This window comes from Guptibacillus hwajinpoensis (genome assembly GCF_001039475.1).
Taxonomy (GTDB): Bacteria; Bacillota; Bacilli; order Bacillales; family Guptibacillaceae; genus Guptibacillus; species Guptibacillus hwajinpoensis.
In genome coordinates this window covers 749,104-806,774 of the sequence record NZ_LELK01000001.1, presented here as the reverse complement: position 1 = coordinate 806,774, position 57,671 = coordinate 749,104, and the positions used below count along the sequence as shown (strand labels likewise).

Below are 57,671 nucleotides of genomic sequence, written 5' to 3'. Positions count from 1 at the left end.
GTTATTGTTGTAAGTATTGACCAGAATAGCGAAGAACGAGTAAATGAATATTGCCCTTGGATTAATGGGAAGTACAGCGAGAAAATATTAGGTTATCAATGTAACTTAGGTGGAAAAGGACCAAAATATGTTGATTTCATAATAGACGAATTGAAACCATTTATTGATAACAAGTACCGCACAATAGAAGATCGTACATCAATTGGGGGTATTTCGTTAGGGGGACTCATATCGATATATGCTGCGTGCCGTTATCCTCAAATATTCAAAAAAGTTATAGCCATATCGCCAGCTTTTTGGCGTAATCAAGAAGAAATAGAAGAATTGATTAAGAATTCGGACTTGTCACCAATTGAGAGTGTTTACTTAGATTGGGGCGATAAAGAAGGAAAAGATGAAAGGATTAATCGAGTATTTTCAGATAGCAACAAAGCTGTATTTGAGATCTTGAAAGCGAAAAACACCAACGTAAAAGGTAAAATCATCAATGGTGGTGAACACAGTTACGAGTTTTTTAAAGAAAGAGTTCCTGAAATTTTCACCTTTTTGCAAAACTCTTAATTACTTTTAAAACCACTATTCCATAATCTCGGAACTTTAATGTAAAAAGGAGAATTGATAATTTAAGGCAAAGTATTAGAATTAAGCATGTAGGAAATGAACACACTCTTTAATTTAAAGGACATAAATAGGAGATCTAACTCTTATCATCATTATTGCTCTGGGAAAAGAATCAGCAGCTTGCTGAGGCTTTTCCCTTTTTTGTTGAATCGTAATAATAAAAAGTGAGCTTTTTAGTAAAGTATTTTTTACTAATTGTAATATATTTTTGACAATAATAAAGAAATATATTACAATTAACTAAAGAAAAGAATTGAGGTATTAATATGAAGAAAAAAGGAGTATTACATAACCGTCTTCATGTTTTAAGAGCTGAACACAAACTATCTCAGGGGGACCTGGCAAAAAAAGTGGGGGTGAGTCGCCAAACAATTTCTTCATTGGAATCAAATCGTTACAATCCTTCTTTAATATTAGCTTTTGAGTTAGCTCGTGTGTTGGAGACAAATATAGGAGAAATTTTTACTTATGAACATGAGGGTAGTTAAAAAATTTTTGATTGGAATATTGAACATTTCCTTTATTAGTAAGTTAAATAATTTTCATTGAACTGTTTTGTAGAGTAATTACGAATTTTTTATAAAGCCTACTTCTTATTAGAAATCAGGAGGTTCATTATGTTATCTATTCTGAGTACAATCACACTTATTATGTTAGTGGTCGCAGTTTTTTATTTTTGCAACTTTGTAGCAACCGAAGGAAAAGATGAAAGAGGACAACAAATATTAGGGAAAGCAAGCATTTGGACATATATTCTTGTCACTGTAGGTTTTGTTATGACAGTTGTAATTGAGGCAGTGTTTGCATTTTCAGTCGATGATTTGATTGAGCTTCTAACTATAATGTACGGCTTGTTGGCTACTGTACACTCTTTGTTGATTTTCATTTTAAGAAAAAAATATTAAAACTATGATAAAAAATGGAGCCAATATAGAGCTAGAGAAAGAGACTCTTGATTTTGAGTCTTCAAAATAAAAAAATATTTGATAAAACAATAAACGCATGAGCTCAGAAGGAGTATTATTTTGAGAGAAGATTATATTGAAGTAGATGGTAAATTGCTGTTTGTGAAAGTCAAAGGCAAGGGAGATCCAATCATTTTTATTCATGGAGGTCCAGGCGGTAGTTCTGAATACTTCTTACCTTATATGGAGCCATTAGCAAAATCCTATCAAGTCATATTTTATGATCAAACAGGTTGCGGCAAGTCAGATAGAAATAAAGATAATCATTACTCTATAAAAGATGAAATTAATAATCTTGAGCAAATAAGAATTGCATTAAACCTGGATAAAATAACACTATTTGGTGAGTCGTGGGGAAGTATTCTAGCTTTATCATATGCAGCGAAGTATCCATTCAATATTCATAAACTCATTCTAACTGCTGTTATTGGCTTATCTTCTGTAGACTATCAAGCATATAAAAGGACTCTTCTTCAAAAGTTAGGGCTTGTTGAAAAAATGAAATTAGGCTTTTACTCGCTTCATGGAGCTCTAGGAGGAAATGTATCCGAAAAGATCACCAGTCTTATGGACCCCTATTATGTTTATTCACTGGAATCGTTAACAAAGAAACAAGAAATTAAATATAATTACGCTGCATTAACCAAAATAAGCAAGGATATCGAGGAGAAATACAACCTTCTTCCTTCTATTCATCAACTAGATACATTACATATTTTAATCGCCCAGGGAACATATGATATCTTGTCTCCAGATTTCATAAGTGAAAATATCATAAAACACTTAAATACTGCTAAACTCGTTGAAGTAAAAGAGAGTGGCCATTGGACAATTCTTGAGCAACCTGAACAAATGAGGAAGTTGATCAGAACGTTTTTAGAAGTTCACGAAACAGGCCAATAAATACGTTTATTAAAAATAATTGGAACTTTATTCAACTAATTCGGAGCTTATCTGTAATAAGATAGGCTTTTTTTGGAAAAAGGATGGATTTATTAGCTATTGTAAGATGGTTATTAATTATATATAGAGGGATATAGAGGTGGAATTATATGCCTAAAATTGACAATATGTTAGCAATTCTATGGATGCTTCGTTCAGGTGAAAAAATTACTGCAAAACAAATTTCAGAAAAGTTAGAGATGAATATAAGGACTGTGTATCGTTATATTGATACCATTTCAACAAGTGGCGTACCTATCATTTCAGAACCAGGACATAATGGTGGATACACTTTATTGAACAATTTTATTGAAGCTCCTCTTTTTTTTGATTCTGAGGAGCAAACTTCACTATTTCACGCTGCTGTTTTTGCAGAAGAAGCCGGATATTATGGAGGTAAAGCACTACATAGGGCCATTTCAAAACTAAGTAACTACTCAAATCAAGAGCAGGAAACAAAGATAAATCAACATTTGACTAGTCTTGAAGTAATAAGTCGATTAAGTTTACTCTCTATGGAATCTCTTTTGAAAGAGTTGGAGCAGGCCGTAGCTGACGGGTATTCAGTAAAAATCAGTTACTATAAAAGTGGCGAAACGCAATCAAATGATAGATTGGTCGATCCGTACAGAATTATTTATTGGAATAATAAGTGGTATGTGATTGGATTTTGCCATCTTAGGAATGATATCCGCAGTTTTAGAGTAGATCGAATGGAAAGTCTAATGCTAACCGAAAATAAGTTTAACCGGCCAGAAAATTTTTCAGCACATGACTTTTTTATAAACAGTCTTCTTCCAATTGTAGAAGATAAGGAAGGGGGGATATCTTTCGTTATTAGTGGGGAAAAAAGTGTATTGGATGATATTTGTCAGCATTGGTTTTTAGGACATTATTTACAAGAACGGTCTTCAAATCGAGCTGTTTTTCTTCTAGAAAAAGATGTGATCCATACATATGTACCTTATTTACTTTTACCGTACAATCAATCTATTAAAGTGATTGAGCCAATCAGTCTAAAGAAACGACTTGTTGAAGTTCTGTCGGACTTAATAAAATTTCATGAAGTATAATCACTTCCCTGACGCTAACTGTCAGGGAAGTTTTATTATACTGACTATATCAAATGTGATTGGAGTGTTATTGAATGCAAACAAAAAAAGTTTTTCTATATGTATTTAATACAATGTCGGACTGGGAATATGGATATTTAATTGCTGAACTAAACTCAGGAAGGTATTTCAAAAAAGATTTAGCACCTTTAAAAGTAATGACAGTAGGAGTAAATAAAGAAATGATTACGACGATGGGAGGGCTGAGCCTAAAACCAGATATGTCCCTTGATGAATTTACATTTGAGCGTAAAGATCTTTTAATTTTACCAGGAGGGACTACTTGGAGTGAAGACATTCATCAGCCTATCTTGGAAAAAATCGGCCAGGCTTTAAATCTTGGCACGATTGTTGCTGCAATCTGTGGCGCCATTGAGGCCCTCGCGAATAGGGGATACTTAGATACTAGAATGCACACAAGTAATAACATAGAATATACCAAAATGGTAAGTCCTAACTATAAAGGAGAAAAATTTTATGATTTTGGATCTGCCATATCTGATGAGAATTTAGTTACCGCATCAGGAATAGCTCCGCTGGAATTTGCAATGGAGGTACTGAAAAAAATAGATGTATTTACGCCAGATACATTACATTCGTGGTATAACCTAAATAAAACGCATGAACCTGAATATTTCTTCCAGTTGATGAATTCAATAAATAAATGAAGTAACTGAAATGCTCAATTTCTCTGTTTTGATTTGTAGAGAAGTTAGGCTTTTCAGTTTGGAAGTTCCTTATCGTTGTAAATCTGCATTTTCCTGACGCTCCCCCGGTTATAACCCTTACGCTTTTTAAAGGCATTATAGTTCCGTTATCTCGGAGTGATAGTGGGATAATCAAATCGCTCCTCCTCAATTTCCTGATCTAAGTGATGAAATCTAGTGTGATCACTCTAATTATTAAAAGTTGTTTTAGACTTTTCCTGAAATCGAGTTCAATTCCCTGTTAAGCAATCGGGGGAACGTTTGTTGTTCTAAGAAACGCCTCACTTCATCAATACCAAGGGGCTATATGCCTCATCTATAAAGACACAGTATTCGATTCTGGAATAACTCTAGTATAAATTTTAAACTTCTGGGACATAATAGAATCAAGTTTACTTGATTCATAACCTAGGAGAGTGATATCCATGTTATTATCGACGATATGGGAAAAGTACGAACTTGATAAGAAGATTGAGGGGTATTCCCCTTTGACATTGAAAACGTATTGTTTTCAGTACAATACGCTTTTACGTTACTTTGGTGATGTTGATATGAATGCGATTACCACTGATCAACTGAAAGCTTATCTAGTCGATGTTGGTGAACATTTAAAACCTTCAAGCTTAGGACACCGGGTCCGTTGTATTCGGTCGTTATTTAAATGGACCTATGATGAGGGCCATATTCAAAAGAACCCAGCTGCAAAATTGAAAGAACCAAAACTGGGTAAGAGAATTCCAAAGTTTCTTTCTGAACTAGAACTCGAACACCTTAGAGAAGCATGTGAAAACTCTATGGAAAATGCGATGTTCGAATTTTTTTACTCGACAGGCTGCCGTATTGGCGAGGTTGTTAAGCTAAATCGCGATGATATCAACTTTCATACGAATTCAGTCATTGTCCATGGAAAAGGGGATAAGGAAAGAGAAGTGTATTTCAATACACGATGTTCGTTATGGTTGAAACGATATCTTGATGAACGGGATGACTTGGAACCCTGTTTATTTATAACAGAAAGAAGGCCAAAAAGAAGGATGAGTATATATCTTATAAGATATATCATAAAACGAATCTCCAAACGTTCTGGTCTTCAGAAAGAAATACACCCTCATCAATTAAGGCATAGCTATGCCACGCATATGATTAACAATGGGGCTCCTATTGATGTGATTCAGAGTTTAATGGGGCATGAGAAGACTGAAACAACAAAACTATACGCTCAGCTTAGTGGGAAACTACGACATGATTTCTATATGAAGTATTTTTAAGAAGCGCATTCCAATCGAATGCGCTTTTATTAATTAAAATAATATTGAGTTCTCCATCCCCTTTTGAAATAATTGGTATTGAATTACCGAAATCCCAGAGGGAAATGTAGTAGATAAGAAGTTGCAATACTATGTCTTTGAAGTTAGAAACTGAACGGTTAAATCTGCAGCCATTTAATAAAGAAGATGCAAGCAGAATGAAGGAGCTAGCAAATAACCAAGAACTAGCTACTATTCTTGGTCTTCCTCATCCATACGAATTAGAACATGCCGAAGAGTGGATCGCCATTCAACCAGAACAAATTCAAAAGGGACTTGAATACCCTCTAACCATAGTAACCAAAAAGGAAAATAAAATAATAGGGACGATTACCATAAGGATTGATAAAAATAACAACAAGGGTGAACTTGGTTATTGGATGGGTAGAGAATATTGGGGGAACGGTTTTGCAACAGAAGCTGTTAATAAAATGATTGAATTTGGATTTAATCAACTGAACTTAAACAAAGTTTGGGCTTCAGCTATATCCAGAAACAAAGCTTCAACTATCGTTTTAGAAAAAGCAGACTTACAAAAAGAGGGTACATTAAAGCAAAATAAACTGCTACATGGTGAATATGAAGACGTTGACATATACGGCATTTTAAAAGAAGAATATAACAGATAAGTTTTCAACAATCTCGGAGCAATTCATGAAGATTGGATTGCCTCTTTTCATTTTAATTTTTAGAATTGTGTGATAACATTTTAGCTTACAAGTTCAAGGAGGGTTTCAGATGATAGATTATAATAACCGCCATTTTGTTTCCATAGAGAATACAGAAAGTGGTGAAGTTTCTTCTAAAACATATTTTGACTATTATCAAGAAGGGAATATTCTTTATGCTGATTATTCAGGTGGAGAGATAGTCAAAGGGAAATTAGTAGGTATTGTACATAATGATGACACTTTAGAATTTCGATATAATCATGTGAACACTTCAAATGAAATCAGAGGAGGAAAGTGCAAATCTATCCCTCACATAAACTCTCAAGGGAAAATCGAACTGCATGAAAAGTGGCAATGGCTTGATAAGGATCAAACTGAAGGGAAATCTATCGTTAAAGAAGTATAAAATGGTTCTTACATGAATTAGTGTAATAAAATCATATGAGTTCAATTAAATTACCTCGAAATCAAGTCTTCTACAATATCGGAGCAATTGCTGAATAAAAAGTAAGCGCTCTATCGGTTTTGGGCAAGAGTGTGTACGCTTTTACGTTTAGAGGAGGAAGGAATTGAAATATTTACAAAAGATACTACTAGCAATAATTATATCAGCACCTCTTTCCGTTTTTGTTTTAGTAATTGGAGAATTTACTCTTGACTACGTGCTTGAATTAGAAAGAGAATATACTGATACTTTTGCTACTATAATTTCGTTACCGATTTTTTTTGCAATTGTATATATAGTTTACGGTCTACCAACAACTTTAATTGCAGATGGATTTCTTAGATTAAAACCATTATCTAAATACAGATCCCTCATTGAATTCATAATCTATTCTATAGCTGGTCTAGTGTTGTCTTTACTCTTATCAAGCAATTCATTGAGTAAGGAAATATTGGTTATTGTAATGCTTCCAGTTTATTTGTACTTGTATGTTCTTACGCTAATGAGAAAAAAAGATAGAAAAGAACTGAATATCATAAAGACTTAAGTGAAGTATTTATTCAAGAATCTCGGAGCAATTCAGGAATAAGTATACATTTCAAAGATATAATTCGTTTAACAATTGAATCTGCTCAGAATCAAAGTCAAAAAGTTGTTTTATAGGAGAGTTTTATGGAAGATGTAATGCTTTTACTTAAGTATATTTTATTAGGGTTATTTCAGGGTTTTACCGAGCCAATTCCTATTTCATCAAGTGGTCATCTAGTAATTCTTCAAGAGTTCATTAATATGAAGAACGAAGGATTAGATTTCTTAATTCTTGTAAATTTCGGATCATTAATCGCTGTTTTATTTGTCTATCGAAGCGATATAGTTAGGTTATGTCGAAATGGATTGGGCTATCTTCTAACCAAAGATTCCGAGAGTAAGAGTGATTTTGATTTTATTCTTTATCTTATTATTGGAAGCATACCTGCAGGCGTACTAGGTCTTCTATATGGTGATTATATAGAAATGAAATTAGACAAAGTATGGATCGTTGGTATTACGCTTATCATTACGGGACTAGCTCTCTGGTTAATAAGAAATTTACGTGGGGATAAAAACGAAGGACAACTTTCTTGGAAAGACGCCTTCATTGTAGGGCTCGCGCAAGCCGTAGCATTAATACCTGGGATTAGTCGTTCAGGTGCCACGATTGTAGCAGCTATGTTATTAGGAATGAAGCAACAGACTGCACTACGGTTTTCATTTCTTCTATATGTTCCAGTTAGTTTAGGATCAATGATCCTGTCTATTGATACTCTAATGACAAAAGATCTATCAATAGTCGGTATTCCATATGTATTAGCGTTTCTAGCTTCCGTAATTGCATCCTATGTTGCTTTGAAATGGTTTATGGATATTATGGCTAAAGGGAATCTCAAATACTTTTCGTTTTATTGCTTTATTGTAGGAGGCAGCGTTCTATTTCTTTTATCATAGTTTTTGAGGTTACGTAGAAAATTGATCTTCCAGTATCTCGGAGAAAGAATTGAACATTGAGAGGGTAGCACATAATTCGATTTAAGGAGGACAAATGGTCATTAGATTAATAAGAGTTATAAGTATTTTTTTCGTTCTTTACTTCCTATCAGCTTGGGTTTTACATATTATGGTAGAGTATACTCCTAATGCCTTACCATTATTTTTTGTTGGACTAATAGTTCTTTTAGTTGTAATAGCAGGATATCTAATTAATCATTATAGAAGAAGACAATAATAGGTCCAACTTTATTTGCCGCAGATCTTAAATTGAAATATTTATTTAGATTGCTACATTCTTCAGCAATCTCGGAGCTTATCTGTAATAAGATAGGCTTCTGTTTAATTAAATGGCTATGTTAAAGTTTAATGTGATACTTCACAAAAAATAGGAACTTCCACTTTTATGGAAGTTCCACTGTGGTATATTTTGCTTGTTAACTAAAGCAATAGGTTAATTAAATGGAAGATCATTTCCTATCAATCACTGAAGATATCCTTCAAATCATTTTTTTCTTTTTTTAATCGTTGAAAATGCCTTTCTATTCGTCTTGCTATAAAAGGCAGAAATATAACTATTAACATAAGCCAAAGCATAAAAGTCCACCTTTACTTAAGAATTTCCCATTCAAACTCCCCTAATCCTTCCGTTCGAGGAAAAAAGAAATGTTAGATATTGAACTTACTTAATCTAATTGTATCATAAGTTTTCGTACAAAATTTACCATCTTCCAGAATCTCGAAGCGATAGTTTAAAAGAGTGTTTGCTTTATGCTCCAAAGTTGCTGTTATTTGAACATTAAAGAGAAAGGAATTGATAATGATTCGTTCAATATTTTCTATAGTAAGTTTAGGGTGTATATTTTTATTGACCGCCTGTATAGGGGAGGATTACGATTTCACTCCTCCAACAATGACAGTTTGGTACCATCATCTAAACGATTATGATTCATATGAGCTTAAAGAGGCTTCCTTGAATTGGGAAGGTCCTAATGAGGAATACAAAAAGGCTGTTGTTGATTTTCAATCATTAGGAGTCGAACAGAATCAAATTAAGGTCAATGCTGGTTCAGAGGGAAACCTAGAATTAGAACATTCTGATTTTCAATTAGAAGAGTTTCAAGTATCTCTGTGGAAAAACAATGAAGAGATTGAATTGCCTGTAAATAAATCTAATGGTTTTCAATTTCCAGATTCAAAGGGTAATTATATCTTAGAAGTGAATCTGTCTTCTGATATGGGAGATGTTCAATATGTGGGTAACATCGATCTAAATTAACACTAATTTAGGGTAAATTCTAGAATTTATCCTGATCCCAAGTCTTCTGGTTTATCGGAGCTTTAATAGATCAATACTTACAAAGTCAATAAAGGAGGAATGAAAATGTTTCGAGGCTTTAGGTGTGTGCCATGGTCATGGGTGAACAGATTGTTTATTCATGATTAACGTAAAACTTAATCATTTAAAAAATGATCTGTTTTCTACTCTACTATTGATGTAAACAAAGAATGCAGCAATATAGAATGGAGAGATAACATGATTAAGTTAAGTAAAGTTAATGAAGTTGAATTCGAGGAGTATTTGGATTTCATGATTCCTGACCATGCTAATGAAATTACTAAAAACTTCAATTTAACATTGGAGCAAGCTTTAGAGGAATCAGAAATGATGATCAACGACATGTTTAAGGATGGCTTAGCCACTGAGGGACAATGCCTCTATAATATTATAAAAGCTAACTCAAATGAAAAAGTGGGACTTCTTTGGTACAGCATCATTCCAGAAATTAATTCAGCCTACTTGTATCACATTTTAATTGATGAACATGAAAGAGGAAAAGGATATGGGACTAAGACTATTGAGATGCTACAAGATAATCTTAGAGAACGTGGTGTGAATTCAATTGGGTTAAGTGTGTTTGGGAAGAATGATGGAGCTTATAGGTTGTACAAGAAAATGGGATATTCAAATACGAGAATATCAATGGAGAAAACTCTTTGAAACCTAATTAATTTAGAGTCAGCCATTTGTTATGAAAGCGTTCCTTTGTCAAGAGGAAGATCTTGAATTATTCCGTAAAATCGGAGCAATTGTGCAATATAATAGCAGCGTAAACGTTGAAGAACGATCTTCATTTATCGGGCGTAATTCCCCACTGAGGAATTACGTCTTTTCTTTCAAGAAAAGGGTTGAGTATGTGGATGGGTTTTGAATAATTGGAATTAAACGGCAGGGGAGTTATGATACAATTAGTCCAAATTTACAAAAAAGGGGAAATAGAGTAATGGATGCATTAAGGATAAAAGAACTACACTCAAAGGCTGAAATTATTGAAGCATTTCCAGTAATGAAGCAATTAAGAGCTCACCTAGATGAAGATACATATCTCGACCTGGTATTAGAGGCAAAAGAAATAGATAGGTATAAAATGTTTGCCCTAATCAATGGAGAAGAAATAGTTGCAGTAACTGGATTTAAGCCGATGACCACCCTTTATTACGGTAGGTTTGTATGGGTTTGTGATTTAGTTACAAACGATAATGAGCGTTCAAAGGGATACGGTGAGAAACTACTTACCTATGTTCATAATTGGGCAAAAGAAAATAAATATGAAAGTGTTGCATTATCTTCGGGGTTACAGCGTAAAGATGCACACCGTTTTTATGAAAATAAGATGGATTATGACAAAGTAAGTTATGTATTTAAAGCAACTTTAAAATAACTCCCTTATACTGCAATCTAGAAGCTTATCTGTAATAAGATAAGCTCCTTTTATTCCCAATAAAAGATTGAGTTTTTCATACCGATTTGAAATAATTGGTATTGAAGATTTGGGTAGTGTCCAAGAGTAATCAAGGTTAAATGGGAGTGATATGAATCGAAAGTAACACATTTAATTGGAGGAGTTTTATATTATTCTGTGCGTTGATATTAATCGGATTCGGAGGTTTTTCATACATATTCAGTATTAAATCACCTTGGTTTCAATACCGTCAATTTTATGGACTTATCTGGGTTGTATATAGTCTTTCAATTATAGGATTTATTCCATCCATTAGAAAACATATTATTAAAGATATAAAGCTACCATCTAGGAAAAGTGTCATCTGGGTTTTACCTTCCGTTTTGGCGATCTACTCTGCATATTTAGCAGCTACAAATTGGGAAGTTTTTATTAGCGAAGAACTATTAAGAAGAGAAACTTACGATATTTGGATATCTAATAGGAATGTTTTACGTACTCTTCTATTTTCTTGTTTTATTGTACCGATAGCTGAGGAGATATTGTTCAGGGGAGTATTAATTGGATATGTATCAAAGAAGGTGAATATCTGGATTGCAATTTTATTTCATCTATAATTTTCGGCTTTGTCCACTTTGATAATCCGATTTTTATCTTTATTGCGGGTTTTGTATTTGCGCTACTTTATAAGAAGACTAACTCATTGATTCCTAGCATCTTAGCTCATATGCTTTGGAATATAATTGCGTATTTTGTAATTATGACTTGAGAAGAAAATTTGAAAAAAGACTTTTTCATTCAACGACATTGATTTATGACTCGGTTTTAAGATTATTAGCAAATAGTCGATATGAGATCTTCTGTTAAATCGGAGCGATTGTTTTATAGGTCATCGAAATTAACTTGATCAAGAAGAGGTCCTTTATTGGGGGAGAGAAATTTGAGTAATGGTCAAAAGATAAATGTCGAAGGAACAGAGCTTTACTACGAGTATGTTGCTATGTCTGACTCTAGCCCAACGGTCGTTTTTGAATCAGGTTATGGGTGGGCATTAGACAATTGGCAATCCATTAGAAAAGAAGTATCCACTTTTGCAAACGTGTTTTTTTATGACAGAGAAGGTATAGGGAAAAGTAATAATAGTCATAAACCCAAACATAGTTTACAAATTGTCGAGAATCTTAGAAACCTACTTAAAGCTGCAGATATCAAGCCTCCATACATATTAGTAGGACATTCGTTTGGTGGAGTAAATGTTCGACTTTATGCGAGTAGGTACCCTGAAGAGGTAACAGGACTAATCCTAATAGATTCAGTTCACGAAGATCAAAATAATGAAATGGTACCTCTGTTTACTAAGGAAGTAAAGAATGAATACTTAGGGCAATTCTTAGTAGAATCTTCGTTAAATGAATTTGAAGAAAGTCTAGAACAAGTTCGAGGAAGTAAACTCAAAAACATTCCTCTTATCGTGCTTACAGGAGGAACGCAACCCCATCATACGAGTGAATCCTTTGATGCCTGGATGAGATTTCAAATTGACCTTTCGTATCTAACTAAAACAAGTAAACACATTGTAGTTAAAGAGGCTGGCCACGCCATCCACATCGACAGACCGAAACCTGTCATAAATGCCATTAGAGAAATGGTTGAGATGATTACTTATAAATCATAGTACATCATTATTATTCTTAACCACCTGTTTCAATCACAACAATAAAGGAGAGGATCCTTTGACGCATTTAGAAGAAAGAATGAGAGAGAAAAGGTGGAAGCTACTAAGTAAAGAAATTATTCATGGTGCTCATGCAGGTAGTATATTTAGGGTTGACGTTTTAGATGATAAGAATCAAAGAGGATCCTATATCTATAAGCAATTTTCAGCCGATCGAAATAATGAAATAGATATCTATGAAAAACTTAAAAATCCTATTAAGCAGTTTAGCAAATTAGTACAAGTCTGGAATATTGCTCCCCAGGCCATTTTAATGCATGACCTTGAGTCACCACTAAAAGACACCTATGAAAGTTTATCTTTAACAGATAGGAAGAAGGTAATCAGTGATATTTTGCAGAGGTTATCAGACCTGCATGATACAAGGTCGAACCCTTATACCCCCGAGTTACCTATTCACCAAATAAGCTCTGAATGGCGCAAATGGTGTCTAGAAGAAATGAAAAAGTTGTGTGCTCGCCACCATTGGGCAAAGTCTGAGTGGATCCAAACAATAAATGATACATATGACCAATTATCTTTAAGTAATTTTGAAGCGAGAACTCCTTTAGTCTTAACTCACGGAGATCCTCATTTAGAAAATATATTCCATTATGAAGAGCAGATTTGGTTTGTTGATTGGGAATGGGCAGCAATCGGTTCACCACTGAGAGATATAACGATTCTGTTGCAGGATATTTATGACATAGAGTTAATTCATTTCATAATTAAGGCATATTGGAATCTTTTGAAGGAAAAACAGCTTAATATTGTAGAAGAAGATTATATGAAAGACTTTAACTATCTTTATATTGACCATACAACGATGATGCTAGCATGGGAAATACACAAGTATTTTCAAGGTTTTACAGATGAAAATAACATTCAAAAAGTCACTGAATTTAAAGTAGGGGAAATCAAAAGGATAGCAAACGAAGAGAAAGGCTTATTCCATTAAATCGGAGCGTTTGTTGCATGAAAGTATTTCAAAAAGGGGTCTTTTTATGAACAAGTCTTTTTCAAGAGTGTTGATCAAAGACGAGGAAGGGAATATTTTAGTTGTTCAAGATAGAGAAAACGTATGGAACTTTCCTGGAGGAAAAAAAGAGGTGTATGAAACGATACTTGAGTGTGCTAAACGTGAAGTCAGTGAAGAGATTGGAATAAAAGTAAATGACCTAAATGAAATACATAAAGGGAAATATGTTTTTTCGGGTGTTGAATGGACTGGGCATTTCTTTCTGGCTCATTCGGCGTGTGGAGTTCCAACCTTGAATGAAAGAGATAAAATTAAAGGGCTTCGCTTTATAAAGGAAAATGAACAAGTGGATTTTCCAAAAGAGTTGTTGGAAAGTGTTAAATCCATATTTGACTACCTCCATTACAAATCTGAATCTACATATTGGTATTAAGTGGTCTAAACGTAGGTATCACCATATTGAGTCTTCCAGATATTCGGAGCAATTGTTGAATAGGATTATTTTCCCCACATAAGTTTATTTACGAAAGGGTTTATAACAATGTCTAATCCATATGATTGTATCACTGACTTTATTTTCGTTGAAACTGAAGTATAATGCACATTCAACTTGGTCTTTGCCAGGTGGAGCAGTTGAATTTGGAGAAACCTTAGAACAAGGAGTTATTCGTGAAACAAAAGAGGAGACTGGTTTAGAAATTGAAGCAGGACCGATTCTAGCAGTTAATGAAGCATTTTTCACTAAGCAGCAACATCACGGTTTAATGTTTACATTTCAAGCTACTGTTATTGATGGAGAGGTTCAAATTGAAGATAAAAATGAAATCACTGAGATAGAGTGGGTAGACTTTAATACTGCTAACGAGTTAATGCCCTACCATAAAAATGGAGTAGAGGAATTAATGAAATCTTCTTCAGCTTACACTTTTCAAGGGAATGTTAACTAGCAAACTAGAAAATATATGACTCATACATTATTCGATAATAACGGAGCGTTTATGGATCAAAGAAACAATGTAAAGAGCTTGGAACCATATAAGCCGTAGCAAGCTCTTTTTAGATATAAGAGAGTAACGCATTTAATTTTTACTGCTGTTTGTCTTTTGATTTATAGTCGGTAATTCTGAATAGAAGTTGTTGTGACGAGAAATTTTTTAAGGTCCAAAAAAGAATTCTGGAACCATAGTCCATAAGCTAATTAGGAGCAATACAATAGTTGGTGCAGCCCAATAAACAGTGTCTACACCCTTTCGTTCCATTATGTATATTATCAGGACCAATACAATCATCACTAGTGGTAACAAAGGGTAGGCTCCATTTGCTACGATCTGATAAATCCATATGATAGAAATAAGAATACCTGACAAGATATTAAAAATATGAGATTTTTTCAAGATCTACCTCCTTTTGGATGGAAATTACCATTTCGATTACACAATACAATAGTTATACTTCTTATTCAATATAATCGGAGCAATTGTCCAATAGAGCATTAGCCCTTTATTACATAAACACAGGGAATAGCGTGGCGTTAACTATTTAACTAACGGGGCAGGTTAGATAAATCACAAAAAATAACTTATTTACAAAATAAGTTATTTTTTTGTGGTATTATATTTATTCAAAAACTTATATGGAGGGAAAAGTATGAAAATAACTCAACAATGGAATCAAGAAGACAGTAATTATATTCGTAAAAAGGTAATTGAACACAATCTTTCTAAATTACCAGATGAAGTAAAACACCCAGTCAAAAACATTAGCTTTATTCTTAGAGATGAAGAAGAAAAAATTTTAGGTGGCATTACAGGAACGATTTTTTGGTATAACTTACATATTGATTTCTTATGGGTTGATGAATCTCTTAGAGGTAAAGGCTACGGAAAACAGTTATTAGATAATATAGAGAAAATTGCCAGAGAGAATAGATGCAAACTCATTCAACTAGATACATTTAGCTTTCAAGCCCCAAATTTCTATCAAAAATATGGTTATGAAGTGGTGGGTGTAATAGAAGAACATCCTAATATTAATAATCAACAGTATTATCTTTCGAAGAAACTGGCTTATTGAGATATGTTGTTCAACTAACCGGTGTTAAAGGAAAAGACTCTCTAAGAAATACCTCGAACTCGAGTCTTAAAGAAACTCGGAGCGATAACCTAATAAATCTTATTCGTCACTACCTGTGCTATAGAAATATTGATGGAAAAGGAGGTGTTTTAATTGGAAGTTAAGATAGAGCCATTAAAAGGATTTACTCCTCAAATAGGTCACCTAGTGTCGCAAATGAACTATGCGAGGAAAACAACATTAGAAGCTGTATCAGGACTAACAACCTCTGAATTGGACTTTATACCAAATAAGGAGGGGAATAGTATTGGAGCTCTCTTATTACATATAGCTGCTGTAGAGAAAGGATTTCAGATCGAAATCTTTGATGGCAGAAACCCAAACGAGCAAGAAATGTTGGATTGGGGATCTCCATATAGTCTTGGAGAAAAAGGAAGAAAAAACATCAAAGGGTATCCATTAGAATTTTATATCGCAAAACTTGAAGAAGTTAGAAATAGAACACTTCAGAAATTTTCAATGTTGACTGATGATTGGTTATACGAAAACAGACTATGGGACAATCATCGCTCTAATAACTACTTCATTTGGTTTCACGTATTTGAGGATGAAATCAATCATAGAGGGCAAATAAGAATAATTAGAAACATGTTGTCAAAAGAATAATCATTTATTTTATTGTTCAGCTAATGCGAGTTTAATAAGTAGATTATCTTGAAACTGAGTCTTCATCAAACTCGGAGCGCTTGCTGAATAAAAAGTAAGCGCTGGGAGATTAGGAGGAAATTGGTGGGAATGGATTTCACGTTTTTACTTTGGGAGTGGAAATAAATGACCGAAATATATGTAAATTGGGGAGAAGAAAAAGTAATGTTAAGATGGGATCCGGATTTACGTTTGCCTCCGATAGAGTTGATTACAAGCGTCCACGGACTTTGTTTTAAGGATGATAAACTACTATTAGTAAATTTAAATCATAGAGGCTGGGATTTTCCTGGAGGTCATATTGAAGATGAAGAAACTCCAGCAGAATGTTTAAAGCGTGAAGCTTATGAAGAAGGTTATGTTACGGGAGAAAGCCATTTGTTAGGACGTATAGTAGTTGACCACAGTGAAAATCCAACATGGCATGAAAACAGTCAGTATCCTAAAATCGGATATCAGGTTTTTTATCGAATGGATATCGATAAACTATATGAATTTGAAGCTAAATATGAGTCAGGAGAGAGAATCCTAATCCATCCAAGCGAAGTAATAGATTATTATCATAATTGGAATGAACTGTATCAGGAAATACTTGATATTGCAGTAAAGAATAGTAACTGATTCTCCATAAACTCGAAGCTATTGCTTGATGAAGTGCTCACCTTTAATACATAAGAATGACATTATTTAACGATATGTAAAAAGCATTATTGTGAATAGTGTAAATATAAATAGAAGGGGTGATAAAGTGAACTGGTTGATATGGGTTCCAATAATAATAGGGGTGTTTTTTTACATCGGTCTTTTTAAAGATGATGAAGAAATGAAGAAGTAAAGGGAGTATGAGATTATAAACAGAATGTAGTGAAAGTTAGTAATCTGTTTCTATATCTCAAAATAAGGTCTTCCGCAAACTCGGAGCTTATCTTTAATAAGATAGGCTTCTTTTAGTAGGAAAAAGATGGATTTATTAGCGCTGTTTTGAAATAATTGGATTTAGCAGGTAACTAAGATTTGATGCTTACAAACAATTGTATTTCTTTAGGAGGATTTTGGCTAATGTTGGATAACACAGGAATATCAACTCCAGTTCTCAATCTTTTCGTTTATCTGTTTACAATCTCTAGTTGAAACCCTTGAACGGAGTGCTGAAATGACTAAAGATCAGTTCAAAGAGTTTCAAAATGAAATTTACATTGGAGAAGAGTACAATTTTCATTATGGAAATAATGAATATTGGATTAGCCAAGATGAAGAGAAATTTTACCTAACAAAAGTAAAAGGCTCAGTTACGCAAGAGTTTAGTACAGCGACACAACTGTTCGAAGAGGGGAAAGTTGATGGAAGATTTATCTGTGATATCTATGAAGATATTGAGTGGTGAATTCAACAGAAATAAGTCTTGTCTCATATACAATTATCTCGGAGCGTTGTGTAATAAAAAGTAAGCGCTTTATGTAGCTTTAGGGCAGGATAATTGATTCTGATGTTTATTTGATTCCTTCTTTTTCTCACATCTTATAATAAGGGGGATTTATGAATTCGTTTATAAAAATGTTATTTACTTTTATTGTTGCATTAGTTGTGATAACAGGTTGTTCTAATGAAGAAGATAAGATACCTTCTCAATCGACAATCGAATTCGAAAAAAATGGACAAGGTTTTAAAGTCATTCCATTATATGAAGAATTTCTTGATTATGCTGATGAGGCGACAGAAGATTCTTCGAAGAATAACAAAGGTGAATTTTATAGTAAAGTAACTCAACCATTTCTTAATTCTGCCTCTGAAGAAAATGCAATTCTTAGTGGAGGGTTAGACTATTCTCAATATTTTTATCCCACAGGGAATGCTCAAGCTTTAAAAGAAAATACAAATGAACTTTTAATGCAACAAAATGAGATAAACAACATAATAAAAGAGTCTCTTGTAAAGGCAGCAACTAAACTACCTGGTGGTGAAAAAACAATTTTTGTCAGACCCATTGACCCTCAAGTCTCTATCATTAAACAGATGAATGGCGTGGCTGCAATAACATTGAGCAAAGATGCCATAGTAATAATGCTGGATCCTTCCTTCGAAAAAGAGATGTTAAAATATGTTATTGCACACGAGTACCATCACTCAGTATTTTTTGAGGATAGCGAAAATGATTACTCACTACTAAACGGTATTATTTTCGAGGGGAAAGCAGAGTCTTTTGCCTCACGCTTATACCCAGATGTTAGCGTGCCCTGGTCAGAACCGATGTCTTCAGAAGAAGAAAAGGTGGTTCTAGAAGAAGTTAAAAGTAATGTTGATTCCAGAAGTACTGACATATACAGCCAGTTTCAGAATGGAAACGTTAATAAGGATATTCCTAGGTGGTCCAATTATAAAATTGGATTTAAAATTACTGAAAGCTATATAACTAATCATCCTGAACTATCTATAAGAGACTGGACAGTGAAGAGCGGAGAAGAAATTGTTCATGGGAGTCATTTTAGCGAGATTCTTAGAAATTAGTCCTTAGAATAGGTTACATTTACTCCAACATCTCGGAGCGCTTGCTGAATAAAAGATAAAAACTTTTAGGCAGGTATAGGGCAACATAGCGGTAGGAAACATCTGATTGGAGGAGAAGGATTTGGTGAGGAAGAATTTCTTAATTCTGGTTCTTTCCATAATAATAGCTGTTTGCGGACTCTACGCATATCTAATATTTAACCCCCCTTTAGAAGTCGGCACGCTTGCATCAACTAAGAATGAAAAATCTGTCGTCGTTGGTGTAGGAAATACAGGTTTAACAGGGGTGGAGATAGTAAGTGTGACGGTAAATAACAATGAAGACCCCTTGCAAACAAAAGTACAAGTTAGCAATCCGTTACAGGGTTTTATTATAACCGATGATTATTATAGCGAAGAATCAACAAAATATAGATTTACTGAAATAGAACAAGTAAATATAAAGACAGGAACAGCACCTTTATCCAATTTTCAGAATTTAGATGAAGGTGCTGCTTCTGAAAACGATGAAGCATATGGAATTAGTGTTACTTTTTCAGAACCTATAAATGAAGTTCAGATTACGTACAAATACCTTGGTATATCATTTGAAAAAATAGCGGTATTCCATTAAATCGGAGCGTTTGGTAAATAAAAAGTAAGCGCTCTTCTATGCAGGTTTAGACAGGAGTGTGCATGGGAGAGAGGAGGATTATTATGAGCATGGGTGGGGTGGTATGAGTATCGCGCTAATCTCATTAGTTCCAATCTTTCTATTAGTAGGTGTCATACTTCTGTTAAATACAATAAGGGAAAATATTGATAACTTTTGATGAAGAAATTAAAAGAAAGGGGTCGCATATGAGGCAAATTATTGCGCTTGGTGGTGGAGGATTTTCTATGGAGCCAGAAAATCCCTTATTAGACCGATATATACTTAATCAATCAGAAGAAACAAATCCAAATATCTGTTTCATTCCTACCGCCAGTGGAGATGCAGATAACTACATATCTAGATTCTATCAATTCTTTGAAAAACAAGATTGTTCCCCTTCACATTTATCATTATTTAAGCCACCTACAAGAGACTTAGAAAGTTTTATATTAGATAAAGATATCATTTATGTGGGAGGAGGCAACACAAAAAATTTATTGGCTTTGTGGAGGGAATGGGGACTTGATCGAATCATGAAAAAGGCATACGATCAAGGAATGATATTGGCTGGAATTAGTGCAGGCTCCATTTGTTGGTTTGAAGAAGGAGTTACAGACTCATTTGGAGACGAATATTTGCCATTAAAATGTTTGGGATTTCTGAATGGTAGTAATTGTCCACATTATGATGGAGACAAGGATAAAAGGCTTACCTATCACAAACTTATCTCTTCAAGGAATATACAACCTGGAATTGCAACGGATGATGGTGTTGCAGTTCATTACATAGAGCAAGAAATTAGTAATATCGTCAGTTCAAGACCTAATGCTAAAGCATACAGTGTTACTTTTGATAAGAAGGTTATTGAGAAAGAATTTCCAACAGTATTTTTAGGCTCTAGCTAAACAATACCAGCTAATAGGAGCAAGATGTTTGTTCAAGTATCTCGGAGCAAATCTGGAATAAGAATTGCTCTCTTTCTTTGATTTCTTGAATGAATGAGGGGATTATTTGTAGGTAATCGAAATAATAGTTTAGAAAATGTATACAGTTACTGTTCTTAAGAAAGGAGTGGATTTTATGGATATTAAATGATTTAACCNTGAATTACTGAGTGAGCACATTCAGAGTATGAAACTACATTCTCCACCGGAAAGTAAACATGCTCTTGATCTTGAGGGATTGCGAAAACCTGAAATTACATTCTGGAGTGCTTGGGAAGCAAATGAATTAGTTGGTTGCGTGGCGCTTCAGGAACTTGACAGCCAGCATGGAGAGATTAAGTCAATGAAAACTGCTTCCTCTCATCTAAGAAAGGGTGTAGCAAAACGACTTCTTCAATTCATGATCAAGGAAGCCAGAGAGCGTGGTTACCGACGGTTGAGCTTGGAAACGGGTTCAATGGATGTTTTTAAACCGGCTAGGAGATTATATGCAAGCTTCGGGTTTCAATATTGTAAGCCGTTTTCAGGCTACAGTGAGGACCCGAACAGTGTATTTATGACAAAGGAGTTATAAGTTGTTTTATAAAATTCAATAGAAAAAATTAAGGCAGCAATCATTAATTAGATCTTCTACTATTTACTATGAGAAAAAGTTGTATCCTTCTTTTTCATATCGAGTATTCTAGGGAGCTCTTGCGGAGCAAAATAACATTTATCTCGATTTGAAGTCTTCTGTTTTATCGGAGCGATTATTGAATTATGGGAGGGGAATTAATGGACCTGGAAATACAAGGGGATGTATTTTTTTAAGACCTTGAGGAGATGAAAGAAGTTTATCAATCGGTAGGTTGGATGAAGCATACCAACGATGTGATAAAACAAGTCTTTGATGCAAGTGATATTAAAGTACTAGTAAAAGTTAACAATCGTATAGTTGGACTTGGAAGAGCAATGTCAGATGGAATATTTAATGCTTCAATCTATGATATTGTAGTGCATAAAGATTTTCAAAATAAAGGTATTGCCAAGCAGATAGTAAACCATATATTAGAACAACTTAAGGAAGTTTCTTGTGTTCATATTATATCCACTACAGGTAATGAGGAATTTTATAGGAAACAAGGGTTTAGAAAAGTTAAAACCGGTATGGCCAGGTATTTAAATATTGAACTACATAATGAATATCTTGAATAGGTTTTTAGTAAAACGTTTAATAGGTGCTGCTAGTTTTGGTTCGTATTATAGCTATGAGCTTTTGTTTTCTTAATCGAGAATCTCGGAGTGTTTGTGTATTAAAAAGTAAGCGCCCTTTTAAAAGATAGAATAGAATTGTTATTTCCAGTCAGAATAGTTAAACAACAATTAATTGGGAGTTAAAAAATGAAAAATAAAAATAGAAATAGAAATGGCTTTTTTAAAGATACCCTAATTGAGTTTATATTTGAAGTGATATGGAACATCTTAATGTTTATACCAAGAATGTTAATTCGCTTAATAGGGAACATTTGGTGAAGTTTTTAACTCTCAAATAGCTAATTTTATTGCAGTTAAGCCCCTTGAGTTTAAGTGAATTTATTCACAAATTTATCCTTTTTACACTTCATTTATTACAGGAGGGCTGACTTGTTTTAAAAAAAGGTTTGTTCTTACATTAATAATAAAAAGGTAGATAAGATGAGGATACTTATTTTAGGAGCAACAGGATTTCTAGGGTCAAATGTAATTCGACTAGCTTTAGAAGATGAAAATATAAATATATTTGGTAGTTCGCGTTTTCCAAATCAGTACTCAAACATTCTTCAGGTGGATGTAACAAACCGTGAATCTATTAGAATCGCTATTAAAGAAATTAATCCGGCAGTTGTCATTTGGTCACTTATGAATTTTGAAGAAGAAAGTCATTTAATGAATGTAGGTCTTAAGAACGTACTGTCAGAATTAACAAATGATACAAAGTTTATCTTCCTATCAACTGATGGCGTATTTATTGATGGTAGAGGAAATTATACCGAAAATGATCCCATTGGTACCCTACCTAAAGAAGCTCCTCTTGCTGAATATGTGAATGGTAAATATATTGGAGAAAACTTCATCCGTCAAAGTTATTCCAATCATGTGATCCTTCGAACAGGTCCCTTATATGGGGATAATTCGAATCAAACAATAGAAAAACGCACTTTGAAAATGATTGAGAAAATTAAAGTGAATAAGCCAATCGATGCATGGGAAGACGTATTTAGAACTTTTGTAAATGTAAATGATTTATCAAGCTCCATTCTTGAGTTGTCTAAAATGAAGTTTAATGGAACATTGCACGTTGGACCTAAAAATATAGAGAGCTACTATACGTTTTTTAATAAGCGATTAATGCAACTTGGATGGGATAATAACCTTTTAAGTCCCACTAAGATTTCCAAAGAAGAATTTCCATATTTAGCTATAGATACTTCTTTAGATACCAGTAAGTCTCAACAATGGCTTAGAACTAAGTTTCGTTCAGTTTAAATTGATGGCGTAATCATTTTTCTAGCAAGTGAGTCATTTGGTAACATCAATGATGTAATGCTGGTTGAAGATTTGGAAAAAGAAAGACTCTAGTCGAAGAAGAAACTCTAATTATCTTGAATTCAATTCTTCAGCAATCTCGGAGCGATAGCTGCAATTTAGCTATCACTTTTTGTGCTCACGGAGCAGTTTGAATTAAAACCAATTCTATTTGTTTTTATATTTATCTACAATGCAGTAAGGGTGATTTTATGATTGGTTTATTTTCTATGTATTTTCTTATTTTGTTTTTGATTGCTAGATTGGTTAGTCTGTCTGGAAATATAAGATGGATACCCACAATAAGAACCACAGTCAGGAAGAATGCAAAGGTAGCAGCAATTATATCTTTATGTTTTGTGATTTTTCTTTAGCTAACGGATACGCTAGTTTAATATTTGTTTCAAAATGTCTCGGAATCGAGTCTTCAACATTTTCGGAGCGATTATCCATTAAGAGAATCATCTTCTATGGTGCAGAACGAAAGGGGAATAATGAATGTTTAAATGTAAAATTAACGAAGATACTGAACTTCGTTTACTAGAATTAAGGCACTCCGAAGAATTATTTCAACTCATTGATGCTTCAAGAAATAGTTTGCGTAAATGGTTACCTTGGATTGACAGTACAAAGACAGAAGAGAATTCAAAGGGATTTATTGAGGGAACATTAAAGCAATTCTGTAACAATAATGGGTTCCAGGCGGGGATCTGGTATAAAGGTGAATTAGCAGGGATTGTTGGATTACATACTATTAATTGGTCACACAAATATACTTCCTTAGGTTACTGGCTTGGAGATTCTTTTCAAGGAAAAGGATTAATGACAAAGTCTTGTCAAGAAGTCATAAATTATTGCTTTAATGAACTTAATCTCAAGCGTATAGAAATAAGAGTGGCAACTGGGAATGAAAAAAGTTTAGCCATTCCACACAGATTAGGATTCAAAAAAGAGGGCTGTCTCCAAAAATCTGAATTGCTCTACGACGAATATGTAGACCATTATGTGTTTGGTCTAATTAATGAAACTTAGAATAGGTATATTGATTTCTAGTTTTCAAGAATATCGGAGCGATTCACTTATAACGTAATTGTTCTTTTTTTAACTTCTTACAGGACAAGGAGTTTTCTCGAATGACCTACAATTGGAATGATGCTTCTCCAGTGACTAAAAAATTTGTTTTGGATTTGGTATGTGAGACTAAACAAATCATGTGTGATAATTACATAGGTTTTTACCTTCACGGCTCGCTAGCAATGGGAGGATTCAATCCCCAGAGCAGTGATCTTGATGTTTTGGTAGTCACTCATGAGTCAATAACAATAGAAACAAAGAGGAAACTAGCGAAACTCTATTTTAATTATTCTACTAATCCGTATCCCATTGAAATTAGCTTTTTGACTAAAGGACAATTGGACAACTGGGAACACCCTTCTCCATATGAATTTCATTACAGTGAATTTTGGAGAGACAGGTATGAAGTTGATTTATTGGAAAATAGATTTACATACTTAAACGATGATATTAAAACTGACCCTGATTTAGCTGCACATATAACCATAATGTTTTATCGAGGTATATGTATCGAAGGAAGTTCTATTTTTGAAGTCTTCCCCAGGATCCCTTCATCAGATTATTTATCTTCAATAATAGGAGATTACGAAGAGTGCTTAGCAAATATTGTAGATGATCCAATCTATTGTTCATTAAATATGTTGCGAGTGTTTTGGTATGTGAAAGAGGGGATTATTTCATCAAAACAGGAAGCTGGTAATTGGGGACTAACATCACTTCCAGATGAGATGAAAGGTACTATGTATAAAGTTGTGAACAGTTATCAGAGTGAGAAAAGTTCATATCAATTTGATGAAACTGAACTAATTTTTCTAAGAAACTACATCCATTATAACCTACAAGATTTATTTAGCTTAACCAGCTAATTGAAGTTTGCCGATCTTCCGTTAAATCGGAGCTTTAATTCAAGAAGGCTCCCGACCAATATTTCTCTTATCTGAATAAAAGAATAACCTGATCAGACAGGATGTGTTAGATTGAAGGATGTTATACAAAAGCATTTAAAAGATAAATATGGTGAATTTAATCCCACACGTTTAGTCGGGGGCTATACCAACGATACTTATTTATTAAATGGAACGTGTCCGCGGTTAGTAGCTAAAGTTGGGGCTCTTTCTAATCTAGACCTAAAAAATGAGGTTTATAGTTTAGAAATTTCTAAAGGAACAAGCGTTGTCCCAAAGCTTTATGAACACATAAATGAAGATGGAGTGCAAATTCTTATCATGGAGCATTGTGAGGGGATAAATGGACAATCGATTTTAGATCATAATGATTTAGAGACAACAAAAATATTATATAGGATATTAGGAAAAACCCTTTCAAATTCGGTTCATTCTTTAAAGTTCAAACCAAACTTAAAACCGATAAATCAATGTAAGATCAAGGAAATTAATCTTGATTTAGACTTTGTACCTGAAATTCTTATCCAACGCACCCAAAAAATATTAAATAATGTTGACGATAATGAGAATGATTGGGTTTTAACTCACGGTGATTATGGGATACATAACGTTTTATTTACTAAGGAAAATTCAATTACTATTCTAGACTGGGAATGGGCTGAATGGGCTAACCCACTCATAGATGTGGGCTGGATATGTTGGTTTACTAAACTTCATTATCCACATCACTCTGATATATTAAATTCTATTTTTATTAATGAGTATAAAATTCACTCTTCAGTTGAGTTATCTTCAGATAAATTAAAAGCCTATTGCTTGTATAAAGTATGGAAAGTTTTAAACAAAGTAACTCAAGCACCTGAGGATGTTAGACAGGAGTGGGTTAGACGTTTACGTTGGACTCTAGATACTGATCTAATATAAATTCCTTATTAAGCAATCTCGTATCAAAAGCTGAAGATCGGTACATAGATTTCCGCTCTACAATATATGGAGGAGCTATACAAGAAAATAGAAATACGTTAAAGAGAGGAACATTAATGGAAAAACAAAATCCAATAATTGAAACAAAACGATTAATTTTAAGAGAAGTAACCTTCGAGGATGCTTTGGATATGTACCACTATTTATCCGATGAAGAAGTCGTAAAACATATGGGATTAGCACCGGCCCAAAATGTTGAAGATGTATTGGATGAAATCGAATGGTATCACTCAATAATAACGGAAGGTACAGGTATTAGGTGGGGAATTACTTTAAAAGATTCAGGTAAAGTTATAGGTAGTTGCGGGTATTTAAATATGCAAGGCAAACATTATAGAGCAGAAGTTGGATTTGAATTAAGTAAAAACTATTGGGGAAAAGGAATAGCTTCTGAAGCACTAGGAGCAATTATTAGTTATGGATTTAATCACTATCAGTTAGAACGGATAGAAGGTTTGATAGAGCCTGGTAATATTCAATCACAAAAGTTGGTTAGCAAACTAGGTTTCACAAAAGAAGGCTTACTCAGGCACTATGAATATACTCTTGGTAAATTTGATGATTTATATATGTATTCAATTATTAAAAGTGATCTTATCAAATAATAGAAGTGTAATGGTGTTAAAGAAGAAGATATCTTGATACTGAGTCTTCATTAAACTCGGAGCATATCTTGAATAAGATATGCTTCCTTTATTATGAAATAAAAGATTGAGTTACTCACATCAGTTTGAAATAATCGGTACTGAAGAGTTGGGGCAGGAATATTCAATAAACTATCTAGAAAGGGATTGTTCATCATTGGATTTTCAATAATATTTTTAATGATTTTAGGCATCATTGCAATTTTTACGTTAATCATTACTCCATTTATTGCAGTAAGAAAAAATGAGATAGGAAAACCACCTAGAAAAATCTCTTATTTAATATTAGGGTTGTTGGTTTTGCATTGGTTATTTTTCTTAACTAACGGTTACGCTTTATTACCAACGTATATTGCAGATGCTATATTTATGCCTGTATGGTTAGTGTTATGTGTATCAGGGTTGTTCATAGCTATATTTGAATTTAAAAACAACAAAAGTTTTGCCGTCCCAGTTGCAGGCTTAACAACAATCAGTTTATTATTTAGTATTTTCATTAACGGAATATCGAATATGTAAATATCGCTTTCTATTCTATTAACTCGGAGCGTTTGTTGGATAGTTTAGGGGAACCTCAATGTGAGGTTCCCCTTTTTTGCTCCAATATCAACAGTAAGCTATAACATAGCTTACTCTTTATAAGTACATGTACTCTAAATGTAAATAAATCGAAGATTTTATTTGAAGAATATTATTGATTTATTTGGATTATTTTGAAATAATTGTAATAAATAAATTGTGATTTTAAATTGCTTCGACTTTAAAATCTAAAAGGTACTGATGATGTAAATAGGTTTGGGGAAGAGGATTTCATCCGTTATATCTCCATGGAAGATGATATCGGAGAAAATGAATGTGGAATGGTATTTTTTCCATTCACAACCTACAGGAAGTTCATGGATTGAGCTTCCTGTTTTCTTTGCAAAACAATGGATAGACTGGTGTGTTTTATAAGGTAGCTATTAATAAATTACTAATATATTAATGCTACATCTTCCCTTCTAGAAAAAACAAAGAGGATGACAAAGTATGATTAGAAGATTGCTTTTTAAGCGAATAAAATGGCCTGGATGGGTTGTTCTTATTTTATTGGGAATATTTATTATTATAGGTATAGGTAAGTGGACTGGTGATAGCAGTGAAGAGGATGTCAAACAGAAAGAGGAAAAAGAGGTTTCGAATATAGAGGTTGAGCAAGATACAGAAAACACAGATCGTTATACAATGCTGATTAACACCCCGGTTATTAATAATTCAACCCTTAAAAAATCAATTCACGAGTGGATCGCCAAACAGAAAGAGAGTTTTTTATCTGAAGTCAAATCACAAAAAGATGTTCTTGGAGCAAGTAATAGAGCCCACTTATCAATTCAAGTTAATGTTAAAAAAGGAGCTAAGGATATAACTAGTTTGATTTTTAACTCCTATAGATTAGTGGATTCGATCTATGGTGAAACCCATGTAAAAACATTTAGTATCGACTCAAGTCATAATATTTTACAATTAACTGATGTTTTGACTACTAGCGAGAAAACGTTAGATGAGGTTCGTTCTAATATTAAAGGGCAGTTGGAAAAGGATGATGAGATTAAGAACAATCTAATAGATAAAAAAGTAAATGAAGCATTGAAAGATCCTAATTCATGGAATTGGCTGGTATCCCAAAATGCTCTTACGTTATATTTTGAGAAATCTAGCATTACTGAAGGTGATACTGGAACTCTAGAAGTCGAAGTACCATTTAAAGAAAAAATATCTACTATGAAAGATGAAAAGGACAATGGAGAAAAATACGTTGCCCTCACTTTTGATGATGGTCCCAGTATGCAAGTAACGCCACGTGTGCTAAAGATATTAAAACAACATGATGCGAAAGCAACTTTTTTTATGTTGGGAAGTCAAGTCGAGAAATATCCTTCAATTGCTGAAAGAGTTGCTAATTCAGGTCATGAAATTGGGAACCATACAGAACATCACATGGATCTAACTAAGGTAGGAAAACCCCAAATGGTGCAAGAAATTCAAAGCTCAAATCAAAAAATCCAAGATGCTACGGGTCAATTTCCTACTCTCATTCGACCTCCTTATGGCGCTATTAATTCAAAAGTAGAGGATGTCGCTAGAGATAACGGTTCTTCTCTTATTCTATGGTCAGTCGATTCACTGGATTGGAAAAGCAAAAATGCTGAAGCGATTAACCAGGTGGTTCAAAAAGAAGTCGTATCAGGATCGATTATCCTTTTACACGATGTGCATCCTACCACAGCCAATGCATTACCAAAGCTGTTGACTACTCTTGAAGAGGAAGGCTATCAGTTCTTAACTGTTTCTCAATTGCTTTCTATGCAAGGAAAATATACTTCCGGAACCTATTATGGAACGACTTAAAAGTACGATAATATGAAGATCTAAAGGATAAAAGGAGAAAACGATGAACAATAGATTTACATATAGACGAAGAAAAAAGCGTAAGAAAAAAATTCTCATTGGTACTTTATCACTTTTGTTACTTGTTCTTTGGGGCGGTAGTTATTTAGGATTTCAAGTATATGACACAGCGAAAGAATCTTTTAGTGAACTCAAACGGGATAATGATATGTCGGAATTAAGAAATAAGAAGGTAGATATAGGAAATGAACCTATTTCAATTTTGCTTCTAGGAATTGAAGATTATTCCTCAGATGGAAAAGGCGGAAGAGCTGATACCCAAATTGTTATAACTCTTGATCCTATGTCAAAGAAAGTAACTATGATAAGTATTCCTAGGGATACGAAAGTGCAAGTTCCAGTAGAAAAAGTTGGAAGTGAATACGCTGGAACTCATAAAATAAACGCTGCTTATACATACGGATACCTTACAAACTACGGAGCCAAAAAGTTAGCCGTAGAAACGGTGGAAGATCTTTTGGATATACCGATCGATAAGTATGTTGCTGTTGATTTTGAGGGATTTCATGACATTGTTGATGCTATTGGCGGAGTTGAGGTTGATGTGAAATATCCATTTTGGGAAAAGAATTACTATTCGAATGATCGGATTTATTTTGATGAGGGAATAACCGAAATGAATGGAGAAGAAGCACTCGCATTTGTAAGAATGAGGAAGCGTGATGTGAATACTGTTTACTCAAGAGAGGAACGTCAAAGACAGTTTATTAAATCTACGGTAGATGAAGTCAAGTCAGGCGATACTATATTTGAAATCAACAAGATATCAGAAGTGTTAAAAAATAGCGTTGAGACAAATTTTAAACCTAGTGAAATGTTTGCCCTGCAGCAAGAATTTCCGTCACTAAGTTCAACGGCTATTCAAACAAAGAAAATTGAAGGAACAACACCTAAAGTACCAGGACCTTCATATTTTATCCCAAATCTCAACGAGTTAGAATTTTTGAAGAAAGAGTTAAAAGAGTCACTGAAGTTAACATGATAATAACAATGTAATGGTGTATAGAGTATTTATAAATATTGGATCTAAAGTAATAGACTTTCTAATTATCTTGACTTCAAGTCTTCAATTAGAGCTTTAATTTATACGTTAATTTTCTATCCCATGAGAATCTCTAAGGAGGTTAATTCACAAGGTGAAAATCGTATTTTCTAAACCTGCAATATGGTTTTATAGCTTATTCATTTCAATTGCGGTTGCACTGGTCTTAGAGATTACTGTTATTGGGACAGAAGAGTATGCTCAATTTGACAATAGCACTAAAGCAAAAAATGAAGCAAGGTTATTAAAAAGTATACAAGCTTCTTATTTTCCATCAATAATAGTATTACATCTATTAATTGTTATTCGATTTTTAGTTAAGTATTATAAAAAGATGTTTTAGGACCTTCTGTTCCAAGAATTTAGTTAATGATACAAAGTAATCTTCCATAATCTCGGAGCAATTCTGTAATAAAGGTTAAAAACCTCAGGAGGAGATTGGCTAGTGTTTAAAGCAAAAGTGATATCAATTGCTTCAGTTTCAGGTGGTGGAAAAACTACAGTTACAAACGAATTAATTAAAAGAATAAATTGTTCTGAAGCGTTGTTTTTTGATGAATATGATTTTGAAGGAGCACCAGATGATCTTGTTAAATGGGTCGACGATGGTCCTGATTATAACCAGTGGAACTTAGAACTTCTCAAAGCAGAATTAAAGTCACTTTTAGAAAGAGAAGAGCCTCCTGAGTACATAATACTCGATTACCCATTCGCATATAAGAATGATCAACTGAAGAATTTTATTGATTTATCTATTTATATTGATACGCCACTGGATATAGCTATGGCAAGAAGATTTCTAAGAGATCAACCGAATACCACTTCTTATGAAATCAGTGATCAATTAAATTTTTATTTGAAATTCGGTAGAGAAGCCTATTTGGAGATGGGAAAAACAATAAAACCAAATTCGGACCTTATCGTAGATGGATCATTACCAGTCATTGATATTGTCGATACAATCTTGGAAACGGTTAAAACCTAACTGGGCATCTTCCTCAAGAATATCTCGATTTTCTTCAAGTAAATCGGAGCTTATCTGTAATAAGATAAGCTCCTTTTAATGTTAAAAAAGGATTGAGTTATTTATACTAATTTGAAATAATTGGTATTGAGAACTTGGACAGGGTTGTGGATCAGCTGTTTGATAATATTACCGTTTTGTTATTACACAAAAACTTTTAAGGGAGAATGGTTGTGCAGAGAAAGATTATAGATAAGTTCAGGTATTATTCCTTTGAAATTAATAAAGTAAATGAATGTGAAAAAGTAATAATCATATATCACGGTTGGGGAGGAACAGCTGAGGGGTATAAGGAACTGGCAGAGGAATTATCAAAAGAGGGTTTTAGGATCATAGTTCCTGAGATCATTTTTCACGATACAAGACAGCCACTAGAAAATCACTTTGACCAAAAAGCAATGCGAGATTATTTTTGGGATACCATAATTAAAAGTATTGATGAATTTAATGATTTTATTTCTGCATTAGAAATAAATAAAGAAGACGTATTCCTTATAGGCAGTTCTATGGGCGGATTTATAGCAAATGGAATTTTCGCTCGTGAACCAAAGTTAGGTGGATTAGCGAATATAAATGGATCCGGTTCATTTATATTGTCAGAGCAAATTTTTAGAGATAGAGATAATAGAGAAGACATCTCCGTAGAGCTGAAAAAAACATTAATGGAATACGATCCTAAAGAGAGAGTGAATTGTGGTTCCCCTGTTCTTCTTATTCACGGAGAAAGTGATGAGATTATACCAATAGAAGGACAAAAAGATTATTATCGTTACCTAAAAGAGGTTGAAAAAAGAAGAAATGTGGATTTCAATGTTCATAAATATGTTAATCATCAATTCACCTCGGAAATGATAATCGATTTAATAACTTGGTTAAATAAAATATCAAACTGAGATAGAAAATGCTTTGTTCCACAATCTCGGAGCTTATCTATAATAAGATAGGCTCCTTTTAATGTGAAATAAAAGATTGAGTTGTTCTTAATTATTTGAAATAATTGGTACTAAAGATATGAAAAGGTAAATTGAAGAGTGTTGTGTAACTTGTATTCAATAATTCGGACTTTATTGAGATTATTTTGTTAGCGATGAGAAAGCAGAATGAGTGACGCAAGGAATAAATGTTTGTTTTATACACTTGGCTACGGGGGTACTTATGAAAACTCACTATTATTTAGGTTGGTTTAACAATTTCTTTCCAGAGACTCTGGGCAGGTTGTTACAGGAGGATATAACTGATAGAAAATCGATTGCTATGATAAGCTCGAATCCATCTATTTATGAAGATGATGGTGCTACTGAGCGCTCATGGCTTGACCAGGCTGGCATTATGTTCGATGAATATCATTTAATTAATTATTGCTTACAGAAGGAAGAAGCCCAAACGAAAATTCAAAATGCTTCCGTCATTTTTTTGTTGGGTGGAAATATTCTGGAGCAAAATGGTTTTTTGATGGAATATGAATTATCTAATCCTATAAAAGAAAGCAGTGCCGTTGTGATGGGAGCAAGCGCTGGTGCAATCAACATGTCCGCTAAATGGTTATGCTCGAAATCATTTGGAGATGAAGTTGATAAGAGCTCTGTTTACAACGGAATCGGTCTTGATAATTTCTCCGTCCTATCTCATTTTGATCTTGAAAATAATATTCCACTGGTTCAGAGCGAACTATCTCCCCTATCGGAAGAAATTAATATTTATGCATCGAACAAAGATTGCGCTGTACGTGTAAAAGGAGCCAAAATCGACGTTTTTGGCACTGTTTTTTTAATTTCCCACTCAAAGATTAGGAAATTAGATGAGACGCTCTAATTGTAGTAGATGACTATGGCTAGTATGAGTTAGTTTTGGTAAACGTTTTAGTAGGTTCTTTTTTGATCTTTTTAAATAGTTATTGCGATGTATGCCTTCAAATAAGCACAAATGTTATCTTCCATTATCTCGGAGCTTATCTTTAATAGAGATAGGCTCTTATTTTTATACAGTAAGGGTTTGCGGTAAGTGGCTTTATTTGAAATAATTGGATTAAGAATAGATGCAGAATAAGGAAAAATTCTTGGTTGAAAGAATGAAGGCACTTCTTAGAAAGGTTATATGTTGTATGTTCTATTTATTCAAAAATAGAGACTTTAAATTTTTTGTTACAGCAAGATTAATTCTTGATTTAGGAAAGAAAATCTCTTGGGTAGCCTTGGCGTGGTTTGTTTATGAATTGACGAATTCTGCATCAGCTATCGGATTTGTCATTACTTCTGCTACCATTGCTCCACTTTTATCAAGTATTTTTGTAGGGTCGCTTTTAGATGAATTTAATAGACGTACGATCATGATTGCTGAAAATGTATTGAGAGCAATATTCATTTTATTAATTCCACTATTATATTGGGGAGATGAATTGACCCTTCCTATAATCTTAATAGTTGTTTTTATTAACGGTCTTTTATCAGCTTTTACTGATATCGGAAGTATGACCATATTGCCTGCTTTTGTAGATCAGGAAGATTTGCAAAGCGCCAATGCACTGGTAGCAATGGCTGGTCAATCAGGCTATTTAATCGGTCCCGCAATCGGAGGTTTTTCCGCAGCATACATAGGGGCGTCACTCACATTATTCGTTGCTGTTTTTTTCTTTTTCTTGGCAGCTATTCTCTACTTCTTCATTCCTTATAGTAGTTTCCAACAGGGAGTAGAACCAAGGCGATTGAAGAAAAGAAATTATAGAATCATAAAAGAAATCGTAGACGGGTTTACGTTCTTACGTAATCATAGAGTTCTAATCATCATATCCAGCGTCACATTAGTATTTAACATCACTTATGCTCCCTTAGAACCTGTATTACCTGTTTTTGTGGGGAGTCATTTGGATTCTGGTCCAGATACTCTGGGTATGATTTGGACAGTTTTTGCAGTAGGAGCACTTTTAGGTTCGTTTATTTGGGTGAGGTTAAACATTCCGATTTATTACTCTTATTCACTCGGTATCGTCATTAGTTTATGGGGAGTAGCTCCACTTCTAATCAGTTTTGTTACCAACGAAACTATTGTTTATGTGATTATGTTTTTTGGTGGAATTGTGTATGCACCTTATAACATTGTTGAACCTACTCTAGAGCAAAAACTTATCCCAAATCATCTAAGAGGAAGGGTCATAGGAGTCATGGGATTTATTGCAGGAATTGGCTTTCCTTTTGGTACATTTATCGTTGGTTTATTAGGAGAGTATTTTGGTGCTGCCAATACATTATTTATGTCTGGGTTAGCTACTATCATATTAGGTCTTACCGTTTCGTTCCAAAGATCTCTGCGCTTTAGTAATAAAGATGTTAATTATTAGGTGATATAAGTTACTTTCTAACGTTTTCCGTTGTTCAAGGGGATTTAATATTAAGATTGAGTATGAAACGGGAGCTGAAGGGTGTGATTTCGAAATCACATCAAGTGAATAAACTTTCGAGGAGGTTTAGTAATGTCTTTCGGGAAAAGATTTCTTATTACATGTTTAATCGTAATGGTTGTTATGGGAATTGAATATATAATCTTGCCGGATATTTTAATAATTAAGGCAGTGGCATTAAGTTCGACAACTATGGTCGTTATCTCGATAATTAATAAGAAATACCCCTTGAAGAAGAAAGCAGATTCATAACTTCAGTTAATTTATTTGAGGTACTTCACTTGTAAGCGAGCAAATTCGATTGAGCATTCAAAAAAAACACTCTACACCAGCCAGTTAAGGCGTGGTACACAGTGTTTTGTGGACAAAGATACCGATTACTTGGTGGTTGTGTTTCAATTTAAATCTTACTCCATTATCTCGGAGCGATAATATAGATGAATTTTATCTCATTTTAACTTAATTACAGTGTCACATAGTAAAGGACTTAATATTTTTTTGCGGGGGAAATGCTGGTGAAAATACTTAGAATATTTCTGGCGACTATTGTAGTTTCTCTATCTATTTATGGTTTGATAACTGGAACAACCAGAACTATATTGCCTTATTTAATGCTCTTAATGGGTGGAACGTTTCTTGTTATGGGGGTTTCTGAATTTCAAGAACGAAAACCAGTCGCTTTAACATCATTCCTTGTAGCTGGATTTAGTATTTTCGTTGGGATTTATGCTTTTTAAAGAAATCTAGCGTAAACCTGTGTGAAAATTTCTAGCAAAATCTATATATTTGCTTCGAAATCGAGTCTTCAAGTTAATCGGAGCAAAAGCTGAAGATCGGTACATAGATTTCCGCTCTACAATATATGGAGGAGCTATACAAGAAAATAGAAGTACGTTAAAGAGAGGAACATTAATGGAAAAACAAAATCCAATAATTGAAACAAAACGATTAATTTTAAGAGAAGTAACCTTTGAGGATGCTTTGGATATGTATCACTATTTATCCGATGAAGAAGTCGTAAAACATATGGGATTAGCACCGGCCCAAAATGTTGAAGATGTATTGGATGAAATCGAATGGTATCACTCAATAATAACGGAAGGTACAGGTATTAGGTGGGGAATTACTTTAAAAGATTCAGGTAAAGTTATAGGTAGTTGCGGGTATTTAAATTTGCAAGACAAACATTATAGAGCAGAAGTTGGATTTGAATTAAGTAAAAACTATTGGGGAAAAGGAATAGCTTCTGAAGCACTAGGAGCAATTATTAGGTATGGATTTAATCACTATCAGTTAGAACGGATAGAGGCTTTGATAGAGCCTGGTAATATTCAATCACAAAAGTTGGTTAGCAAACTAGGTTTCACAAAAGAAGGCTTACTCAGGCACTATGAATATACTCTTGGTAAATTTGATGATTTATATATGTATTCAATTATTAAAAGTGATCTTATCAAATAATAGAAGTGTAATGGTGTTAAAGAAGAAGATATCTTGATACTGAGTCTTCATTAAACTCGGAGCTTATCTGTAATTAAGGTAGGCTCCTTTTAATATGAAAAAAAAGATGGAGTTATTCGCAATATTTTGAAATAATTGGCACTGAAGATTTTGGAAATATTGTTGAACATCAGGTTTATGCAGTTTGTTTAGTTTTAAATGGGAGGTGAGCGTATGGATGATGCTGTGTTTTGGGTATCTAGTATAGGTGGCTTGTTAAGTTTAGGAGTGTTCATTTGGTATTACGCCTCATTAGGAAAGAGGATTTCAAAGGAAGAAAAGGAAGCTGGAGAAGATTTAACTTATAAGATAAATCCTTTTACAGGTACTTCAAAAGATACTAAAGGTAAGAAATAACCTTTTGTATGACTATCTCATCTTACAGAAAATCGGAGCGATAGCTGCACTTTGGCTATCGCTTGTTGTGCAGTAAAAATATACAAGAATGTCACAGGGGAGATATTAAATGTTTAAAGGAATATATGAATTTATAAGTGAAGCACAGCTGAAAAAGTATGCAAAACTTGCTGTAGGAGCTGGTGTGAATCTGCAAAAAAATCAATTATTGATTATCCATAGTGATATACAAAATGCTACGTTTGCACGTCTGATCCAAACGATAGCCTACGATGCAGGAGCTTCAAATGTATTTATAGATTGGACAGATGAACAGTCTACCAAAGAATTTTACTTAAATGCAGCAGATAGTGTCATTGATCACTTTCCTGATTGGCAGGCTGCCCGTTTTAAGGAATGGGACGATGCCGGTGCAGCTTACATACATATTATTTCTGAAAACTTAGAGGTCTTTAAGGAGGTTTCTACAGAAAGGATAAATCGTTTTCAAAAAGCCTCTCGCACCAAATTGAGGGATTATTATGCGAAAATTAGATCCCACAAGGTACGCTGGTGTCTTCTAGCTGTCCCGAGCGTTGAATGGGCAACAAAAGTATTCCCTAACCTAAGTATAGAAGAAGCTTTACAATCATTGTGGGAATTAATTTTAAAAGGGTCTCGGGCAGATGGGGAAAACCCTGTAAAAGATTGGGGGATTCACAATAAAGCCTTCGAATCTCGAAAAAAGATCCTAAACGAGAGCCAATTTGAATCTCTGCATTTTACAAATAGATACGGAACTGATTTATCAGTCGGTCTGCCTAAAAATCATCTCTATATCGGTGGGGGAGTCATAGATAAAAACGGAACACCGTTCTTTCCGAACATTCCTACGGAAGAAATATTTACTGCTCCCCATAAACATAAGGTGAATGGCAAATTGGTAGGTACTAAGCCTCTTATCTATGGAGGAAGTGTCATCGATGAATTTTATCTGATTTTTAATAATGGGCGGATTACCGATTATTATGCTGCCAGGGGACAGGAAGTGTTACAAAATCTCATCGAAACAGACGAAGGATCACATTATCTAGGTGAAATTGCCTTGGTCTCTAATAAATCTCCTCTTGCTCAGGCTGATACTCTTTTTTTCAATACTTTATTTGATGAAAATACGTCCTGTCATATTGGAATCGGAAATGCATCTCCCTCCAATGTTCAAAATGGCATTGAACAATCAAAGGAAGAGTTGAAGGTATCAGGTCTAAATACGTCACTTTTGTTAGTCAATGTGACCTTTGGAACCGAAGATATGAAAGTAGTGGGCATTAAAGAAGGTGAAACGGAAGTACTACTACTGAAGGATGGGGATTTTCAATTCTAATACGTCTACAACTTAAAAACATAGAAAACTAATTTCAGGTGGATCATACTTAGTGTAATTTATTAGTGAAAACAAACTGGTGCATTATGTATAGATCTGTTTCAATATCTCGAAATCAAGTTTTCCGTATAATCGGAGCGTTAATCTAAAAAGGATTACGCTCCTTTTTGTTTAAGTTAATAACAGGGCAGTTTAACGGAATAAAAGGTTGTCATATTCAATCCATAAAAGGGCCAGAGATTGATGAAGAAAAACCTGTTCAGTTTATGCTAGAAACTAAATGGAATACTAATCATAAAATACATTAAAAAGTGGGGATATCAATGGTCGCAAAAACTAAAAAGGATTTGGATGGATTGAAAATAATTGGTGAAGTTTGTGGAGCGATTCGTGATGAATTGGTCCTTAGTACGAAACCCGGAATTACCACAAAAGAACTCGATGAAATTGCAAGAGAGATGTTTGAAAAGGCAGAAGCTCAATCTGCGCCAAAAGGAGAATACGATTTTCCTGGGTATACGTGTATTAGTATAAATAATGAAGTGGCGCATGGAGTTCCGAAGAGAAAACGGGTCATCCATGAAGGAGATTTAGTGAATATAGACGTTTCAGGTTCAAAAAACGGATATTACGCAGATACTGGAATTTCATTTGTAGTAGGGAGAGGAGACGCGACATTACAAAAAATATGTGACGTTTCTAAAGAGGCCTTCCATGCTGGACTTAAGCAGGCAAAGCCAGGTTCAAAAAAAAGTGCTCTCGGAAAGGCTGCACACAATGTAGCGAAACGCCATGGCTTAACAGTAATAAAAAATCTTACTGGGCACGGTATTGGACGTTCGCTTCATGAAGAACCTAAACATATTTTTAATTATTTCGCTAGTTGGGATGATGAAATCTTAAAAGATGGTGCGGTAATTGCCTTTGAGCCTATGATCTCTACATTTGAAGAGGAAGTTTTCCAATCTGAAGATGGATGGACCTTCTTAACCAATGAAAGCTTTGTGGCTCAATACGAACATACGGTTATTCTTACAAATGAAGGACCCCTTATTACTACATTATAAAAAGCACAATACGGCAATCGAGCGCAATTCAAGAATATTGATTAAGTCCTTTGTTCCGTTATCTCGGAGCATTTCTAAAACAGGAAATGCTTCCTTTTTTATGAAATAAAGCATTGAGTTGATCAGATTAATCTGAAATAATTTATATTAAGTAAGTGGGCTTAAATAGAATGTAATTAAGGCTTGGTAATCATATGGCAATAGAGTGGATTGAAATTACTAATAAAAACACAAAATACTTTGGGGAAGCAACGTAAATATATGAACAAGCATTTCCAGTAGAAGTTAGGGAGTCACAAGAGACTTTTCTAAGGAGTATACAATATTCAGAAAGTAGTTTTTCTCCTTTGCCACGGGACAATACTTAGCAAATGTGAATGCAGGATTTATTGTATATATCGTTACAAACCCTACTTTAAGAAGTAGAAAGTTATGTTCCAGTACAATTTCTAGACTTGAAGAAATATTAAGTCAGGAATCTAAAAAAGCAGGATACGATTTTCTGGATGCAATCGTCTTAGAAACTGAAACCAAAGAGATGGTACACTCCAACAAAGAAAAAGAGGATTGTATGAAGCGTAATATATTCTTCGAAAGAAAAGGATATTTACATTTCAATACACTTCATTATCAGCAACCACCTTTGAACAGAGTTGAGCCGTCGATTCCTTTTAACTTATTTGTGAAAAATTATAGAGACACTTTAACTACTAAGGAAAGGCTATTTGACATAATACTGGATATCTATCAAGAAAAGTATTTCAATATAAATGGAATCGATAAAGCAACACTAGACCATTGTTTACAAGACAAGGGTATTACTAGGCAAGTCACAAATTGTTGATTGAGTTTATTCCATAATATCGGAGCGTTTGTTAAATAAAAGCTTGGCGCTCTATGCAGGATTAGGACAGGGGTGTGCATGAGTGAGAGGAGGATTAATATGGGAATAGGTGGTATGAGTATAGCGCTAATCTCATTAGTTCCAATCTTTCTAATACTAGGTGTCATACTTCTTTTAAAGAGAAAAAGGTGAAAATATTCTAGTCTGATATCTTTTGATGAAAATATTAAAAGAAAGGTGTGCGATATGAAGCAAATCAAATAATGTTACTTTTGATGAGAAGATTATTGAGAAAGAGTTCCAAACAGTATTTTTAGATACTATGAGCTAATGTTTAGCATGGGAGAGTATTAATTGACGACAGCAAAATAATAAAGTAAATAGGAGAAAATAGTCTGTGATGAAAACATTAATAAATCCATCTACAAAACTAAAATCTTCATTAGATCGAGAAGATTACGAAGAGATACTTACATTAAAAAAATGCTGTCTTGAAATAGAAGATGTATCTCTAAAACTAGAACTTGATTACAAATTGAACAAAGCTCTTAACGAGAGTATTGATAAGGATAAAATCAACGAGTTTATGTTTTATGAAGATGAAAGGCTTATTGGTTACATGGGGATCTGTCAATTCGGGTCCGATACATTAGAAGTAAATGGAATGGTTCATCCAGATTTCAGGAGATTGGGAGTCTTCAAACGTTTATTCTCATTAGTTCGAGATGAATGGAATAAAAGGGAATTGCAACAAATGCTTTTGTTATGTGATTGCAATTCTACTCCTGGAATTAATTTTATTAAGAGTACGGGAGCGCATTATGAAAACTCAGAATATGAGATGTTTTTGGTAGGTGAAGCGAGGAAAGGCGTCACTATTAAAAGCTTAAAACTTAGAAAGGCTCTTAATAAAGATGCAAAGGAAATTGCGCGACAAAATGCTATATACTTCCAAGTGAGTTCTTTGGACGGGAATTCAAGACTCCCTGAGGAAGAATCAAAGCAAGGAATGGATACTTTTCTCGCAGAACTAAACGAATCAGTTATAGGGAAAGTTCATATCGAAGTTCAGAATGGTGTAGGTGGAATCTACGGATTAGGAGTTCTTCCAGACTATCGAGGAAAAGGTTTTGGCAGAGATATACTGATGAAAGCTGTAGAGAAATTAAGAGAACAACAAGTTCAACAAATTATGCTGCAAGTAGCAGTAAAGAATAGGAAAGCTCTAAATCTTTACCAATCTTGCGGTTTCAAAGAGACTTCTACAATGGATTATTTTAAACTATCAAAGATATAGCTTCATCACTAATAATAACAAACTATGTTTAGCGCATATGTAGCAATATAGGGCAATTGCTACCATACTATATTTAAGGTTTAAGAATAGAGGAGTATATAAAAGATTTTTGTCCTTCGAAAATCAATACTTTTGTACTTACTCGCTATCCGTACTTGAAGTTTTTTTCATAGAAAACTAAGAGTTTCGATTCATTGAATAATCTCCTTGTAACCTCTATGTAACTAGAGCCCCTTATCATTGCGAAGCAAACAACTATGGGAAGGGGATGTTTTTTGTTGAGAATTAGAATGGGATGGCTTTTTGGTGTAATGTTTTTATTGGTATGCTCGTCAGTCGTATATCCTTCTTCAACGTCTGCTGCGGGGCAGTTCACTTCAGGAACTTACGGAGGGAAAACTTATAAGGTGTATGTTCCAAATCAATATGATGCAGCTCAATCTTATCCATTGTATGTCATGCTTCACGGTTGTACGCAGGATGCCAATCAGTTTGCAGCAGGAACGCAAATGAATACGCTTGCAAATGAAAAGGGATTTCTTGTTTTGTATCCTGAGCAAAGCTCAAGTGCGAACTCAAACAAATGCTGGAACTGGTTTGAAACTAGTCACCAATCAAGAGGCAGTGGAGAGCCGAGCGTGATCGCTGGGATGGTCCAGAAGATTCAATCGAATTACAGTATTCAACAGGAACAGGTTTATGTGGCTGGGCTCTCAGCTGGTGCAGCGATGAGTGTGATCATGGGGGCTACTTATCCAGATGTTTTCTCGGGAATTGGGGTAGGTGCAGGTTTAGAATATAAAGCTGCGACAAATACTTCTTCTGCTTTTAGTGCTATGTCAGGGGGAGGTCCTGATCCGACGTTACAAGGTCGAGCGGCTTACAATGCCATGGGAAGTCGTGCAGATCTTTTACCTGTCATCGTCTTTCATGGGACGTCTGACTATACGGTCAAACCGATAAATGGCGATCAAGTTATTTCACAATGGGCAGTGACGAATGATTTATCTGCAACGGGCTCTGTAAACGGATGGATCGATGATGTAGCCGATAACACGGAGAGTCTTCAGATTCCTGGTGGCAGAAGTTACACCGTAAGTGATTATAATGGGCAAGATGATAAGGTGTGGATGAAAAAAGTGATCGTCCAAAGTATGGGACATGCTTGGTCTGGGGGAAGTTCGCAGGGAAGTTATACAGACCCCCAAGGACCAAACGCAAGCAGAATGATGTGGGAGTTCTTTAATAGTAGTGACACGACTGATCCGAATGCACCAGTCACCACAGCTACACCTAGTGGAGGAACATATCAGAATTCAGTTACAGTGGAACTTAGCTCTAGCGAAACAGCAACGACGTACTACACGACAGATGGAACAGCACCTACTGAATTATCCCAAGTCTACAGCAGTCCAATTACAATCACAAAAGATACAACACTGAAATACTTTAGTGTAGATTCGAACGGGAATACGGAAACGATGAAAACAGAAAACTATATCATTGAAACTGGTATGCCCAATGAGACAACAACGTTATTATCAATTGGAAATGAGGATGGCTTTGTAGGACAGTATACCGCCGATGGTAAAGGGTCCGGCTCAGTTACGGTTGGCGATAAAGGGATGTATAACAGTGATACGTATCGTGGCATGCTGTCCTTTGATACAAGTGTCATAACAGAATCAATTCAATCAGCAAAAATTCGGTTATACGTTAAGGCGAAACAAGGCTCTGTTTCAAGTCTAGAGCTCGATATCAAAAAAGGAATATTTGGTAGTAGTTCTTCAATTGAACAAGCCGATTACATTAGCGCACCTACTCAATACAACATCACTAGTTTTACTCCCCCTAGTGGAGAGTATGTAGATGTGGAAATACCATCGAGCAGCTTGCCTAATATTAATTTGAGTGGATATACACAGTTCAGGTTAAAAGCTATCACAACAGCAGGCTTCAATCCTAGCGTTATCGAATTTTATGGAGGAGAGAGTGTTGGGGTTGAACCAAAGTTGATTTTAAACGAAAACGAGTAACCCATTCTTTGATGAGTAATAACTAATAGAAGAAAGCCATTTGTTCGTACCCAAAGGTAGACTAATCGTGATAATACGTGCAGTCTACCTTTTTCGTAGTTTTGTCAGTTGATCTAACCATACTAAAAAAAGAGTGCAATACATACGAAATATGAGCTATAATTCAGCTTCTTTTTCATCCACCATCTTTTTATTTGTTTTTTAGATCCTCTAGACCTAGTAAATAAGAATGTCCAAAGCCCCACCCTCATAGACTTAGAGAGGGAAGGGAGGTGGTTTCATGCTTGGATGGAGTGCTACCATTGTAGCCAGCGCGTTTCTTATTCTCGTTATTTATTTAATCTTGACATTACGAAAGGTCATGGCAACACTGGCTGAAACAAAGGAGACGCTGTCTAGTGTTCGGAATTCCGTTGACGGCATTACAGATGAAGCAGAAGAACTGATTCATAAAGCTAATGAAATTTCGGTTGATGTAAAAGGGAAAATGGAAGCTGTTGATCCTTTAATCGAGTCCGCTCATGATGTGGGGGATATGATCCACGATGTAACTAGCTCTATTAAAAGAACGGCTTTGCAAAAGAACTCTAAGAAAACCGTTCATACACAGGAAAGTAAACCAGTGCATATAAAATTGAAGTAAGAGGAAAGAGGCTGAGGAAACCGGTCTCTTTTTGTATTGGTGAGCTACCGTGAAGAATTTCCAAGTTTGTTACATAAGTATGTTTTATTTTAAGGCTCAAAAAAAGGAATTCACTTTAAAATAGGCTCTTTTCTTAAAGATTGTTGCTCCTAAAAGATTTTTGTATAAATACCACACGTAGCAGATTGGAGCAGAAGGATGCTCACCGCCCCGCCCCGCGGAAAGCGAGCATCCTGGAGCGGAAATTAACCACTATTCTAATAGCAACAATGCCTACGTGAGATCATAGAACATGCTAAAATGAAGAAGTAATGAGCAATAAACAATGGTATATCTAGTTTGATAGATACATAGAAAGTGTTATTGTTTACGTAATAAGAGAGATTAAACATGACGCACAAGTTAATAAAAATAGAAGCTATAACAAAATAGGGGGAGTCACGTTGGTAAAGAAACCAAAGGCCATTTTTTTAGATATGGATGGCACGATATTAAATCATTATAACAAGGTAAGTATCTATACGAAGCAAATTATTGATGAGATACGAAATAGAGGGATATACGTTTTTATCGCAACGGGCAGAGCTGTGGATGAAATAAACGAGCTTGTACCTGATGGGTTTCAAGTAGATGGGATTATCTCTTCAAATGGTATGGCTGGGTATGTAGGAGAAAAAGCTATATTTGAACATTCTCTCTCTATTGAATTAGTTGATAAAATCATCAAAAAAGCGAGAGAACATCGAGTCTATTATGAACTTTTTCCATATGGAGCAGATCGGATATCTCTAAAACAAGATCGTCAATATATTGTAGATGAAATTAGAGAACCAAAGCCAGAAAGTGTTGGCCTTAACGAATGGCTTTCACGTCAACAAGCAATCAAGGAAGCAATTGACTGGAAAGATCAAATCGAAGGAAATAAGTTTTCCAAATTCTATTTCTTCGCTAGAACAGAAGAACACATCAATGGATGGAAAAATGAGCTAGAAAAAATAAAGCAAGACATCGATTTTACAACGTCTATATCTTCCAGTCACAATGTCGAAGTCATGGTAGCAAATATGAACAAAGGCACTGGTATTAAGGAAATGTTGCAGTATTTTAATTTGTCTGATGTAGAAACAATGGCGATTGGTGATAGTAATAACGATTTACCGATGTTTCAGTTTGTTGATTATGCTGTAGCAATGAAAAATGCATCGGATGAAATACAAGAAATCGTCGACGAAGTGACCGAATACACGTGTGATGAAGAAGGCGTATATCATTATTTGAAGTCAACAATAGTGCTAGACTCTGAAATAAATGCATGATCTTTCATTAGGCTCTTTTCACAGACATTGTTACTTTTACTGTGTAGCGTTTGATTTCCGCTAGAATCAGCTAAGTGTGGTTTTTTTCAATAATTGTTTCTAAAGCAACAATCTTTTAGAGGAGAGCCTTTCATTAAGGTGGTAGGGGGTAAAGTTCTAATCAAACACCTCTATTTATTTGAATGGACTTTCACGGAGTAAGACATAAATAATATAACCACAAAAAGAAGCTTGGAAAATTCCAAGCTTCTTTTTGTGTGCTTCTACTTAACTGCATCTCGTTCTATTATCTTCTCGGCCACATTCTTACCGCTAATCACAACCATTGGAGAGCCTCCGCCAGGGTGAGTACTTCCGCCTGCGAAAAAGAGATTCGCTATATCTTTTGATTGATTAGAGGGGCGTAGAAAGCTGTTTTTTAGAGAGTTGGATGAGATGCCATATAGTGCTCCTTTGAACGCATGAAAGCGATCTTTAATTTCGTTTGGACCGACTATTTTTTCTTCTACTATATACTCACGAATCGGAAGACCATGTGCTTCTAATTTATCGTAAATGATTGTTTTGTATTCTTCCTCTGAAATGGTGTTGTTTCCAGAGAGTGGTGGTGCATTAACTAGGATGAAGAGGTTGTCTCCGTCTGGAGAGACGGAGGGATCAGTGTAAGACGAATTTGAAATGTAAATCGTCGGATCTAGAGACCACTTCCCATCAAAAAGCGTTTCAAATTCTTCTGTGTAATCTCTAGAAAAATAGACTTGATGATGGCAGAGGTTTTGGAGTCGAGTTGAAAGACCTGCCATAATAACAAAAGCTGAAATGGATGGGGAAGAGCTCTCAATTTTTTTGTTTCGCATAGATGGACGATGCTTTTCGTTTACAAGAGCTGGATATGATTGAAGTAAGTCTCCGTTGATGACAACTTGATCTACAGGAAGAACAAACCCGTCTACTGTTTCAACTTTCGTTGCTTTTTTACCTTCAATATGTACCTGTTTCACTTGCGTATTTAAATGAAAGGTCACGCCCAGTTGCTTAGCAGCACGCTCCAATCCTTCAGCAATCTTGGTGTTACCGCCTTTAACGTAATAAACGCCCTGAACCATTTCTAAATATCCAATCATCGCAAAAGTGGCTGGGGACAAATACGGTGATGATCCGATATAAGTAGAGTAGCGATTAAATGCTTTTAATAGTAGCGGGTGTTTAAAAAAACGTTCGTGAAAGTGATTCATTTTCTCAAGTGGTCTAACTCTTAGTACGGCGTTAAAAAGTCCAGGTGATAAATAATCCCCTGGGGAAGTAAACATTCTCGGAAAGAACGAATTCTTTGATAACAAGTAAAGACGCTCGATTTCTTCTAAATAAGCGTTGTAATGATCTGCAGCATAGGGATCAAGCTTGCTTAGTTCATCCACCATCTCTTCTTGATTTGTGCTCATCATAAATGACTCACCATTATAGTCAACGTTACGCGTGTGCTGATCAATCCGAGTCCAGTCAAAAAAATCACGAGGGTTGAGATTAGCCTCTTCAAATACACGATCGAATACTTCAGGCATCGTCATTGTGTTAGGTCCAAAATCAAAGTGATAAGATCCCATATCAATAGGCATCATTTTTCCGCCGGTATGAGCGTTTTTTTCAAACACGTGTACATTATAGCCGTTGCTAGCAAGTTTAATAGAAGCAGATAGTCCGCCAAGACCTGCACCGATTATAGCAATTGTTTTCATGAGTAGGTCCGTCCTTTCCAAACATAACCTTTACGCTTTAAACCTATCCGCATGGAATGAATCAGAAGAATCATAAAAGCTAGCGCACTTAACGGCATAAAGAAAGATAATGCAGTGCCTTGCTTCGTTCGATAATCAACCCATGCTTTTTGTAGAACAACCAAAAGATAGGGAATGAATAATTCTAGTTGTAGAGATCCATTTACTAGCTCAATTACACCATAAAATAATATAAATAGTGGTGTGACATAAAAGATCCCATAAAAGCAAAAGAGGATCGAGACGAGAAAACGAGATCGTCCGAGTCCAGGAAACAGGTTCTTTGTAAATCCGTTCCACACTTCTTGATTTGAATGATACATATAACATTGTGTGTAGTTTGTTACATTTGCGAGTATCGCACGATAGCCATGCTTTTTAAATGTTCTTGTTAAATCTACGTCATCAAGTAACGTGTTGTAGATCCCTTCGTGTCCACCAATGGTTTGATAGGCTTCATTTCTTACCATCATAAACGCACCATGAGCGGCAGTAAATGAAGGGAGTGTCGTCCAGTTGGCTGGAGCTAATGGTAGGTGGAAATGAACAACAAAGTGTTGTAAAGGGACAAGAAGTTTTTCCAGCCAAAGTTTCACTGGGAAAGATGGGAAGCCCGTTACCATGGCAGCTTTTCGTTTTTTGATTAAAGATAGCGTTGACTGAACAGCACCAGGTGCAAGTCTTAAATCTGCATCTATGAATAAGAGATAAGTCCCTTTTGCTTGTAAACTCAGCTGGTGACACGCATAAACCTTTCCAGTCCAGCCATCCGGTAATTCGTTTCCTTGGATAACCGAAAATCGCTTATCATCATTCGTTAAAGTTTTCAGCATGTCTAAAGTGTTATCTGTAGAATGATCATCTAGCAGTAAGATTTCAAGATCTGAATAAGTTAGCTTTTCTAGGCTTTTAATAAGATCAACCACATTTTTTTCTTCATTACGAAGAGGGATAAGGATGGAAACGAGTCCATCCTTATCCCCTTGTATGTTAGACATTTTAAGGCTAGGCATAAAGAACGAGTTAATGATCGTCCAAATAACAAAACCAGTTAGAATGATTAGGTAAATTGTTAACATCAGCCAAGCACCTCTTCAGTTGAAGCCAATTCTCTCTGTTTCGTGCTAGATCGATAAGCAAGGAGTAATAAATAAGCTGGTATTCCAGTAAGGAAGAAAGCAAGCCAAAGTCCATCTAGAAGAGCAAGAAAGATGAACATTCCCATTACCATTCCGAACAAAGCAGCCATTCGATCTCGCCAGAGTAGAAAGGCATCCTTTCTTTTCACGTTATTAGTCATATAGATTGGATAGAGAAGGGAGTGGAAGAACAGGGATACCCAGAACCAACCTGAGAAGTTCTGTAATGGGACGCTATAATAGAAGCTATCCCCTTCCCATCCCCAATATCCTTTAACAAGATATGCGACCGGATCAATGATCAAATCGATTAATACAGCAATCATTGCACCTAATAGAGAATAGGCTATCCACTTCAGAATAGAAGGCTTTAGCTTACTAACTAGTTCCATGGATAGCACATGAGTAACGGCTATAACCATTACCCATGCAAATCCGATTCCTATAGGAACATCAACTAATTTATAGCCGAAATCACCAGAGTAATCATATTGTCCAAAAATCCATCCATAATGAACGCCCAAACCTTCTGCAACCATACTTAATATGAAGATAAAAGCAGTGATTGCTAATCCTTTACTAAATTCAAAGGTGCGGATGAAATAAAAGCCGCCTAAAATGCCACAAAGAATTAAGAAGAATGCATTGGCCCATTCGAGTATGGGGGGGAGCAGATCAAATCCTACTAGAATTAATCCGCAGCAATACCAAAAAACAAATAATCGATATATTAAATTGTCCCATTTCATCATGCAGTGAAGATCCTTTCTCAGCCAGTTTGTTCGTCTTTCAGTTTCTGATCTTCAGCAATTAAGTCTGCAGTTAATTGTCCGGATAGAGTAACCATTGGAACGCCACCACCAGGGTGAGTCGATCCACCTACAAAATACAGATTATCAACAAGAGAGCTTCTAGAAGGAATCTTAAATCCTCCATTCACTTTACGATCAGTCGCAACGCCGTAAATAGATCCACCGTTTGAACCGTATAAATCACGAATATCATCCGGAATAAATTGATATTCAAATTCAATTGATTCACGAAGACCGGTCATGCCCATTCTTTCGAGTTTATCTAATACAATTTCGCGGTACTTCCCACGATATTCTTCAAAGCTCTCACCAGGTTGAAGTGGTGGAACGTGCGTTAGCACAAATAGATTTTCTTTCCCTTCAGGAGCTTGGGAAGGGTCAGACTTGGAAGAAACACCGATATATACAGTCGGATCATCCGCTGGAATCCCTTCATCGAAAATCTGCTTAAACTCGAGCTCTGGATCTTTCGAGAAGAAGAAGTTGTGATGTTCTAGGTGATCAAACGTTTTGTTAACACCAAGCAGTAAGACCAATCCTGATACAGTTGGCGTATATTTCTTAAGATCATTCTTCACTTTTTCAGCGCCAGGTTCACCTTTTAACAGCGTTTCGTGAGCAGGAATTCCTTCAAGATTACTCACAACTAAATCAGCTTCCATTGTATGTCCACTTGCTAATTTAACGCCAGCTGCTTTTTTATTTACTGTTAGAATTTCAGCAACTTCAGTATTCACTTGAACGTCTACGCCCAGTTCGTCTAAAAGCTTAAGCATGCCTTCAGCGATCTTGTACATCCCGCCTTCTACATAATAAATGCCTAGTCCAAGCTGAACATACACAAGCTGCGAAAGAATTGCAGGAGAGTGATAAGGTGAAGAACCGATATACATAATGAAGAAATTAAATAATTGCTGTAGATGTTTATCATCTAAATACTTCTCAGTAGCTTGGCTCATGGATTTCATAGGGTTCATTGTGAGAAGATCTTTAAATGTATGTAGCTTTTGCAAATCCTGAATACCAGATAAGCTCTTTTTGTAGAAACTCTTTAAACTTAAATCAAACATTGTCTTACAATAGTCTAAATAGGAGAGGAAATTGGAGTAGTCTTTTTCAGAGCGTTTGTGTACTTCAGATAACATAACAGCAATATCACTCGTCACGTCTATCTGTGCACCATCTTCGAAGAACGTTCTCCATTGTGGTTCGATCCGCTTAATTGTCATATAGTCGCTCACATTGCGACCTGCACTATTAAAGAGCTTTTCTAGAACCCAGGGCATTGTTAAGATGGAAGGACCTGTATCGAAATTAAACCCTTGTCCCGATCGCTTGTTCAACTTACCACCAGCACGTTCGTTTTTCTCAAGAATCGTTACATCATGTCCATCCGCAGCAAGGCGAATAGCTGCTGAGAGCCCACCTAATCCGGCCCCAATTACGATTGTTTTTTTGCCCATTTCTTCTCCTCCTTCATCAATTAAAAGTCATTCGTCGACTTTTGATCACTGTCATTGTATAGTGTAGGTATAACTTTTGTAAAGGAATCATAACACCTTGAACGTGCTAGGAGTATGTTCCTAACAGGACTATTACCTTAAATTAGGACATGTAAACCAAACTATGAAATGAGGATTGTCTGTGCAGGTTATCGAATTGTCCATTACCTTACTTATAATCGTAAATATACTTGCGTGGTTAATTATACATGTTGTACTATCTTATATTTGCCTTCGACTGCCAGATTCCTTTTATGAAACAGAAAAATCAAAGACCGATCTAAAAAAATGGGAACACGGTTTGTACAAGACTGTAGGAATTCGCAAGTGGAAAACGATCCTGCCTGATGGTGGAGGCGTTTTTCGAGGCGGGTTTCGAAAAAAAGAGTTAAAGACATTATCAGCTTCTTATATAAGAAAGTTTATACTTGAAACGAGACGAGCAGAGCTAACTCACTGGATTCTAATTCCGCCCGCAATGTTGTTTTTTCTATGGAATCCTCCATTAGTGGGATGGGTCATGGTTGGGTATGCACTGCTCGTTAACATCCCATTTATTATGATTCAACGGTACAATCGATATCGATTTAAGCCGTTATTAAGAAAACAAATGAAAAGAGAGCAGTACAGGGGGACTTACGATGAATCATTTTGAATTTGATCAAACTGAAAAACGCAAAAATGAGCACATTGATATTTGTCTTACAGAAGAAGTAGAAGGGAAAGGATTGTCTACAGGTCTTGAAAGGTATCGGTTTAAACACAATCCTCTACCAGAAATAGATTATAAGGATGTCGATCTTTCAACAACCTTTCTCAATAAGAAAATAGCAACACCTTTTCTCATTAGCTCGATGACAGGTGGAACGAACCGTGCCTGGGAAATTAATCAACGATTGGCTAAAGCAGCTGAACGACATGGATGGGCGCTGGGTGTTGGATCTATGCGTGCGGCTATTCAAGAATCCCGCTCAGTTTATTCATTCGAAGTAAGAAAGCATGCACCTTCTATTCCGATTCTTGCAAACATTGGTGCTGTTCAACTGAATTACGGCTTCACAATTGAAGAATGCAAACGAGCAATTGATCTTATTCAAGCAGATGCCTTGCTTCTGCACCTTAATCCTCTGCAAGAAGTATTTCAGCCTGAAGGAGACACCAATTTCAAGGATCTAGTAGCCAAAATTAAAAAAGTCGCTGAAGAGATACCTGTACCACTTGGTATTAAAGAGGTTGGCATGGGAATTGATTCTGATAGCGCAAAACGCTTGATTGACGCAGGTGCACACTTTATCGATGTAGCAGGAGCTGGCGGAACATCTTGGATACAGGTGGAAAGCTACCGATCACATCAGAAAATGCGAAGACAAGCTGCAGAAGCATTTCAAGGGTGGGGAAACTCAACCGCCGATTGTTTGATTGATGTTCGTAAGCACCATTCAGATGTCCCTATCATAGCAAGTGGAGGACTAAAAAACGGCGTTGATGCAGCCAAAACCATTGCACTTGGTGCAGATGTAGCAGGTTTTGGACGTGCTCTTCTTGAAAATGCTGTAGATGAAAGTGAACAAGCACTATCTGATCAGCTTGAACGTATTGAATTTGAATTAAGAACGGCCATGTTTGGGATTGGCGCATCATCGATTTCAGAGTTGAACTATCATCATGCATTATGTATCACATAGAGGCTGGGACAAAACTAAAATACATGAAGGAAATCGCGAATATTGAATGTTTAGAGTAAGACCTTAGCGTAGCCAACATACGTAGACTCCTGCGGGAACAGCACGAGTCCGAAGACCCCGCACGAATGCGTTTTTTGCTTTCTGAGGAGACTGAGGCCGTGCCCGCGGAAAGCGAAGTATGTTGGCGAAGCGGTTGTTTATCTGTAAATTACGAAAAACCCGATGTGATTCAAATGAATTGTTCGGGTTTTTCTCATAGTTATTTACTTATGTCCCAGCCTCTTTTTGTATAGCTATTTCCTCCTAGCGCAGACTAGTAGCGAAGGGGGGATGAGTCATTGGGTTGGTTGTCAATTTTACCATTCGTTGTTGTGATCATTGTTGCGGTGAAAACAAAGCTTGTGATTCCGGGTCTTACTGCAGGACTTCTTACCGCGTCGTTTATTTATAAAACAGGTCCCCTCATTGGGCTTGAGCAGTTCTATACGTTTATTATGAGCGGGTTGAAGGATGAGAGTAATATTAAGATTATTCTCTTTCTTTATATGTTTACTGGACTTATCGGTATGATGAAGTTTACTGGAGGGATAAAAGGCTTTGTTCACGCTGCTTCAGAGAAGATAAGTACGAAAAAAGGAGCGCTTTTTCTTACATGGATCTCTACTTTAGGTACATTTAGCGCCCCGAGCTTTCGAATCGTCACGGTAGCACCAATTATGAAAGCACTTCTTAACAAAGTGAAAATTACGCCACAAGAATTAGGCTTTGTCATTGAAACAACAGCAACACCTGTTATTGTACTTATGCCAATTGCGACAGCTTTTGTTGGCTATATGTCTTCCGTTGTTCAACTTTCCATCCGAGCAGAGGGGATAGAAGGAGATGGCTATCGTTTATTTCTCCAAAGCATTCCCTATAATTTTTTCTCCATTAGTATTATCATCATAGGTTTTTATCTAAGCTTCTTCCATCATCGCAAAAAACCATCTACGGAAGCGGGTAATGAAGAGAAGGAGATAGATGATCAGTGGGAAGATTGTCATCCCGCTGTTGCAAAGAACCTCCCATCAAAACCGTTGAACTTATTAATCCCGCTAGTCGGTGTTATCGTTCTTACACTCTTACTAACTTATTGGAGTGGATATCAAAAAGGATTTACAACTCCAATCGAGGCGTTTATTGAAGCAAGTGTTCTTGATGCGATGGTTTTTGCACTACTTACAACTGTTCTCTTAACATTTCTTTTCTACTTATTTCAGCGCTTTTCTCTCAAAGAGCTTGTGACCTTCTTCATTGAAGGAGGCAACGAGATGATGCCGGTTATCGTTTTACTAACTGTTGTATGGGGACTAGCTGCATCAACGGAGGCGCTTGGTTTTTCAACTTTCGTAACATCAAATTTGGATTGGATTCCAGCACTTTTTGTACCACCCGTCCTTTTTTTAGTTGGAGCATTTATTTCCTACTTTATCGGTTCATCGTGGGGAACATGGGGCATTCTAATGCCGCTTGGTGTTTCGCTTGGATACTCCACAGGAACTGATTTACCACTAGTTATTGGAGCGGTATTTGCTAGTGGGACATTTGGAGCTTTTTCATCTCCTTTAAGTGACGACACAAACACGGTTGCAAGAATTCTTAAGTTAAATCCAATGACATATGCTAAATTCAAACTGGGACCGGCATTAATAGGCGCTGGAACCGCTGCAGTAGGGTATTTTATTATCTCTTTTGTGATTTAGCATACTAATGTGTGCATACCTATTGACATCAGTTTCCAAAGCATTTATTATTGGGAATAACTTAATAATCCTTTGTTTTAAAGGATCTTCTTATTCAGAGAGGTGGAGGGACTGGCCCTTAGATACCTCGGCAACGGACCAATGAACAGGATGTTCATAAGGAACCGTGCCAATTCCTGCGGCGAAAGTCGGAAAATAAGAAGAGGCTCGGTATATCCAAACCCTCTTCTGTTCGGACAGATGGGGGTTTTTTCGTATGCACCCACTATCTGGCATCAATTTAATGTAGAGGAGTGACTGGCATTGCATACACTAATTAATACTGAAGCAAAACAACAACTTATTAAGACCCTTCTTTCGAAAGGCATTTATAAGAAGGGTGGAAAGCAGCTTTATATGTTACCACTAAACGAATTAGAGAACATATATAGAAATGAGACTGTAGCTAACAATATAGGAAACGGAGTGGGCACGATGAATTACGCAACATTTGCAGCAGGATGTTTTTGGGGAGTAGAAGCACTTTTTCAACAACTAAATGGAGTTATTTCAACTTCCGCAGGTTTTACAGGCGGTGAAACGATTAATCCTTCTTATGAAGATGTTTATACAGAATTAACAGGTCATGCTGAAGCAGTTCGTGTTGAGTTCGATCCATCACTTATCTCTTATGAGGAACTGCTTGAAGTGTTTTTCGATAATCATAATCCAACCTCATTAAACCGACAGGGCGAGGATATTGGTACTCGTTATCGTTCAGCTGTCTTTTTCCATACGGAAGAGCAGGAATCAGCTGCATTGATCGCGAAAGGCAAGCTATCTTCATCAGGTAGGTTTAAGAAGCCAATCGTCACACAAGTTGTTCCGGCGACAACGTTTTATCGTGCGGAAGAGTACCATCAAAGCTATCTTGCTAAACGTGGTCAATCTTCTTGCAAAATTTCTTAATATCAAAAGGCTTTCCTTCACTAGTGAAGGAAAGCCTTTTGTGTTATCTTAGTTGGTTTGATTAACACCTATTTGGTCGATGAAAATCCTCCCTTTCGAAGGCTGATTGAATTGAAACGCAAGCGCATCGATCTTCTTAAGGTCAATCGAAGGGTTGTCCTTCATAAAATATGACATCGGAATGTTAAATGTCTGAAGGACAGGTTCAGTTGGTTCTCCGTATCGATCTTTTTCAAAATAAACGGTTTTTGTATGCCTTACAGGTAAAACGGGATGCAAAGGCATAATGTCACTTAACAAAACAGTAGCCGTTTCACCATTGCTTGATAATGTAACGGAAAAATCAACTGACTCCTGATCTTCAGCTTCAGATAGATTAGCCGCAGTAAATGTTAATTCGCTGTTCTCCTTAAGCGCGTATGGATCTTGAAGTGGTTTCGATAAGTTTAACGTATAGTGGCCGTTTTTTGAGTAGGAAGGATTCCATTTCAAGAAAACCCCATGGTTTGCCCTTTCTTTATCTCTTCTATATTCAAGTTCTCCTTCATACCATTGCAATAAACTTCCAGCGGTTACATTGATAAAGGGAGAAGAGGTAGTCGTCACATCAACGTCTTCTTCATAATCAGCAAATATGCTGTAAGAGGGATCTTCATACTTATTAATATAAGTCGTATCCGGTAGCCATTCGAGAGCATAGCGGTAATCTTCAAACATCGGTTTAAAAGATTCATCCCCATGTAATGTAGCTTCTAAGAAACCAGACACATAGGTTTTAGCAATTTGTCGTTGTTCTTCTCCACTGAGCAATGGTTTTTTATTCAATAGCAACGTAAAAGGGAAGTACGTGTCATTATCACCCCATGTTGTATTAAATTGTCCATGGTTTGCACGGTCGATATAAAGTGCTGCTTTCATGGCCTGATCACCGCCGGTTAACTGTATTCCGTTATATTGACGATCACCTTCAAATTCTGATAGATCACTGTCATATGACCCATGAAGCAACAAGTAATTAATATCATCCATCTCGATTTTTCGATCTGAGAGGGTTTGATAATCCGTTGGCGCTATGGCTACGACCGTTTCAATATCGTAATTAAAATCAAAGCGCATAGTCGCGTTATTTGGATAACGTTCTAGGTTATTAAATTTGGCTGCTAGAATAGCAGCCTGTCCGCCACGAGAATGGCCGATTAGAGCGATTTCATTCATATCAACTTTTTGATAAAAGGGTGTATCTTTCTTTTGGTTAAAAGACTCAATTTGTTTAAGATGTTGTAGAAGAATCCAAGCTCTTCCATTAATATCTCCCGCAACGCCTCCTGACCAAGATGAGTTCAGGAAATTCTCATCAACTGATACAGTGATAAATCCTCTGCTTGCAAGTAATTCACCAAGATAGGCATATCCTTCATCAGAAAAATCCTCCATTTTGTGGTTCCCATGAACAATAAGAACAAGAGGAAATTCTCCTTTCCCTTCTGGCATCCAAACTCGACCGTTAAGAGGCACATTTGTGTCTTTAAATCCCCAGAACCATTCACGTACTTTTGACCATTCACCGATCAGAGCAGAAGCATTAACAGCCTGAGATGTTAAATCCACTTGTTTTCCGAAAGCTATTCTTTGTTTATCCGTTCCACTTCCATATGTAAATGTTTGAACAGAGTAGTTACCACTACCTGCTGGGTTGGAACTAACGGGCGAAAGGGGTTCTACTGCTATTTGAGAGCGGTAGTCTTCAAAGCCCGGTGTGAACAGCCAGTAGAAAAAAGCACCGGATGCAATTATTCCTATAGTAAGTAAAACAAAAGAAACAGGTTTCCTAACACCCTTCGTTAGCGGATAACCAACTAATCCACCTATAACAATGCCAACACCTAGCAATGTGTAGGCGAGAGGGAGGATGTGATCGAGTTCTCGGTACTGATCTAATGTATAAATGATAGCGAATCCTGAAACAAAGATGCTAGCAAGAAACAAAGACGGTAATTTCTTAATATAGCCGGTACTAATTGTTCCAACTTTAACTGCTAACCAGGTTCCAGGAATGGCGATCACTATAAAAATACCGATATCTACTGCTCTTCCTAGCCCAGAATAGAAATCGAATCCCATTGAAATTATGAGAAGCATTGTAATAAAAATAGCTCCATAGGAAGAACCTTTCCAAGTTGCTTTAGAAAAGGACTGAATAGAATAGCGGCATTTTGTAATAATGGTTTTAATCAATCTTCGTTTATGAGCTTTTTTACGTGACCTCTCATACTCATGTTCTTGATCCACACAAATCCTCCATTTCAATGCATGATTGTCTTATTATATCAAAACCACGTTCGATCTTGGGTACGAGAACGGCATTTTAAAAGGCTCTTTTCTTAAGGCTCTTTTCAAAAGATTGTTGCTGTTGATACAAATATTGAAAAAAACCACACTTAGTGATTGGAGCGGAAGGATGCTCGACTCCTGCGGGATGAGCGGGACAGGTGAGACCCCGCAGGAGCGATAGCGACGAGGAGGCTCACCGCCCGCCCCGCGGAAAGCGAGCATCCTGGAGCGGAGATTAGCCCACTCCTATAGCAACAATGTTTACGAAAAGAGCATTTCTTAAAGATTGTTACCTCTAAAAGAATTTTTGTTTAAATACTACACTTAGCAGATTGGAGCGGAAGGTGCTCGACTCCTGCGGGATTAGATGGACAGGTGAGACCCCACTGGAGCGGAAATTAACCACAACTTTTATCTTAACAATCACTACGAAAACAGCCTTTTAAAAATAACAACCTCGAACGTTTTCATAAAAATGAAGGGAATGAATTCTTTATATGGAATTTTATAGGTTGTATAGAAATTATGTTCCATTACATCATTCAAAGGAGGAATTTTATTGTTAAATCAAGTGTGTGTACTAACCATTAAGGTAAAGGAAATGAAAGAATCGCTCTCATTCTATACGGAGGTGTTCGATTTTACAGTATCAAAGAAATATAG

Annotated in this window: 61 protein-coding genes, 1 pseudogene and 1 riboswitch (2 of these 63 only partly in view); of the genes and pseudogenes, 56 read left to right on the top strand and 6 right to left on the bottom strand. The window is 35.6% G+C overall.

Features of this window, described 5'->3' with window-relative positions:
• The 19 genes and pseudogenes from AB986_RS04065 to AB986_RS03965 all read left to right on the top strand — a co-directional run.
• Window positions 1–561, top strand: partial view of an alpha/beta hydrolase gene (locus AB986_RS04065; protein ID WP_048309598.1) — the 3' portion only. Its footprint begins 204 nt before the window's first position; the window shows 561 of its 765 coding nt (coding positions 205–765); the start codon falls outside the window, past its left edge; it ends in the stop codon at window positions 559–561.
• 326 nt (window positions 562–887) lie between these two features.
• Window positions 888–1,109 (top strand): helix-turn-helix transcriptional regulator, encoded by a 222-nt coding sequence (locus tag AB986_RS04060; protein WP_048309597.1) that lies wholly within the window; start codon window positions 888–890, stop codon window positions 1,107–1,109.
• 129 nt (window positions 1,110–1,238) lie between these two features.
• The gene (locus tag AB986_RS04055) at window positions 1,239–1,526 is read left to right on the top strand and encodes a hypothetical protein (protein ID WP_048309596.1); all 288 of its coding nucleotides are present in this window, start codon (window positions 1,239–1,241) and stop codon (window positions 1,524–1,526) included.
• Between the two features lie 120 nt (window positions 1,527–1,646).
• The gene (locus AB986_RS04050) at window positions 1,647–2,489 is read left to right on the top strand and encodes an alpha/beta fold hydrolase (protein WP_053216030.1); all 843 of its coding nucleotides are present in this window, start codon (window positions 1,647–1,649) and stop codon (window positions 2,487–2,489) included.
• A 149-nt stretch (window positions 2,490–2,638) separates the two neighbouring features.
• Entirely contained in the window at window positions 2,639–3,601 is a 963-nt protein-coding gene (locus tag AB986_RS04045) for a helix-turn-helix transcriptional regulator (RefSeq protein WP_048309593.1), read from the top strand.
• Window positions 3,602–3,675: 74 nt separating this feature from the next.
• Window positions 3,676–4,308: a type 1 glutamine amidotransferase family protein gene (locus AB986_RS04040; protein WP_048309592.1), complete on the top strand. Its 633-nt coding sequence runs from the start codon at window positions 3,676–3,678 to the stop codon at window positions 4,306–4,308.
• 464 nt (window positions 4,309–4,772) lie between these two features.
• Entirely contained in the window at window positions 4,773–5,615 is an 843-nt protein-coding gene (locus AB986_RS04035) for a tyrosine-type recombinase/integrase (RefSeq protein WP_048309591.1), read from the top strand.
• 131 nt (window positions 5,616–5,746) lie between these two features.
• On the top strand, window positions 5,747–6,283 hold the full coding sequence (locus tag AB986_RS04030) for a GNAT family N-acetyltransferase (RefSeq protein WP_048309590.1): 537 nt from the start codon (window positions 5,747–5,749) through the stop codon (window positions 6,281–6,283).
• Between the two features lie 109 nt (window positions 6,284–6,392).
• Window positions 6,393–6,731 (top strand): avidin-fold protein, encoded by a 339-nt coding sequence (locus AB986_RS04025; RefSeq protein WP_201779257.1) that lies wholly within the window; start codon window positions 6,393–6,395, stop codon window positions 6,729–6,731.
• A gap of 163 nt (window positions 6,732–6,894) precedes the next feature.
• A complete protein-coding gene (locus AB986_RS04020; protein WP_048309589.1) occupies window positions 6,895–7,317 on the top strand; it encodes a hypothetical protein in 423 nt (140 codons plus the stop codon).
• A gap of 125 nt (window positions 7,318–7,442) precedes the next feature.
• Window positions 7,443–8,255: an undecaprenyl-diphosphate phosphatase gene (locus AB986_RS04015; RefSeq protein WP_048309588.1), complete on the top strand. Its 813-nt coding sequence runs from the start codon at window positions 7,443–7,445 to the stop codon at window positions 8,253–8,255.
• 859 nt (window positions 8,256–9,114) lie between these two features.
• Window positions 9,115–9,573 carry a hypothetical protein gene (locus tag AB986_RS04005; RefSeq protein ID WP_152670919.1) on the top strand — a complete coding sequence of 153 codons (459 nt, stop codon included), beginning with the start codon at window positions 9,115–9,117 and terminating at the stop codon, window positions 9,571–9,573.
• Window positions 9,574–9,831: 258 nt separating this feature from the next.
• Window positions 9,832–10,296 (top strand): GNAT family N-acetyltransferase, encoded by a 465-nt coding sequence (locus tag AB986_RS04000; RefSeq protein ID WP_048309585.1) that lies wholly within the window; start codon window positions 9,832–9,834, stop codon window positions 10,294–10,296.
• 283 nt (window positions 10,297–10,579) lie between these two features.
• Window positions 10,580–11,017, top strand: coding sequence for a GNAT family N-acetyltransferase (locus AB986_RS03990; protein ID WP_048309583.1), 438 nt, complete (start codon window positions 10,580–10,582; stop codon window positions 11,015–11,017).
• A gap of 203 nt (window positions 11,018–11,220) precedes the next feature.
• Window positions 11,221–11,807 (top strand): annotated as a pseudogene (locus tag AB986_RS22970) (CPBP family intramembrane glutamic endopeptidase).
• A 171-nt stretch (window positions 11,808–11,978) separates the two neighbouring features.
• Complete coding sequence (locus AB986_RS03980; RefSeq protein WP_236690306.1) at window positions 11,979–12,713, top strand: alpha/beta fold hydrolase; 735 nt, start codon at window positions 11,979–11,981, stop codon at window positions 12,711–12,713.
• 58 nt (window positions 12,714–12,771) lie between these two features.
• Window positions 12,772–13,710, top strand: a complete 939-nt coding sequence (locus tag AB986_RS03975; protein WP_048309580.1) for a phosphotransferase family protein — start codon at window positions 12,772–12,774, stop codon at window positions 13,708–13,710.
• A 13-nt stretch (window positions 13,711–13,723) separates the two neighbouring features.
• Window positions 13,724–14,164, top strand: coding sequence for an NUDIX hydrolase (locus AB986_RS03970; protein WP_152670918.1), 441 nt, complete (start codon window positions 13,724–13,726; stop codon window positions 14,162–14,164).
• 121 nt (window positions 14,165–14,285) lie between these two features.
• On the top strand, window positions 14,286–14,678 hold the full coding sequence (locus AB986_RS03965; protein ID WP_048309578.1) for an NUDIX hydrolase: 393 nt from the start codon (window positions 14,286–14,288) through the stop codon (window positions 14,676–14,678).
• Between the two features lie 207 nt (window positions 14,679–14,885).
• Here the strand turns inward: AB986_RS03965 and AB986_RS03960 are convergent, their stop codons facing one another.
• A complete protein-coding gene (locus AB986_RS03960) occupies window positions 14,886–15,125 on the bottom strand; it encodes a hypothetical protein (protein ID WP_048309577.1) in 240 nt (79 codons plus the stop codon).
• Between the two features lie 253 nt (window positions 15,126–15,378).
• On the opposite strand from AB986_RS03960, the gene AB986_RS03955 reads away from it, so the two are divergent.
• From AB986_RS03955 to AB986_RS03795, 32 genes are all read left to right on the top strand, one after another.
• Complete coding sequence (locus AB986_RS03955) at window positions 15,379–15,804, top strand: GNAT family N-acetyltransferase (protein ID WP_048309576.1); 426 nt, start codon at window positions 15,379–15,381, stop codon at window positions 15,802–15,804.
• A gap of 153 nt (window positions 15,805–15,957) precedes the next feature.
• Window positions 15,958–16,470, top strand: a complete 513-nt coding sequence (locus AB986_RS03950; protein ID WP_048309575.1) for a DinB family protein — start codon at window positions 15,958–15,960, stop codon at window positions 16,468–16,470.
• A gap of 165 nt (window positions 16,471–16,635) precedes the next feature.
• Complete coding sequence (locus AB986_RS03945) at window positions 16,636–17,130, top strand: NUDIX hydrolase (protein ID WP_048309574.1); 495 nt, start codon at window positions 16,636–16,638, stop codon at window positions 17,128–17,130.
• Between the two features lie 532 nt (window positions 17,131–17,662).
• Window positions 17,663–17,893, top strand: coding sequence for a hypothetical protein (locus tag AB986_RS03940; protein WP_048309573.1), 231 nt, complete (start codon window positions 17,663–17,665; stop codon window positions 17,891–17,893).
• Between the two features lie 152 nt (window positions 17,894–18,045).
• Window positions 18,046–19,014 (top strand): DUF2268 domain-containing putative Zn-dependent protease, encoded by a 969-nt coding sequence (locus tag AB986_RS03935; RefSeq protein WP_048309572.1) that lies wholly within the window; start codon window positions 18,046–18,048, stop codon window positions 19,012–19,014.
• Window positions 19,015–19,138: 124 nt separating this feature from the next.
• On the top strand, window positions 19,139–19,627 hold the full coding sequence (locus AB986_RS03930; RefSeq protein WP_048309571.1) for a hypothetical protein: 489 nt from the start codon (window positions 19,139–19,141) through the stop codon (window positions 19,625–19,627).
• A 227-nt stretch (window positions 19,628–19,854) separates the two neighbouring features.
• Window positions 19,855–20,553: a Type 1 glutamine amidotransferase-like domain-containing protein gene (locus AB986_RS03925; RefSeq protein WP_048309570.1), complete on the top strand. Its 699-nt coding sequence runs from the start codon at window positions 19,855–19,857 to the stop codon at window positions 20,551–20,553.
• 198 nt (window positions 20,554–20,751) lie between these two features.
• A partial coding sequence (locus tag AB986_RS03920) for a GNAT family N-acetyltransferase (RefSeq protein WP_152670967.1) occupies window positions 20,752–21,166 on the top strand: 415 nt, incomplete at its 5' end.
• A 248-nt stretch (window positions 21,167–21,414) separates the two neighbouring features.
• Window positions 21,415–21,786, top strand: coding sequence for a GNAT family N-acetyltransferase (locus tag AB986_RS03915; protein WP_048309568.1), 372 nt, complete (start codon window positions 21,415–21,417; stop codon window positions 21,784–21,786).
• A gap of 480 nt (window positions 21,787–22,266) precedes the next feature.
• Complete coding sequence (locus AB986_RS03910) at window positions 22,267–23,097, top strand: sugar nucleotide-binding protein (RefSeq protein ID WP_048309567.1); 831 nt, start codon at window positions 22,267–22,269, stop codon at window positions 23,095–23,097.
• A gap of 537 nt (window positions 23,098–23,634) precedes the next feature.
• Window positions 23,635–24,168 carry a GNAT family N-acetyltransferase gene (locus AB986_RS03905; protein WP_048309566.1) on the top strand — a complete coding sequence of 178 codons (534 nt, stop codon included), beginning with the start codon at window positions 23,635–23,637 and terminating at the stop codon, window positions 24,166–24,168.
• Between the two features lie 101 nt (window positions 24,169–24,269).
• Window positions 24,270–25,076, top strand: coding sequence for an aminoglycoside adenylyltransferase domain-containing protein (locus AB986_RS03900; RefSeq protein WP_053216029.1), 807 nt, complete (start codon window positions 24,270–24,272; stop codon window positions 25,074–25,076).
• A 111-nt stretch (window positions 25,077–25,187) separates the two neighbouring features.
• Window positions 25,188–26,039, top strand: coding sequence for a phosphotransferase family protein (locus tag AB986_RS03895; protein ID WP_048309565.1), 852 nt, complete (start codon window positions 25,188–25,190; stop codon window positions 26,037–26,039).
• A 116-nt stretch (window positions 26,040–26,155) separates the two neighbouring features.
• Window positions 26,156–26,704: a GNAT family N-acetyltransferase gene (locus AB986_RS03890; RefSeq protein WP_048309564.1), complete on the top strand. Its 549-nt coding sequence runs from the start codon at window positions 26,156–26,158 to the stop codon at window positions 26,702–26,704.
• Window positions 26,705–26,890: 186 nt separating this feature from the next.
• Window positions 26,891–27,262: a hypothetical protein gene (locus tag AB986_RS21995; RefSeq protein WP_152670917.1), complete on the top strand. Its 372-nt coding sequence runs from the start codon at window positions 26,891–26,893 to the stop codon at window positions 27,260–27,262.
• A 510-nt stretch (window positions 27,263–27,772) separates the two neighbouring features.
• Complete coding sequence (locus AB986_RS03880; protein ID WP_048309562.1) at window positions 27,773–29,131, top strand: polysaccharide deacetylase family protein; 1,359 nt, start codon at window positions 27,773–27,775, stop codon at window positions 29,129–29,131.
• 43 nt (window positions 29,132–29,174) lie between these two features.
• On the top strand, window positions 29,175–30,173 hold the full coding sequence (locus AB986_RS03875) for an LCP family protein (RefSeq protein WP_048309561.1): 999 nt from the start codon (window positions 29,175–29,177) through the stop codon (window positions 30,171–30,173).
• 154 nt (window positions 30,174–30,327) lie between these two features.
• A complete protein-coding gene (locus AB986_RS03870) occupies window positions 30,328–30,576 on the top strand; it encodes a hypothetical protein (RefSeq protein ID WP_048309560.1) in 249 nt (82 codons plus the stop codon).
• Window positions 30,577–30,678: 102 nt separating this feature from the next.
• Window positions 30,679–31,218 (top strand): nucleoside/nucleotide kinase family protein, encoded by a 540-nt coding sequence (locus AB986_RS03865; protein WP_048309559.1) that lies wholly within the window; start codon window positions 30,679–30,681, stop codon window positions 31,216–31,218.
• A 212-nt stretch (window positions 31,219–31,430) separates the two neighbouring features.
• Complete coding sequence (locus AB986_RS03860; protein ID WP_236690305.1) at window positions 31,431–32,150, top strand: alpha/beta fold hydrolase; 720 nt, start codon at window positions 31,431–31,433, stop codon at window positions 32,148–32,150.
• A 262-nt stretch (window positions 32,151–32,412) separates the two neighbouring features.
• Window positions 32,413–33,069, top strand: a complete 657-nt coding sequence (locus tag AB986_RS03855; protein WP_048309558.1) for a Type 1 glutamine amidotransferase-like domain-containing protein — start codon at window positions 32,413–32,415, stop codon at window positions 33,067–33,069.
• Between the two features lie 223 nt (window positions 33,070–33,292).
• The gene (locus AB986_RS03850; protein ID WP_048309556.1) at window positions 33,293–34,591 is read left to right on the top strand and encodes an MFS transporter; all 1,299 of its coding nucleotides are present in this window, start codon (window positions 33,293–33,295) and stop codon (window positions 34,589–34,591) included.
• A 575-nt stretch (window positions 34,592–35,166) separates the two neighbouring features.
• Window positions 35,167–35,388, top strand: a complete 222-nt coding sequence (locus tag AB986_RS03840; RefSeq protein WP_048309554.1) for a DUF3953 domain-containing protein — start codon at window positions 35,167–35,169, stop codon at window positions 35,386–35,388.
• A 175-nt stretch (window positions 35,389–35,563) separates the two neighbouring features.
• Window positions 35,564–36,112 (top strand): GNAT family N-acetyltransferase, encoded by a 549-nt coding sequence (locus AB986_RS03835; RefSeq protein WP_048309553.1) that lies wholly within the window; start codon window positions 35,564–35,566, stop codon window positions 36,110–36,112.
• A 213-nt stretch (window positions 36,113–36,325) separates the two neighbouring features.
• A complete protein-coding gene (locus AB986_RS03830) occupies window positions 36,326–36,508 on the top strand; it encodes a hypothetical protein (RefSeq protein ID WP_048309552.1) in 183 nt (60 codons plus the stop codon).
• A gap of 109 nt (window positions 36,509–36,617) precedes the next feature.
• Complete coding sequence (locus AB986_RS03825; protein WP_048309551.1) at window positions 36,618–37,871, top strand: aminopeptidase; 1,254 nt, start codon at window positions 36,618–36,620, stop codon at window positions 37,869–37,871.
• Between the two features lie 323 nt (window positions 37,872–38,194).
• A complete protein-coding gene (gene map, locus AB986_RS03820; protein ID WP_048309550.1) occupies window positions 38,195–38,938 on the top strand; it encodes a type I methionyl aminopeptidase in 744 nt (247 codons plus the stop codon).
• Between the two features lie 373 nt (window positions 38,939–39,311).
• Window positions 39,312–39,782 (top strand): hypothetical protein, encoded by a 471-nt coding sequence (locus AB986_RS21990; RefSeq protein WP_152670916.1) that lies wholly within the window; start codon window positions 39,312–39,314, stop codon window positions 39,780–39,782.
• 400 nt (window positions 39,783–40,182) lie between these two features.
• Entirely contained in the window at window positions 40,183–41,079 is an 897-nt protein-coding gene (locus AB986_RS03810; protein WP_201779268.1) for a GNAT family N-acetyltransferase, read from the top strand.
• Between the two features lie 278 nt (window positions 41,080–41,357).
• A complete protein-coding gene (locus AB986_RS03805) occupies window positions 41,358–43,115 on the top strand; it encodes an extracellular catalytic domain type 1 short-chain-length polyhydroxyalkanoate depolymerase (RefSeq protein WP_236690304.1) in 1,758 nt (585 codons plus the stop codon).
• A 280-nt stretch (window positions 43,116–43,395) separates the two neighbouring features.
• Window positions 43,396–43,758 carry a DUF948 domain-containing protein gene (locus AB986_RS03800; protein ID WP_048309547.1) on the top strand — a complete coding sequence of 121 codons (363 nt, stop codon included), beginning with the start codon at window positions 43,396–43,398 and terminating at the stop codon, window positions 43,756–43,758.
• A 443-nt stretch (window positions 43,759–44,201) separates the two neighbouring features.
• Complete coding sequence (locus AB986_RS03795; protein WP_048309546.1) at window positions 44,202–45,074, top strand: Cof-type HAD-IIB family hydrolase; 873 nt, start codon at window positions 44,202–44,204, stop codon at window positions 45,072–45,074.
• A 263-nt stretch (window positions 45,075–45,337) separates the two neighbouring features.
• On the opposite strand, the gene AB986_RS03790 is transcribed toward AB986_RS03795, so the two are convergent.
• From AB986_RS03790 to AB986_RS03775, 4 genes are read right to left on the bottom strand one after another with little or no spacing between them, the layout of a single operon-like run.
• Window positions 45,338–46,810 carry a phytoene desaturase family protein gene (locus AB986_RS03790; RefSeq protein WP_048309545.1) on the bottom strand — a complete coding sequence of 491 codons (1,473 nt, stop codon included), beginning with the start codon at window positions 46,808–46,810 and terminating at the stop codon, window positions 45,338–45,340.
• Entirely contained in the window at window positions 46,807–47,928 is a 1,122-nt protein-coding gene (locus AB986_RS03785; RefSeq protein WP_048309544.1) for a glycosyltransferase family 2 protein, read from the bottom strand. The genes AB986_RS03790 and AB986_RS03785 overlap by 4 nt, the downstream gene beginning before the upstream one ends.
• Window positions 47,928–48,740, bottom strand: a complete 813-nt coding sequence (locus AB986_RS03780) for a carotenoid biosynthesis protein (RefSeq protein WP_053216028.1) — start codon at window positions 48,738–48,740, stop codon at window positions 47,928–47,930. Before AB986_RS03780 ends, AB986_RS03785 begins: the two co-directional genes overlap by 1 nt.
• 17 nt (window positions 48,741–48,757) lie before the next feature.
• A complete protein-coding gene (locus AB986_RS03775) occupies window positions 48,758–50,263 on the bottom strand; it encodes a phytoene desaturase family protein (protein WP_048309543.1) in 1,506 nt (501 codons plus the stop codon).
• 181 nt (window positions 50,264–50,444) lie between these two features.
• On the opposite strand from AB986_RS03775, the gene AB986_RS03770 reads away from it, so the two are divergent.
• From AB986_RS03770 to msrA, 4 genes are all read left to right on the top strand, one after another.
• Entirely contained in the window at window positions 50,445–50,957 is a 513-nt protein-coding gene (locus AB986_RS03770; RefSeq protein WP_053216027.1) for a glycosyl-4,4'-diaponeurosporenoate acyltransferase CrtO family protein, read from the top strand.
• Window positions 50,944–51,987, top strand: coding sequence for a type 2 isopentenyl-diphosphate Delta-isomerase (gene fni, locus AB986_RS03765; RefSeq protein ID WP_048309541.1), 1,044 nt, complete (start codon window positions 50,944–50,946; stop codon window positions 51,985–51,987). The genes AB986_RS03770 and fni overlap by 14 nt, the downstream gene beginning before the upstream one ends.
• Window positions 51,988–52,325: 338 nt before the next feature.
• Window positions 52,326–53,729 carry a Na+/H+ antiporter NhaC family protein gene (locus tag AB986_RS03760; protein ID WP_048309540.1) on the top strand — a complete coding sequence of 468 codons (1,404 nt, stop codon included), beginning with the start codon at window positions 52,326–52,328 and terminating at the stop codon, window positions 53,727–53,729.
• An 87-nt stretch (window positions 53,730–53,816) separates the two neighbouring features.
• A riboswitch (SAM riboswitch) is annotated at window positions 53,817–53,931 on the top strand.
• A 101-nt stretch (window positions 53,932–54,032) separates the two neighbouring features.
• Window positions 54,033–54,677, top strand: coding sequence for a peptide-methionine (S)-S-oxide reductase MsrA (gene msrA, locus AB986_RS03755; protein WP_084006386.1), 645 nt, complete (start codon window positions 54,033–54,035; stop codon window positions 54,675–54,677).
• Between the two features lie 48 nt (window positions 54,678–54,725).
• Here msrA and AB986_RS03750 read toward each other — a convergent pair whose 3' ends face one another.
• Window positions 54,726–56,966, bottom strand: a complete 2,241-nt coding sequence (locus AB986_RS03750; RefSeq protein ID WP_053216026.1) for an alpha/beta hydrolase family protein — start codon at window positions 56,964–56,966, stop codon at window positions 54,726–54,728.
• Between the two features lie 601 nt (window positions 56,967–57,567).
• Here AB986_RS03750 and AB986_RS03745 point away from each other — a divergent pair.
• Window positions 57,568–57,671: the 5' portion of a VOC family protein gene (locus AB986_RS03745; RefSeq protein ID WP_053216025.1), read on the top strand. Its footprint extends 262 nt past the window's final position; 104 of the gene's 366 nt are visible here — the first part of the coding sequence; its start codon is at window positions 57,568–57,570; its stop codon lies off the right edge, out of view.

Bases quoted from the DNA above. Each gene is read 5' to 3' on its own strand.
- AB986_RS04060 (WP_048309597.1), top strand. From the start codon at position 888: ATGAAGAAAAAAGGAGTATTACATAACCGTCTTCATGTTTTAAGAGCT.
- AB986_RS04055 (WP_048309596.1), top strand. From the start codon at position 1,239: ATGTTATCTATTCTGAGTACAATCACACTTATTATGTTAGTGGTCGCA.
- AB986_RS04045 (WP_048309593.1), top strand. From the start codon at position 2,639: ATGCCTAAAATTGACAATATGTTAGCAATTCTATGGATGCTTCGTTCA.
- AB986_RS04040 (WP_048309592.1), top strand. From the start codon at position 3,676: ATGCAAACAAAAAAAGTTTTTCTATATGTATTTAATACAATGTCGGAC.
- AB986_RS04035 (WP_048309591.1), top strand. From the start codon at position 4,773: ATGTTATTATCGACGATATGGGAAAAGTACGAACTTGATAAGAAGATT.
- AB986_RS04030 (WP_048309590.1), top strand. From the start codon at position 5,747: ATGTCTTTGAAGTTAGAAACTGAACGGTTAAATCTGCAGCCATTTAAT.
- AB986_RS04025 (WP_201779257.1), top strand. From the start codon at position 6,393: ATGATAGATTATAATAACCGCCATTTTGTTTCCATAGAGAATACAGAA.
- AB986_RS04015 (WP_048309588.1), top strand. From the start codon at position 7,443: ATGGAAGATGTAATGCTTTTACTTAAGTATATTTTATTAGGGTTATTT.
- AB986_RS04005 (WP_152670919.1), top strand. From the start codon at position 9,115: ATGATTCGTTCAATATTTTCTATAGTAAGTTTAGGGTGTATATTTTTA.
- AB986_RS04000 (WP_048309585.1), top strand. From the start codon at position 9,832: ATGATTAAGTTAAGTAAAGTTAATGAAGTTGAATTCGAGGAGTATTTG.
- AB986_RS03990 (WP_048309583.1), top strand. From the start codon at position 10,580: ATGGATGCATTAAGGATAAAAGAACTACACTCAAAGGCTGAAATTATT.
- AB986_RS03965 (WP_048309578.1), top strand. From the start codon at position 14,286: ATGATTGTATCACTGACTTTATTTTCGTTGAAACTGAAGTATAATGCA.
- AB986_RS03955 (WP_048309576.1), top strand. From the start codon at position 15,379: ATGAAAATAACTCAACAATGGAATCAAGAAGACAGTAATTATATTCGT.
- AB986_RS03945 (WP_048309574.1), top strand. From the start codon at position 16,636: ATGACCGAAATATATGTAAATTGGGGAGAAGAAAAAGTAATGTTAAGA.
- AB986_RS03940 (WP_048309573.1), top strand. From the start codon at position 17,663: ATGACTAAAGATCAGTTCAAAGAGTTTCAAAATGAAATTTACATTGGA.
- AB986_RS03935 (WP_048309572.1), top strand. From the start codon at position 18,046: ATGAATTCGTTTATAAAAATGTTATTTACTTTTATTGTTGCATTAGTT.
- AB986_RS03925 (WP_048309570.1), top strand. From the start codon at position 19,855: ATGAGGCAAATTATTGCGCTTGGTGGTGGAGGATTTTCTATGGAGCCA.
- AB986_RS03915 (WP_048309568.1), top strand. From the start codon at position 21,415: ATGAAAGAAGTTTATCAATCGGTAGGTTGGATGAAGCATACCAACGAT.
- AB986_RS03910 (WP_048309567.1), top strand. From the start codon at position 22,267: ATGAGGATACTTATTTTAGGAGCAACAGGATTTCTAGGGTCAAATGTA.
- AB986_RS03905 (WP_048309566.1), top strand. From the start codon at position 23,635: ATGTTTAAATGTAAAATTAACGAAGATACTGAACTTCGTTTACTAGAA.
- AB986_RS03900 (WP_053216029.1), top strand. From the start codon at position 24,270: ATGACCTACAATTGGAATGATGCTTCTCCAGTGACTAAAAAATTTGTT.
- AB986_RS03890 (WP_048309564.1), top strand. From the start codon at position 26,156: ATGGAAAAACAAAATCCAATAATTGAAACAAAACGATTAATTTTAAGA.
- AB986_RS03880 (WP_048309562.1), top strand. From the start codon at position 27,773: ATGATTAGAAGATTGCTTTTTAAGCGAATAAAATGGCCTGGATGGGTT.
- AB986_RS03875 (WP_048309561.1), top strand. From the start codon at position 29,175: ATGAACAATAGATTTACATATAGACGAAGAAAAAAGCGTAAGAAAAAA.
- AB986_RS03855 (WP_048309558.1), top strand. From the start codon at position 32,413: ATGAAAACTCACTATTATTTAGGTTGGTTTAACAATTTCTTTCCAGAG.
- AB986_RS03850 (WP_048309556.1), top strand. From the start codon at position 33,293: ATGCAGAATAAGGAAAAATTCTTGGTTGAAAGAATGAAGGCACTTCTT.
- AB986_RS03835 (WP_048309553.1), top strand. From the start codon at position 35,564: ATGGAAAAACAAAATCCAATAATTGAAACAAAACGATTAATTTTAAGA.
- AB986_RS03830 (WP_048309552.1), top strand. From the start codon at position 36,326: ATGGATGATGCTGTGTTTTGGGTATCTAGTATAGGTGGCTTGTTAAGT.
- AB986_RS03825 (WP_048309551.1), top strand. From the start codon at position 36,618: ATGTTTAAAGGAATATATGAATTTATAAGTGAAGCACAGCTGAAAAAG.
- map (WP_048309550.1), top strand. From the start codon at position 38,195: ATGGTCGCAAAAACTAAAAAGGATTTGGATGGATTGAAAATAATTGGT.
- AB986_RS03810 (WP_201779268.1), top strand. From the start codon at position 40,183: ATGAAAACATTAATAAATCCATCTACAAAACTAAAATCTTCATTAGAT.
- AB986_RS03800 (WP_048309547.1), top strand. From the start codon at position 43,396: ATGCTTGGATGGAGTGCTACCATTGTAGCCAGCGCGTTTCTTATTCTC.
- AB986_RS03790 (WP_048309545.1), bottom strand. From the start codon at position 46,810: ATGAAAACAATTGCTATAATCGGTGCAGGTCTTGGCGGACTATCTGCT.
- AB986_RS03785 (WP_048309544.1), bottom strand. From the start codon at position 47,928: ATGTTAACAATTTACCTAATCATTCTAACTGGTTTTGTTATTTGGACG.
- AB986_RS03780 (WP_053216028.1), bottom strand. From the start codon at position 48,740: ATGATGAAATGGGACAATTTAATATATCGATTATTTGTTTTTTGGTAT.
- AB986_RS03775 (WP_048309543.1), bottom strand. From the start codon at position 50,263: ATGGGCAAAAAAACAATCGTAATTGGGGCCGGATTAGGTGGGCTCTCA.
- fni (WP_048309541.1), top strand. From the start codon at position 50,944: ATGAATCATTTTGAATTTGATCAAACTGAAAAACGCAAAAATGAGCAC.